The following is a 41653-nucleotide window of genomic DNA, read 5'->3' as shown; positions in this document are numbered from 1 at the left end:
GCGACGTTGAAGGCGCGGATGATTCGACCTACCCAGATAGCGATGAGCGTTTTTCTATCGGCGCCCCGTTGGCTCGCAAGCTTGGACTCGGGCGCATTGGTATCCATCATGAGCGTTTACCGTGGGGGCCTCAACCCCGCGCGCGCCAGCGCGCCAAAAACACAGCACCTTGGCGAGTAACCCCACCCCTCGCCTTCGTGGGTGAGCCTGCCTTCTCACTTTTGTGAGCGAGCCTGCCCTGTCACCTTCGTGAGCAGGCCAGTTCTCACCTACGCGAGCATTCCTGCTCCTGGTCTCCGGAGATCGACCCCCGAGCCCGGCGGACACCCCGCCCTCTGGGGTTGGAGTGTCTCCCCGGGCCCGCCGCCGTCAGTGTTCTTCGAGACGCTTGAACGAAGCCTGGATCTCGACCTCGGCTTCCGCCCGGCCCACCCATTCGGAGCCTTTGACGAATTTGCCGGGTTCGAGGTCCTTGTACCGCTCGAAGAAGTGTTTGATCGCGGCCAGCTCGAACTCCGGGACGTCGGCCAGGTCCTGGATGTGGTCCCAGCGCGGGTCGCCGGCCGGGACACAGAGGATCTTGTCGTCGCCGCCCGCTTCGTCGGTCATCCGGTACATGGCGACCGGGCGCGCTTCGACGATCACGCCCGGGAACACCGAATCCGGCAGCAGGACGAGCGCGTCCAGCGGGTCGCCGTCCTCTCCCAGCGTGTTCTCGATATAGCCGTAGTCGGCCGGGTAGGCCATGGAGGTGTAAAGGAACCGGTCGAGGCGCACCCGCCCGGTTTCGTGATCGACCTCGTATTTGTTGCGCGAACCCTTGGGGATCTCGATGGTGACGTCGAACTCCACGCCAGCTCCTTCCGCTGCTTTCACGATGCACCGTGGTGCCCGGCCTCGCCGCCGCACCCGGTTGTTCGCCGAGAACGGTAGCCGAACACCGATATTGTTGTCGGCGGGCACATGGGTTCAGTGGGGGCTCGGGTGTGATAGCTGGGGACAAGGGAGAAGACGGACAACGTGGTGGTGCAGGGCGGCAACGGTAGGAACGGTTCGGTAGGGCGCCGGCGCCGCGGCATACGGACATGGCTGTTGATCGTGTCGGCGGTGCTGGCCGGTGCGGCGGCGGTGGCCACCGCGATCCTGCAGCCGTGGACGCCGGAGTTCCGGCACGGTGGTCTCACCATTGCCGCGCCGCCTGCTCCGGTGACCGTTTCGCCGGATGTCGCACCGGTCCCGGATACCGCGCCGGCGCCGAGCTCGGCGGGTGTCGCGGCGGCGCTCGGGCCGGTGGTGGCGAGCCCCGATCTGGGTGGTTTCGCCGGGTCGGTGACCGATGCGGCGAGTGGCACCGTGTTGTGGAGCGAACGTGCCGACGAGCCGCGGGTGCCGTCCTCGACAGCCAAGATCATGACCACCGCGGCGGCATTGTTGACGTTGCCCGCTGATCAACGGGTGCAGACCAAGGTTGTGGCGGGTTCGTCGCCGAACGAGATCGTGCTTGTGGCCGCGGGCGATCCGACCCTCACCGCGCAGCCGGGCGGCGAGGGGTATTACCCCGGTGCCGGGAGTCTGCTGGATCTGGCCGATCAGCTGCGCAACGCCGATGTGCGGGCCGACACGATCGTGGTCGACACCTCCGCCTATTCGGGGCAGACCATGGCCCGCGGCTGGGATCCGGTCGATATCCCCGGTGGTTCGATCGCGCCGCTCGAGCCGGTGATGCTCGACGGCGGCAGGCTCGATCCGGCGGGTGAGTATTCGCCGCGGTCGGGGACTCCGGCGCTGGATGTGGGCCGGCGTCTGGCCACCGAGCTCGGGCTCGATCCGGCGGCGGTCCGGCTCGGTACCGCCCCGCAGGGCACCAAGCGGCTGGGGGAGGTGGCGTCGGCACCGCTGCGCGATCGCCTGCGCGACATGATGGTCCATTCGGACAATGTGCTGGCCGAGACGATCGGCCGGGAGGTCGCCGCGGCCACCGGGCGGCCGATGTCGTTCGAGGGGGCGGCGACTGCGGTCGCCGCGGTGCTCGCCGAGCACAATTTCGATATGACCGGTGTGTCGATGTTCGATTGCAGCGGCCTCTCGGTGGACGACCGTATTCCGGCGCGGCTGCTGAACCAGATCCTGAACACCGCCGCCGGGCCCGAGCCGGAAGCCGAACCGGCCACCTCCACGCCCGCGCCGCTCGTACCGCCGCTGGGCGCCGGTGCGGGGCGGCAGACCCAGCCCGACGGTGCTGCCGACACCTTGGCCGCTCGTCTGGTGCCGATGCTGGACTATCTGCCGGTCGCGGGTGGTACCGGCTCGCTGAGCAGCCGGTATGTCACGCAGAACCAAGCCGGCGCCGGATGGGTGCGGGCCAAGACCGGAACTCTGTCGGTGGCCAGTACGTTGGCTGGTTACGTGCTGGATCGTGACGGCCGGGTCCTGACCTTCACGTTGATGTCGAGTGATCGGCCGCCGGAGGTCAGCCGGCCCGCGTTGGACGCCGTCGCGGTCACGTTGCGCAACTGTGGATGTTCCTGACGGCTGGAGGGCGCATGACGATTCGACAAGGTCCCGACGGGCCCGGCGCCCGAACAGTGGCCGAGGCCGACGGATCCGGCGACGAGCGACGTACTTTCGCGGGGTCGGTCGATTGGCGCTGGGCGGCCCGTACCGGTGCCGCGCTGGTTCCGGCCGGTCCGCGGACACCCCGCCCGTTCGCGGAGCAGGCGGTGGCCGAACTCCTCGAGGCCTCGGTGCGGGCCGAGGCCCCGGTCCGGTCGGTGACCGGTCTGCTCGACGATCAGCCTGTACCCGCGGCGCGGATCGTCGACCGACCGGGCTGGATTGCCGCGGCGGCCGATTCGATGTCGCAACTGACCGGTACCGGCACCGGGGCGCAGTCGGGCCTGTTCACCGGTAAACCGGCCGGGGTCCAGGTCGGCGCCATGCTGGCATTTCTGTCCACCGCGATTCTCGGCCAGTACGACCCGTTCACCGGTCCGGACGGCACGTTGCTGCTGGTGGCGCCGAATATCGTCGGGGTGGAGCGGGTGCTGGGGGTCGAGCCGAGCGATTTCCGGCTGTGGGTCTGTCTGCACGAGGTGTGCCACCGGGTCCAGTTCTCGGCCTCACCGTGGCTGGCCGGGTACATGCGGGACAATGTCGAGGTGCTCGGCGAGATCGGTGACGAGGCCACCACCGAGATGCTGGGTCGCTTGCTCGCCGAGTTGAAACTGCGGCGCAGCGGCCAGGCGTCCGATGATCCCGCCACTCGCGGTGTGGTGGGTCTGCTGCGGGCCACGCAGCCGCCGGAACAACGTGCGGCGCTGGATCGTCTGCTGCTGCTGGGCACCCTGCTCGAGGGGCATGCCGATCATGTGATGGACGCGGTGGGTCCGAGTGTGGTGCCGTCGGTCGAACAGATCCGGATGGCGTTCGACAGGCGCCGTACCCGTCCCGCGAATCCGGTGCAGAGGCTGTTGCGGGCGCTGCTGGGTATCGACGCGAAGGTGGCGCAGTACGTGCGCGGGAAGGCTTTCGTCGACGAGGTGGTGGGGACCGTCGGGATGGACCAGTTCAACGCGGTGTGGACCGACGCGGATACGCTGCCGCGGACCGACGAGATCGACGAACCGCGGCGCTGGATCGCCCGGGTGCTGGACTGAAACGGTGCGTCCCGCCGAACAGCGGCCGATCCGGTTACCGGAGACACCCGCGGTACTGGGTGTGCGGCATGCGGTCCGCGCGTGGCTGACGGAGTTCGGACCCGAGGATCTTCGCGTGGCCGTGGCGTTGTCGGGCGGTGCGGATTCGCTGGCACTCACCGGGGCCGCGCTCGCGGAATCCGCGGAAGTGCATGCGCTGGTGGTGGATCACCGTCTGCAGGCCGGGTCGGACGAGGTGGCGGCGTCGGCGGCGGCGACCGCGCGTTCGCTCGGGTGCCACTCGGCGCAGGTGCTGCCCGTCGCGGTGACCGGGCCCGGCGGGATGGAGGCCGCGGCGCGTACCGCGCGCTACGCGGCGCTGGACAGCGCGCGTAGGGGCCTGCCGGTGCTGCTCGGCCACACCCTCGACGATCAGGCCGAAACCGTGCTGTTGGGCCTCGGGCGCGGATCGGGTGCGCGTTCCATCCAGGGGATGGCCCCGTACGACGCTCCGTGGGGACGGCCGTTGCTGGGGGTCCGCCGGGAGACGACCCGGCAGTTCTGCGCCGACCTCGGCCTGACGCCCTACGAGGACCCGCACAACAGCGCACCGGAGTTCACCCGGGTACGGCTGCGCACCGAGGTACTGCCACTGCTGGAGAGCGTGCTCGGGGGTACCGCGGCGCTCGCGCTGGCCCGCACCGCCGAACAACTGCGCGAGGACAACGCCGCTCTCGACGGATTCGCCGGCGAGCTGTTGCTGCGGGCCGGGCCGGGTGCGCCGGAATGCGCGGTGTTGCTCCAGGCGGCTCCCGCGGTGCGTCGGCGGGCGGTGCGGGCCTGGCTGCTGGCTCACGACGTATCGGCGGTGACCGCAACGCATCTGCGCGGAATCGACGAGTTGGTGGTGGCCTGGCGCGGCCAGGGCGGAGTCGCCGTGAGTGGCGGTGGGCGGGGGACCCGGTTGGTCGTGATTCGCGAGCATGGCAGGCTGACACTTGCCCGCACCGACCGGGAGCGCCGAGAGCGAAGGGAAACCAGTTGACGTGTACGGGGACGATATCGATTCGGTCCTGATCACCGAGGAAGAAATCGCGGCGAAGGTCAGTGAACTGGCCGAGCTGATCGCCAAGCGGTATCCCGCTGACGCACCGGAGGGCGATCTGCTGCTGGTGGGCGTGCTCAAGGGTGCGATCTTCTTCATGACGGACCTGGCGAAGGCTCTGCCGATACCGACTCAGATGGAGTTCATGGCCGTATCGTCCTACGGATCGTCCACGTCGTCTTCGGGCGTGGTGCGCATCATGAAGGACCTGGACAAGGACATCGCCGGCCGCAATGTGCTCATCGTCGAGGACATCATCGACTCGGGCCTGACGCTGTCGTGGCTGATGCGCAATCTCACCACCCGCAATCCGGCCTCGCTCGAGGTGGTGACGCTGCTGCGTAAACCCGATGCGCTGCGTACCCAGGTCGAGGTCGCGAATGTCGGGTTCGATATCCCGAACGAGTTCGTGGTCGGTTACGGACTCGATTACGCCGAGCGGTACCGGGATCTGCCCTATATCGGCACCCTGCATCCGCGGGTCTACGGCGGTGAACAGGCCTGAACCACGAGTGGGTAGGCGGGCCGTGCCCACCTACCCACCGGGTTCGTGATGTGTCAGGCCGGAATGGCGGGTGGTGCCGCGAAACCGCCGGAAACGGCCCGCTGGCCGAACTCGAGAATGGTCGGCCGGCTGTCGTCGGCTCGCCAGGCGACCGCGAGTTCGCACGGGGGCAGTCCGGTGACCGGCCGTGCGGTGAGCCCGGGCCAGCGGTACATGGGCACGTTGTTCTCGGCCAACAGGCACAGCCCCAGGCCCAGTCCGACGGCCTCGAGCCGGTCTTCGGGGGTCGCGGCTTCCGCGCCGATGGTGGCGGCACGGCCGTTGCGGGCGTCGTTGCCGAGCCAGAAATCGCGGACGGCGCCGGCTTCGGCGGGCAGTGCGATGAACTTTTCGTCGAGCAGGTCCGCGAAGTCGATCATTTCCTGGCCGGCGCGGGGATGGTTCTCCGGCAGGAGTACCCAGCGGCGTTCGGTGCGCAGCACCTGCCAGCGGTAGCGGTTCGGATCGGGTAGCGGGAGCCAGACCAGCGCGAGGTCGGCCTGGCGGCCGGCGAGTCCGCTCGACGGGTCGGTCCAGGCTGCGGGGTGCAGGGCCAGCCGGTGGCCGCTGGCGCTCTCCAAGTCGTGCAGCAGCCCGCGGCCCAGTGTCGACTGCAGGCCGACGCGTAGTACTTCGCCCGCCTCCTGCAGCGAGCTGTTGGTGGTCTCCCAGAGTTCCAGGATCTTGCGGGCGCCGCTGAGCAGTTCCTTACCGGCAACCGTGAGCGCGACACTGCGCTGGTTGCGATCGAACAGGACCACATCGAGCTGACGTTCCAGCTGCCGGATCTGACGCGACAGGGTCGGTTGAGCGATGTGCAGCCGCTGGGCGGCGTTGGTGAAGTGCAGTTCCTCGGCGACGGCGACGAAATACCGCAGATCGCGCAAATGCGGGTCCATAGCACCTTGCTATCAGAATCGTTGCTGAATTTCCAGCCCTAATTTGTTCGATGAGTCCGCATACCGGGCAAGAAACAGTCAGCAGGTTTGTTAGTGACAGCTTATGGGGTTGCGCGGTGATGTGCATCATGAGTTCTCCGCACGGCCGACGTCCGGCTGCCGCCGGGCGATACAACGTAAAGTGTCCGACGTTTGTCGTGGTAGAGCAGTTTGTCCAGCGCGTGCTGTCACCTCGGCCGATAGGGTTGGCGGTTTGCTGCGGGGCTGTCACGCGGGCGTGTTCCGCGCCGCGTGTCTTCCGACTATGCACGTCAAGTGATGTTGATCACAATAGGGTTTCGGGGAGGTTTCGGCGGCGCATCCGCGCCCACCGCGGCCCGTCGCCGACGGGCCGCGGTGCAATACCTGCGGCCGGGCGCTCAGTCGCCCCGGACGCGCTCCTCGTAGGACCTGCGCTTCTCGGTGTCCACATCGTCGAGGAAGGTCTGGGCCGACCCCATCGACCGGCCCAGCGCATCGCCCACCGACTGCGGCAGCAGATTCACGAACACCGACATGGCGCCCGCTGCCCGGGTGACTCGTGCCTTGGACCGGGGTTTGGCGATGAGCCGGACCACCGCCGCGGCGATGTCCTCCGGTTCGGCCGCGGGCAGGCCCTTCGGCGCGGCGACCCCGGAACCGAGTTCGGTATTGGTCAGCGTGGGCAGTACCGAGGAGAAAGCCACGCCCGTGCCCCGGTACTCCTCGCGGAGCGTATCGGTGAACCCGAGTACCGCGTGTTTGGAGGCGTTGTAAGTGGCCAGGCCCGGGATATGGGTCTCACCGGCGAGCGAGGCGATATTGATGATGTGTCCCCGGCCGCGGGCGAGCATCCGGGCGAGGGCGATCTTGGAACCCAGGATGACGCCGTAGACGTTGATGTCCAGGATCCGGCGGGTGATCTGGTCGGACTCGTCGACCAATCGCCCGGTCGGCATGATCCCGGCATTGTTGATCAGTACGTCGATCGGCCCGATCTCGCGTTCCACATCGTCGAGGAACGTGTTGAAGGACTGGATATCGGTGACATCGAGGCGGGCGTAGTAGTCGAAATCGTGGTCGGTGCCCGATTCCTTGACCGTCTTCTCGTCGATATCGCCGATCGCGATCTTCGCGCCCAGCTTCTCCAGGGCCACAGCGGTGGCCAGGCCGATACCCCGGGCGCCGCCGGTTATCACGACGACCTTGCCCCGAACGGATTCGGTTCTACTCACGGTTTCCCCCTCGAAGCGGATTCATGTCACCGGTGGAGGCCGAAGTGCCGGCGAAGACACCGGACTTACTTCCCGTGGATTCGCCACCCGTGGTGCGCGGAGGCCGAAGCGAAGACGAAGGTATCGCAGTGTCGTCGTATCGCCTCATTCCTTTTCCCCTTTGAGTCGCAGCAGTGCGCCGATATCGATCCGGCGCATACCGCGCGCTCCGGCGGCACGCATGGCACCCAGCCCGATCAGGATCTTGTTGAGGTCGTAGGGCATCCAGGTGAGTTCGCGTTCCTGAGTCGGCAGCATCGGCGTGGTTATCGCCTTGGCCTTGCAGTACTTGCGCACCCCGTTCGGGCCACCCCAGCGAGCGCCGACCCCGGAATCGCCCCAGCCGCCCATCGGGAGCGCGAAATTGAACAGGTTGGCGAAGACGTCGTTGATATTGACCGCGCCCGCGTTCAGTGCCCGGGCCACTCGCTCACCCCGCGCCTTGTCTCCGGTCCAGACTGTCGCAGACAGTCCGTACACCGAGTCGTTGGCCAGCCGGATCGCCTCCGCCTCGTCGGCCACCTTCATCACCGGCAGGGTCGGTCCGAAGGTCTCCTCGGTGATACACGACATGGTGTGGTCCACATCCACGAGCACGGTGGGCTCGAAGAAGGTGCCGACGCCGGTGCGTTTGCCGCCGGTAAGCACCTTGGCCCCGGCGGCGACGGCCTCGTCGATATGCCGCGCGACGATGCCGACCTGGCTCTCGTTGGCCATGGCGCCCACATCGTTGCGCGGTGTGCGATCGTCGCGACCTTGTCGCAGGGCCTTGACGTTCGCGGTCAGTTTTTCGACGAACTCGTCGTAGACGGGGGCCTCCACATAGACCCGCTCCACCGAGATACAGACTTGCCCGGAATTGAACATGCCGCCGAAGGCGATACCGTGCGCGGCGCGATCGAGGTCGGCGTCGGCGAGGACGATCGCCGGATCCTTACCGCCCAGCTCCAAGCTGTAGGGAACCAGTCGCGCGGCGCAGGCCGCGGCGATCCGGCGACCGGTCGCGGTGGATCCGGTGAACTGGATGTAATCGGCGTGCTCGACCACGGCCGCGCCGGTGGCACCCGCACCGGTGGCGACGGACAGCACCGGCGGAGCGCCGATCTCGGCCCAGCCGCGGGCCAGTTCGAGCGCGGACAGGGGAGTCACCTCGGACGGTTTCAAGATCACCGCCGCGCCGGCGGCCAGGGCGGGGATCACATCGAGCAGCGGCATGGCCAGCGGGAAGTTCCACGGGGTGATCACGCCGACCACCGGATACGGCTCGAATACCGTGGTCAGCCGTTTCACCCGGGCCAGTGGGCTGTGCGGGGCCGGATGTTCGTCGGCGAGGAATTTGGCGGCGCGGCGGGCGTAGTAGCCGATGAGATCACTGCCGAAGATCGGGTCGATGAGCGAATCGACCCGCGGTTTGCCTGTCTCGGACTGCAGTACATCGGCCAGCACCTCGGTGTTGTCGATGATCCAATCCTGGAGCTTGAGCAGCCATTCCTTGCGCTCGTCGGCGCCGATGGCCTGCCATGCGCGTTGATGCTCGCGCAGCTCGGCGATGGCCGCGACGACCTGCTCGGCCGTCATATCCGGTACCGAGCCGACCACCTCGCCGGTGGCGGGATTCAGGACTCGGATCTCCGAGTCCGCGGGCTTGTCCACGGTTTTCGCCGTGGCGTCGGGTTGTCCCGATTCGGTTTTGGTCACTGCGTTCTCCCACTGCGTCGTGCTCGGAACCGCTGCGGCTGATCGGTGTGAATCAGCTCACCGGCTCGATCGTGACACACTGTGCGAGACACCGCGCCCGGTCGCGGTGTCCGATGCCGGGATCTACTGGGGTTCGCGAGCCAACCGGCGCAGTGGCGGCTCGGTTGCCGGGGGCACCCGGCGGTCGGGTAATTCGGCGAGCAGTTCGGTGGTGGCCGCCGCGACGGCCGCGACGGCTTTGTCCACCGCGGGTTTGGTGGCCGAACTCAGCCCGGTCAGCCCACCGACTTTGCGCACATACTGCAGTGCGGCGGCATAGATCTCCTGCTCGGTAGCGGCGGGTTCCAGACCTCGCAAGACGGTGATGTTTCTACACATGAATGCACATTAGCCCTGGAACAGGGCTGGTGGCAGGGCAAGGAAGAAATGTGAAAACACATTGCTCGGACCGACCGGGGGCCCGGGACCTAGACTCACCGTATGGCTGCTGCCGGATTGCCCACGCCGACCCCCTTTCCCTATCCGGAGCTCGACAAGCGCGAGGAAGACCATTGGTCCGGCGCGCAGATCGAGGACGACCGCCTGCGCGCGTTGTCGCTGGGCGCCTTCTACTCGGCGCGCTGGGACGCGTTCCACGACGCGCTGCTACTCGGCCCGGAACGCGATCATCCGCTCGGCGACCGGCGTGAACTGGCCATCGATACGCTCACCGGAGCTTGGGGGATCACCGACGGCACCGAGGCCCGCGCATCCATGGAACAGCTGCTCGAGGGTATGCACGCCCCGCTGTACGCCCTGGTCCATCCGCTGGTCACCGCATCGCTGAATGCCAGCGAGCGGGACCGGTTCGGTGAGCGCGCCGATCGGCACCGCGCCTTCCTGCGGCAGGTCGCCTCGTTCCGGGGGATCGACAATTCCGAGGCGCTCGTCCGCGATTACGACATCTGGTCCCAGGCGATCAAAATCGGTTTCACCGATCATCTGTCCCGGCCGCTACCCGCCGATATCCACGCCTGGGATCTGGCCAGGGTCGTCGCGGTGGCGCGTATGTCATACACGGCCGGCTATATCGAGGACGATGTGGCGTGGGACTACCTGGGCCGCGCGCTACCGCTGGCCCAGCGTAAATACCGGAACTGGCGGCAGTTCGGCGACGCCTACCTCACCGGCTGGACCTACTGGCAGGCCTGCGAGGATCTGGCCGAACTGAAGGTCGGCGGTGTCGATCGCCGGCTGGAACTGCTGCGTCTATGGCTCCGCCCGACCAGCCCCTGGAATCGCATCGGCCTGTCCTAGTGCGATAGGTCCGCGTCGCCGGCCGGTGCGGACTCAGCGCTGTTCGGCCAGCCATTGCTCGAAGGTGGTCGGGGCGATCCGGGCGTTCTCCCCGGGCAGTAGTGCGTTACCGGCCATCTCCGGTCCGAACAGCGACGACCAGGTCGGTACCAGCGTGATCGAGCGGCCCCGCGCGTCGTTGGTGCGCCGGGCCATATCCACCAGGTCCTGCGGATCCGGTCCGGCGATATCGCGATAGCGGCCCTGCGGCGCGCCGGTCGCGATCTCGGCGAGGATATCGGCCACATCGCCCGGGGCGATCGGTTGTACGAGCAGGGGCGCGAGGGTGGCGACGCCGTCCTGTTCGGTCCAGCCGGTCACCGTGGCGGCGAAATCGTGGAACTGGGTCGCCGGGACGATCGTCCACGGCACCTTGCCCTGTGCCACGAGACGTTCCTGTTCGCGTTTACCGGCATAGTGCGCGTTGCCGTCCACTCGCGCGATTCCGGCGATGGACAGCAGGACATGGTGGCCCACACCCGCCCGCTGTTCGGCGGCCAGCAGATTGCCGGTGATGCTGCCGAAATAGTCGACGACCTCGGCGCGGTCGGTGCTTTCGGTGCTGGTGGTGTCCACGACGGCGTCGACCCCGGTGAGTGCGGTGTCCAGTCCCGCGCCGCTGCGCAGGTCTACGCCGAGCGAGCGGCTGATCCGCACAACTTCATGGCCGGCCGCCGTCAGGGCGGCGGCGGTACGAGCTCCGATGTTCCCGGTGGCACCGGCGACGGCGATTCGCATGGTCATGAGTCCTGTCTCCTCGGTATCCGATCTGTTCGGTGCCCGAACATTATCTCGGACTAAATAGATCCGCAATATCTTGGATAGAATCACGGGCATGAAGTTGCCGGTGAGTACCGAATGGCTGTTGCACTGCGCCACCTCGCTGGCGCAACTCGAGGCGGGGACCACCGCGTCGGCGGCGCAGCTGGCGCAGTACTTCGATCTGCCGGCGCCCTACCTCGCGAAACAGCTGCAGGCGCTGGTGCGGGCCGGGCTGTTGAGTGCCACGACGGGCCCCCGGGGCGGGTTCCGGCTGGCCCGGCCCGCGGCAGATATCACGCTCCTGCAGATCGTCGAGGCCGTCGACGGCGGCGCCTCACCCTACGAATGTCGCGAGATACGTCAGCAGGGCCGCGGTGGGCTGCCGGCCGCGGAGTGCCGCGATCGCTGCATCCTCGCGGTGAAGATGTCCGAGGCGCACGAGGCGTGGCGCGCCAGTCTGGCCGCCACTTCACTGGCCGACCTGGTCGCCGAGCTACCGGACTGGGCCCCGGAACGCACCAGGCGGCGCCTGGTGGGGCCGTGAGCATCCGGGTACGAGGCGGCTCGATCCGCACTCGGCCGCGGATCTACGATGGCCGGCGACGGCCCTCGTATCGACACCGATGACGCCGCGTCGCCGATATCTCCGGCAATGCCTTCGGTCCGGCCGATGCGCCATCGGCCCACGGCCCGGCGCGGCACCCGCGGCGGCACGGTCCGATCGTGACACCGGCCCTACCTCGGCACCGGCGCCGGTCGGATGCGCGCGCCGGTCAGATACCGGGCAGCGACCGTAGGATGCCGCGGCCGTAGCGCTGGAACTGGGTGTCGTCGACCATTCCCAGCGAATGCCGCTCGACCAGCAGTTCCCACTCCGAGTACAGGTGCGCGACGCTCGGGTCGGCCGGGCCGGCGGAACCGTCCACCGCGACCAACCGCACCGCGAAATTGATCGCGCACGCCAATCGCTCGGAATCGGCGCGATCCAGCGCGGTGAAGTACATCGTCGTATTTCCGTCGTGCACTTCCACCAGGGGCCGGCGGTTGCGCACCCGGATGTCCTCGACCACCGAAACGGTCTCCTCGGTGGCACGAGCGCGCATGATCACCGGAATCGGCAGGTCGTGGGCGTATGCCTCGGTAGCGCCGAGCGATACCAGGAGCAGGCGCGCCGTGGTCACCGTGAGCAGACAGGGGTCGTCGTCACCCACCGGCGGGTGGGCGACGACACTCGCGGTCTCCAGAACGTATTCGTCCTCGGTGAGATACCCCGCCAGATCGGCCACGGTCGATTCGCCACGCCCCGCCGCCGACATCCGGCGGACGGCACGTTCCACATCCGCGCGTACCGGGCCGTGGTCGGTCCACTCGGTGGGCGGTGCCTTCAACTCGGGGGCGGCGATATCGATGCGCTGCGCGGCCAGGATCTGGTCGTTGATCCGCGCGACGATCCCGGCGGCGGCCGGGACATCGTGTTCGGCGATGAGCACCGGTAGCGGCGTCCGATCGGCGGGAACACCGACCAGCACGGGGGTCGGATAACGCAGATATATCTCGATGACCACCGCGTCGTCGGCCCGCCGGCTGAGCCGCACCTCCAGAAGATCGGTCACCGCGACGTCGAGGACGCGTTCGCCGTCGGTCTCGGTTTCACCGTCGGCGCCGGGGCGCAGGACGACCAATCGCCCTTCGCCGTGCCGCACGATAGCTGTGGGTGTCCGTAACTCGACTATGTCCATACCCCCTGCTCGGGTCGTACGCGATCATCATCGGTCCTACCTGCGTGCCATGATTGTGATCACTACGAGATATCACAGAACACGACCCCGGGAACCACCGTGGTTTTCCGGCCGTTTACCTCTTGAACTGCATCACCAGCCGAACTACTGGCTTGCGACGAGTCAGGAAGCGCGATGTATCGACTAGACCGTACGCGGTAACGTGGCATGTCCGCACCCGAATCCGCCCACCGGGCGGTAAGGATGTGGGTTGCGCCGTGCGAGATCGACGCATCGCTAGGCAAGAACGCGGAGACGCCTGAAAGGACTGGCCGCCCGGCCGACGCTCTATGAACCGCAAGACTGTGTTTCGTACCCTGGCGATAATCGCGGGCATTCTGCTCGTGATCTATCTGTTCAGCTACTTCGGCAACGACACCCGCGGCTGGCAGAGCGTCGACACGTCGGTGGCCATCAGCCAGCTCGCCGACAAGGAGAACGTCGCCCACGTTCAGATCGATGATCGCGAACAACAATTGCGGATCGAGCTGAAGAACGGGAACGACGCCACCCAGGGCGCCGACAAGATCATCGCAAAGTATCCCGGCGGTAGCGATACCTCGGCCCAGATATTCAAGGCCGTCCAGGATTCGGGTGCCCCGTACAACACGATGGTCAAACAGGAGAGCTGGGTCACCCAGATCCTGCTTTTCGTGCTGCCCATGGTGATCCTGCTCGGGCTGTTCATCTTCGTGATGTCGCGGATGCAGGGCGGCGGTCGCGGCGGCATGATGGGCTTCGGGAAATCCAAGGCGAAACAGCTGTCCAAGGATATGCCCAAGACCACGTTCGCCGATGTGGCCGGTGCGGACGAGGCAGTCGAAGAGCTCTACGAGATCAAGGACTTCCTGCAGAACCCGGTGCGCTACCAGGCGCTGGGCGCCAAGATCCCGAAGGGCGTCCTGCTCTACGGTCCCCCCGGTACCGGTAAGACGCTGCTCGCGCGCGCGGTCGCCGGTGAGGCGGGCGTACCGTTCTTCACCATCTCCGGCTCCGATTTCGTGGAGATGTTCGTCGGTGTCGGCGCCTCCCGCGTTCGTGACCTGTTCGAACAGGCCAAGCAGAACAGTCCCTGCATCATCTTCGTCGACGAGATCGACGCGGTCGGCCGCCAGCGCGGTGCCGGGCTCGGCGGCGGTCACGACGAACGCGAACAGACCCTCAACCAGTTGCTGGTGGAGATGGACGGCTTCGGGGATCGCACCGGCATCATCCTGATCGCCGCGACCAACCGCCCCGACATCCTGGATCCTGCCCTGCTGCGGCCCGGCCGCTTCGACCGGCAGATCCCCGTCAGCAACCCCGATCTGGCCGGGCGGCGGGCCATCCTGCGGGTGCATTCGCAGGGCAAGCCCATCGCCGCGGAAGCCGATCTCGACGGACTCGCCAAACGGACCGTCGGCATGTCGGGTGCCGATCTGGCCAATGTGATCAACGAGGCCGCGCTGCTCACCGCCCGCGAGAACGGTTCCACCATCACCGGTGACGCGCTCGAGGAATCGGTGGACCGGGTGATCGGCGGTCCGCGCCGCAAGAGCCGGATCATCAGCGAACACGAGAAGAAGATCACCGCCTACCACGAGGGCGGCCACGCCCTCGCCGCCTGGGCCATGCCCGATATCGAGCCCGTCTACAAGGTGACGATCCTGGCCCGCGGCCGCACCGGCGGTCACGCGATGACGGTCCCCGAGGACGACAAGGGCCTGATGACCCGGTCGGAGATGATCGCGCGGCTGGTCATGGCCATGGGCGGGCGCGCCGCCGAAGAACTGGTCTTCCACGAGCCCACCACCGGTGCCTCCTCCGATATCGATCAGGCCACCAAGATCTCGCGCGCGATGGTCACCGAATACGGGATGAGTGCCCGGCTCGGTGCGGTGCGGTACGGCCAGGAGCAGGGCGATCCGTTCCTCGGCCGGTCCATGGGTACCGCCTCGGACTATTCACACGAGGTCGCCGGGGCCATCGACGAAGAGGTCCGCAATCTCATCGAGGCGGCCCATACCGAGGCCTGGGCGATCCTCAGCGAGTACCGAGATGTGCTGGACGATCTGGCGATGGCCCTGCTCGAACGCGAGACGCTGCACCGCAAGGACCTGGAAACCATTCTCAGCGCTGTGCAGAAGCGGCCCCGCATCACCGCGTTCAACGATTTCGGCGATCGGGTGCCGTCGGACAAACCGCCGGTCAAGACCCCCGGTGAGCTCGCGGCCGAACGTGGCGAGCCGTGGCCGCCGCAACCCGTGACCCCAGCCGGTATCGCTCCGCGCGATCCGGCGCCCGCCGGGAGCATTCCGCAGACAGCCGGCTTCCCCGGCGGTGCCGTCCAGCAGCCCGGGTACGGTCAGCCGCCCGCCGGTTACCCGGCCCCGCAACCCGCTCCCGCCTACCCCCGGGGCGCCACCCACGGCTCCCGCCCGGACTACGGTGCTCCCGCCGGCTGGTCGGCGCCCGGCTGGCCGCCGCGGGAGGAGCCGCAGGCCCCACCGGCGGATCGTGGTTACGGCGGGCAGGAACAGGCTCGGCCACCGCATCGCGACCAGCACCCCGGCGGACACCGCAACGAGGGCGGGGGTTCGCCCTACGACCGGGGCCGAGACGAATCCGATTACGGCTCCGGTGAGGAATCCGGGCGTGGTGGACCGCACTCCTGGGACAGCCCGAACGGTCGGCAGTAACCCGTCGCCGATTACGCTCGGACGGGTTCGGCGCCCGGTGTGTACTGCCGCGCCCGAGATGTGGAGGTGTCCTCGAATGTCGACCGATCAGCAGACCAACGGCCACACGGCCGGTATCCCCGCCGAACTGGGGGAAGGTGAAGCGTCCGGGGCGGAGCTGATCGCGCTGCAGACCGGCAGACGGTTCGATCAGGCTCGGGCCGAGGCGGCGGTGCGCGAGCTGCTGCTCGCGGTCGGTGAGAACCCGGACCGGCCGGGCCTGCTCGACACTCCGGCCCGGGTCGCCCGCGCCTACCGCGAGATGTTCGCGGGCCTCTACGTGGAACCGGACGCGGTACTGAACACCACTTTCGACGAAGAACATCAGGAACTCGTCCTGGTTCGCGATATCCCGATGTATTCGACCTGCGAACATCATCTGGTGTCCTTCCACGGTGTCGCCCATGTCGGCTACATCCCCGGCCCGCACGGCCGGGTGACCGGTCTGTCGAAGTTGGCGCGGCTGGTCGACCTCTACGCGAAACGTCCGCAGGTGCAGGAACGGCTCACCAGCCAGATCGCGGACGCGGTGATGCGGAAACTCGATCCGCGCGGCGCGATCGTGGTGATCGAGGCCGAACATCTGTGCATGGCCATGCGCGGAATCCGCAAACCCGGGGCCAGCACCACCACTTCGGCGGTCCGCGGAATCCTGCAGACGAACTCGGCCTCGCGTTCCGAGGCCCTCGACCTGATCCTGCGCAAGTGAGCGACCAGCGAACGGCTCCCGCAGCACCCACCCTTACCGGGATCCGGCCCCGCCCGGGCGTGGATCCGCGCCCGGGGCGGTCCTGCGTGGTGATGGGCGTGGTCAATGTGACCAGCGATTCGTTCTCCGACGGCGGCCGCTACCTTGATCCGGAGCGGGCCGTCGAACATGGGATCCGGCTCTACGAGATGGGCGCCGACATCATCGATGTCGGCGGTGAGTCGACCCGCCCGGGCGCCGTCCGTGTCGAGGTCGAGACCGAGGTCGAACGGGTGGTTCCGGTGCTGCGCGGTCTGGTCGCCGCCGGTATCCCGACCAGTGTCGACACCATGCGGGCCCGCGTCGCCGAAGCTGCCGTCGCCGCCGGCGTGACAGTGATCAACGATGTCTCCGGCGGTCGCGCCGACCCGGCGATGGCCGCGGTCGTGGCCGCCGCCGATATCCCGTGGATCCTCATGCACTGGCGGGCCGCGTCCGATTACCGGCATACGGGTCCGGCGGACCACTACGACGATGTGGTGTCCGAGGTACGTTCCGAGCTCGGGGTGCAGGTGCAGCAGGCGATCGACGCGGGTGTCGATCCGGCGCGGATCATCCTCGACCCGGGCCTGGGTTTCGCGAAGACCGCGGAACACAACTGGGCTCTGCTGGGCGCTCTGGATCTCTTCGTGGCCGACGGGTTCCCGATACTGATCGGCGCGTCGCGCAAACGCTTCCTCGGATCACTGCTGGGCGATGCCGACGGGCCACGCCCGCCCGCCGGCCGGGAGACCGCCACCGCCACTATTTCCGCGCTGGCGGCATGGCACGGTGCGTGGGGGGTGCGCGTCCACGACGTACGCGGTTCGCAGGACGCGGTCGCCGTAACCGACGCCTGGCGAAACGCCCAGCGGCCGGGGACGCCGCGGTGAATGCCCCGGCGACCGGCCAGGACCGGATCGAACTACGCGGGCTGCGGGTTTTCGGCCGGCACGGGGTTTTCGAGCACGAACGGCGCGACGGCCAGGAATTCGTGGTGGACCTGACCGTCTGGTCGGATTTCGCCCGCGCGGCGGCGACCGATGATCTGGCCCATACTGTGGATTACGGGGCGCTCGCGGAACTGGCCGTGCAGATCGTGGGCGGGCCGGCCCGGGATCTGATCGAAACGGTGGCCACCGAGATCGCCGACCGGGTCCGCGAAGTGCCCGGTGTCGTCGACGTCGAGGTGGTCCTGCACAAACCGGCCGCACCCATTCCGCACAGCTTCGCCGATGTACGGGTGGTGACCGCCGGTAGCCGCGGACAGGGGTCGCCATGACGCGTGCGGTGCTTTCGATCGGTTCGAATATGGGGGATCGGCTCGAACTGCTGCGCGGTGTCGTGACCGGGCTCGGCGCCCGGGTGCGTGCCGTATCGCCGGTGTACAGCACCGCGCCCTGGGGTGGCGTGAACCAGGAGGACTTCCTCAATGCCGTGCTGGTCGCCGAGGACCCCGCCTACGACTGCCGTGACTGGCTCCGGCACGGGCAACAACTGGAACAGGCGGCCGGGCGCGAGCGGAACGTGCGCTGGGGTGCCCGCACCCTCGATGTCGATATCGTGTCCTGTGCGCAGCCGGCCGGTGGCGGCTTCAGTGCACTGCACAGCAACGATCCCGAGCTCACCCTGCCGCATCCGCAGGCGCACAACCGCGCGTTCGTCCTGATTCCCTGGCTCGATGTGGAACCCGATGCGGTCCTGTCGGTCGAGGGGGCCGAACGCGGGGTGCGCGAACTGTTGACGGAACTGGATCCCGCCGAGCGCGCGGGTGTTGTGCGTACGGACCTGACACTCGTATCCGCGCCGAGGGAGGTTTCGTGACGCTGCGATACCTTCGCCTTCGCTGCGGTCTCCGCGGGTTGTATGTCACCGCTTCAGTGAGAGCGGGCGTGATGCGAGACCTTTGCGTTCGCTGGGGCCTCTGCGGGCCGTATGTCATCGGTTCGAAGGAGTCTTCGTGATGGCTGGGGGTGGGAACGGTGTCGGGGGCGGTCAGGGTGGCGACGACGGCGGGGGTATGAAGCTCAAACCCACCCGGATCCGGGAACTGCTGGCGAATGTGCTGATCGCGGCGGTGATCGCGTGGGTGACCTCCCGGCTGGCCTATGCGAGTTTTCCGCCGATCTCGACCATCGCCGGTGCCTCCCTGTATCCGGTGGCGATTCTGGAGGCCGCTCTGGGCTTCTATATCCGGACTCGGGTGAGCAGCCGCCAGATCGGTGCCGATCTGCGTCAGCTGCATCCGATCACCGTCGCCCGGGCGCTCGCGCTGGCGAAGGCCTCCGCCCAGGTGGGATCCCTCGTCGCCGGGGTGTGGCTGGGGTTCCTGCTCTGGATCTTCCCGCAGCGCGGCGAGTTGCGGGCGGCCGACGCCGACTACCCGGGCGCCCTCATCGGCTGTGGCGCCGGGATCGCGCTCGCGGTGGCGGCGCTGTGGCTCGAATACTGTTGTCGCGCTCCCGACGACCCGAGCGACGACCCGGCTCCCTCGTAGGTTCGGGGCCGTGATCGATACCGCCCTTTCCGACCTGGGCGGTGGCGAATATCGCGGCTACCCTTGCGGTCATGGTTTCACCGTCCCGCAGTAGTACTTCCTCGCGCGGCCGGGAAGATGTGGGCAAGCTCTTCCTCGGTGCACTCGTCCTACTGGGTCTGGTGGCCAGCGTATTTCTCGTATTCAGCGACAGCCTGGAGTTCGTCCGGGTGGGTTTGGTGGTCGCGTTGTGGGCGGCGGTACTGGGTGCATGGGCGGCCGGCCGCTATCAGACGAAGATGCGCGATCTGCGGCAGATCTACGCATTGGAACTCGAACGTGAGATCAGTGCCCGCCGCGAGCACGAAATCGGCGTCGAATCCCGAATGCGTTCGGAGCTCGGCGCCGACGCCACGGAAATGGCCGCGTTGCGTGCCGAACTCACGGTGCTGCGACGGCAGCTCGAGCGACTGTTCGACGGTGAGCTGCCGGAAGAGCGGCCCGCACTACGGGCGTCGGCTTTCCGGGTTCAGGAGCTACCCAGCGCCGAGGACAAGGCGACCGGGCTTCCGCCCGGCTGGCAGGGACCGGACGACGACGGCGAACGGCGAGCGGTGGATGCCTGGGCCAATGCCGCGGCGAGCTGGTCGCATGCCGCGGACGGGTGGGCCGATGCCGAAGCGGAAGCCGGTGCCGAAGCGGAAGCCGGTCACACCACCGACGGTGATACTGCCACCGGCGAGCGCAATTCGGTGACCCCGGTGTACGAGACCGACCATCCGGATCGTCCACGGTTCGCGAGCCCCGACGATGCCCCGGTCACCGCGGAAACTGCGATCGTACGGCTGGACGACGACCCGCCGTACGGGTCGTCCGCCCCCGATATCTCGGGGCCGAGCTGGGCGGATGCCTTCACCGAGGTGTACGAATCCGACGCCGACGACGAGGATCGCTACGGCCCGCCCCTGCGGGACGAACCCGTGTACGGCCCGCCGACCCCGGACACCTCGCTGCCGTCGCCCGATGCCGGATCGCCGGCGCCCGACAGCGGCGCGCCGGACCTCCACTCGCCGCCGTCCGGGACTCCCGCGCCGGAAGACCAGCCCGCCGCCGACGAGTCGGGCAAAGGGAAGTCCCGTGGACCCGCGGCTCGCGCGACGGTCGCGCTCTTCCCCCGACCGGCGAATTCGCGGCGCCGCCGCACCCAGCCCGACTCCGCCGGGAACCGGCGCCTGTCGGTCGCCGAGATCATGGCGAACCTGCGGCAGGAAGAGGAACAGCGCAGCTCCTGAAGTGCGGTGTATATCACCCGGGGCGCCCATGGCGCATCGGCCGGAGCTGGTCCTATCCTCGACTCGTAACGTCCGGTACCCGCAGTGCGGGACTGGAACGACTTCGAGAGGACACTGTTGACCTCGCCACGCGTGACTCCTGGCAATCCGGCCGCGAGTGGTGATCCAGCGCCCGCACGACTGACGGTAGGCATCGTCTCGGCGGGACGTGTGGGATCGGCCCTCGGCGCCGCACTCGAGCGCGCCGGACACATCGTGTTCGGTGTCGCCGCCATATCCGACGCCTCGGTGCGCCGGGCTCAGGCCCGGCTGCCCGAATCGCGGATCCTTCCGGTCGAGGAGGTCGCTGCCAGCAGCGAACTGCTGATCCTGGCCGTTCCCGACGCGGAACTGGCCGGCCTGGTACGCGGGCTGGCGAGTTCGGGAACGGTGCGTGCGGGCACGATCGTCGCCCATACCTCCGGCGCGAACGGCATCGGAGTGCTGGCCCCGCTGCAGGATGCCGGTGCGCTACCGCTCGCCGTGCACCCCGCGATGACCTTCACCGGTCACGACGAGGATGTTCCACGTCTGGCCAACGCCTGCTTCGGTATCACCGCCGCCGATGAGGTCGGCTACGCGATCGCCCAGTCCCTGGTGATCGAGATGGGCGGCGAACCGGTCCGGGTCGCCGAAGAACACCGCACCCTCTATCACGCGGCGCTCGCGCACGGCAGCAACCACCTCGTGACGCTCGTGCTGGATGCGGTGGATGCGCTGCGACAGGCGCTGGCGGGCCCCGGCCTGCTGGGCCAGCAGATCATCGACGGACAACCCAACGGCCTGCCCGAACGGCTGCTCGCACCATTGGCCTCCGCTGCACTGGACAACGCGCTTCGCCGCGGCCAGTCGGCGCTGACCGGCCCCGTGGCACGCGGGGACACCGCGGCCGTGGCGGCCCATCTCGACGCCCTCGCGGCGGCCGACCCCGAAATCGCCGCCGCCTATCGGGCGCTGTCCCGGCGTACTGCCGAACGGGCGCAGGCCCCCGCCGAACTACGCGAGCTGCTGGAGGAGCACCGATGAAGCGATACTGCGATACCTCCGCCTTCGCTGCGGCCTCCGCGGACCGCATCGTCCGGGTTCACATGCGGTTCGACACTGCGACACCTCCGTCTGCGCTGCGGCCACCGCGGCTCGGACGGTCCGGATTCGCGGGAGGCTCTGTGAGGCGATCTCTTCTGGTTCGGAGCGGGCTCCGTGTGCCGGGTTCCGAGGAGGCGCTGTGACGGGTTCGGTGCTGCGCGGGGCGTACCGCGCGGGGGAGCTGACGGTGCAGCACGATCCGGCGGTGCTCGGCAAGGTGGTCCGGGCGCTGCGTGGCGCCGGGCGCACTGTCGGACTTGTGCCCACGATGGGGGCCCTGCACGAGGGGCACCTCGAACTGGTGCGTCGCGCCAAACGCACCAACCAGGTCGTGGTGGTGTCCGTTTTCGTGAATCCACTGCAGTTCGGGGCCGGTGAGGACCTGGACAGCTATCCCCGCACCCTCGACGCCGATGTGGAGTTGTTGCGCGGTGAAGGCGTCGACCTGGTGTTCGCGCCGAGCGCGGCGGATATGTATCCGGAAGGTCCGCGCACCACGGTGCAGCCCGGACCGGTCGGTGCCGACCTCGAGGGCGCCTCCCGGCCCACCCATTTCGCCGGAATGCTGACGGTGGTGGCCAAGTTGCTCCAGATCGTGGGCCCGCACGAGGCATTCTTCGGTGAGAAGGACTACCAGCAGCTCACGCTGATCCGCCAGATGGTCCGAGATCTGAATTTCGATGTGCGGATAGTGGCGGTACCGACCGTGCGTGAATCCGACGGCCTCGCGCTCTCCTCGCGCAACCGCTATCTCGACCCGGTGCAGCGCGAACTCGCGACCACACTGTCGGCCGCTCTGCTGGCCGGCGCTCGATCCGGTGCGGCCGGTGCCGATGCGGTCTTGCGGGCCGCGAACGCGGTGCTGGCCGCCACTCCCGAGATCGAATTGGACTATCTCGAACTGCGTTCGGCGAATCTGGATCCCGCCCCCGAGAACGGAAACGCCCGCCTACTGATAGCCGCCCGGATCGGCACCACCCGCCTGATCGACAACGCTCCCGTTCAGCTGGGCGTCCAGCTGGACGGCCACCCGGATGCGGATACCTCCCCGTCGTCCGCACCGGTCGATACCGCGCGGCAAGCACCGAGCACCGGGCGGGGATCACCGTGAGTGCGCTGCCACACACGCCGTTCGTCCTCCGGCATCCGAAAGATCGGCACTCCACCGACCACATATCCGTCGGCCCCGTCCGAACTGCCCACACAGCCGAACCCCCCGCCTTCTCCGGAAGGTCGACCTCCATGGTCGGGGCCCGCCCCGGTTCTGGAGCGACGGAGCGGGGGAGCGAAGCGGAGGAGCGGAGGAGTGAAGAACCGGGGTTAATAGGGCCCCGGCCCTGCGGTGCCGAAGGCGCCGCCATGAACACAGAAAGGCGACGATGATGTTGCGCACCATGATGAAATCGAAGATCCACCGGGCCACCGTGACCCATGCCGACCTGCACTATGTCGGTTCGGTGACCATCGATCAGGATCTTCTCGATGCCGCTGATCTGCTCGAGGGCGAGCAGGTCTGCATCGTCGATATCGACAACGGCGCCCGGCTGGAGACCTATGTGATCGCGGGTGAGCGGGGTTCCGGTGTGATCGGTATCAACGGTGCCGCCGCACATCTGGTCAATCCTGGTGACCTGGTCATTCTCATCGCCTACGGGATGATGGACGAGGCAGAGCTGCGCGAGTACGACCCGAAGGTGGTGTTCGTCGATTCCCGTAATCGTCCGGTCGAGCTGGGATCGGATCCGGCGCATGCGCCCGAGGGATCGGATCTGATCAGCCCCCGCAATCTCACCTTCGCCTGAGCGGCGGCGGTGACCGCATGCTCCTGACCATCGACGTCCGGACGACCAGCACGGTAGTCGGGTTGATCGCCGGTTCGGGCCCGCAGTCCGAACTCGTCCGGCATTGGCGCATCCATACGAATCCGCTGCACACCGCCGACGAGTTCGCGATGAGTCTGCGCGGACTGGTGGGCTCCGATCTCGACGAGGTGACCGGTGTGGTGGGATTGTCGACCATGCCGCCGGTGCTGCGCGAATTGCGATCGATGCTGGACAGGTACTGGCAGCATGTGCCGCATCTGCTGGTGGAGCCCGGTGTGCGGACCGGTATCCCGCTGTTGGTCGACAATCCGAAAGAGGTGGGCGCGGACCGGATCGTGAACAGTCTCGCCGCTCACCATCAGTTCGGTGGCGCCGCGATCGTGGTGGATTTCGGTGTTTCGGTCTGTGTGGACCTCGTATCGGCGAAGGGCGAGTTCCTCGGCGGAGTCATCGCGCCGGGAGTGGAGACCGCGACCGAGGCCCTGATCGAGCGGGCTGCGTTGCGCCGGGTGGAGTTGACCAGGCCCCGGTCGGTGGTGGGTAAGAACAGTGTGGAATGTATCCAGTCGGGGGCGATCTTCGGCTTCGCGGGGCTGGTGGACGGTCTGGTGGACCGTATCCGCGACGATATCGACGGTTTCGCCGACGACGGGGTCGCCGTGGTGGCGACCGGCGCGGCCGCTCCGCTGATCGTGGACGAATCCGAGACGATCGAGCACCACGAACCGCATCTCACGATGACCGGGCTGCGCCTGGTCTTCGAACGCAATCAGCGCCGCAATCGCGGGTGATTCCCCGACCCCGTCCGGCTGTGACATATTCCGCCGCCTCGAATGTGGCCGTGGCGTCGGCGGCTTGCTAAGCTCACCGTGTGCTGATTCGCATGCGTACCCAGGAGTGTTGTCGAGGCTGATTCGCCTCGACCGTTCGAGGCATTCTGCAGTCCTCGACCGTTTCTTTACTTCCTGGAGATGCGCTGATGCATTCGCCTGTTCTTTCGTCCGTAGTGCGCCGGTCGGCTCGTGATACTTCCGCCGCGGCCGCGAATCCGATTCCCGATCGTCCGATCGCTCCGGCGCTGCCGACTCGGTTACGGCCCGCGGATCTGCTCCGGCTGACCGACGAGACCGGTGAGGATGTGCTCGCCGGCCGGTACGACCATCTGCTTCCCGCCGACGGATCGTGGCCGGTGGTCGATCGCTGGGCCACCCGGCTGGTCTCCGACGACGAGGTCGATGTCTGGCTGATCAGCTGGACTCCGGATAAGTCCACAAAACTGCACGATCACGCCGGTTCGCTCGGCGCCCTGACGGTGCTCAGTGGTGCTCTGGCCGAATACCGTTGGAACGGTACCGAATTGCGCCACCGCGTGCTGTCCGCCGGCGATCAGGCCGCCTTCCCCATCGGCTGGGTGCACGATGTCGTGCGGGCCCCCGATCGGATCGCGGTATCGGGGGCCCCGGCTGTCGGACCGCTCGATCCCACGCTCAGCGTGCACGCCTACTCGCCGCCGCTCACCGCCATGTCCTACTACGAAGTCACCGGACACGGCAGCCTGCGCCGCACCCACACCGTTCTCACCGACCAGCCCGAAGGTGATCTCTGATGTCGCGACTGACCATCGACCAGATGCTCGATCAGGCCCGTTCCCAGTTGCGGCGGATCCATCCCGTGGAGCTCCCCGCTGCGCTCGCTCGGGGCGCGTTCCTGGTCGATATCCGGCCCGCGGCCCAGCGGGCCCGGGAGGGCGCGCTACCCGGAGCCCTGGTCATCGAACGAAATGTGCTCGAGTGGCGGCTCGATCCCAGCAGTTCGGCTCGTCTCGCCCTGGCCACCGATCACGATGTGGAATGGGTGGTGGTGTGCTCCGAGGGATACACCTCCAGTCTGGCCGCGGCGTCGTTGCGCCAATTGGGTCTGCACCGGGCGACCGATCTGGTCGGCGGATATAAGGCACTGGAAGCAGCCGGTATGCGATCGGTCGCGACCGGCGCCGCGCACTTCACCAGGGAAGTTCGTTCGCTCGCTGTTCTCTGAATTGTATGCCCGGCCGAATGCGGCCGGACGACAATACATTTCCGCCGTGTACCGGTTCACCGGGAGAATTCTGAGCAACCAAATGGTCTATTTCTCCCGGGGTGGTCCGTCGCGCCTTCCACTGCCGATTTCTGATCGCACCGTTGGGGCGGGCGGATGACGAATCGGTTTGCCGTGCACGCTAGGGTGGTTCGCTGTGAGCAACCCGAACATCTCGTCATCCGGCGGCTCCGCGGGCGTTGTTCCCGCGGGGCGATCCAGCCGCTCCGTGGAGGTCGACGACGTCCCCGAGCAGATGCGGATCCGCCGGGAGAAGCGGGAGCGGCTGCTCGGGTCCGGCGGGGAGGCATACCCCGTTTCGGTGCCGCGTACCCATAGTCTGGGCGAAATCCGTGCCGCCTATCCGGATCTCGCGGCCGATACCGCGACCGGTGAGCTCGTCGGTGTGGCCGGCCGGGTCATCTTCATGCGCAATACCGGTAAATTGTGCTTCGCTCAGCTACAGGAGGGCGACGGCACCACTTTGCAGGCCATGGTGAGCCTGAACGGTGTCGGTGCGGATGCGCTGGCGGCCTGGAAGGCCGATGTGGATCTCGGCGATATGGTTTTCGTCCACGGTGAGGTCATCGCGTCGCGTACAGGTGAATTGAGTGTCATGGCCGATTCCTGGTCCATGGCGGCCAAGGCGCTGCGCCCGCTACCGGTAGCGCACAAGGAGATGAGCGAGGAGACCCGGGTCCGGCAGCGCTATGTCGATCTGATCGTGCGTCCGGAGGCCCGGGAAACGGCTCGTACCCGGGTGGCGGTCGTGCGTGCGTTGCGCAACGCGCTGGAGCGTCGTGATTTCCTCGAGGTCGAGACTCCGATGCTGCAGACCCTGCACGGGGGCGCGGCGGCACGACCATTCCGCACGCACTCCAATGCGCTCGATATGGATCTCTACCTGCGCATTGCTCCCGAGCTGTTTCTGAAACGCTGTGTGGTCGGCGGACTGGAGCGGGTGTTCGAGATCAATCGGAACTTCCGTAACGAAGGCGCCGATTCAACTCATTCGCCCGAGTTCGCGATGCTCGAGACTTATCAGGCGTACGGAACCTATGACGACTCCGCGCGCATGACCCGGGAATTGATCCAGGAAGTCGCGCAGGAGGCGCTCGGAACTCAGGTCGTCACCCTTGCCGATGGTTCGGAATACGACCTGAGCGGTGAGTGGACAACGGTCGAGATGTATCCGTCGTTGTCCGAGTCGGTGGGGGTCGAGGTCACTCCGGAAACAACTGTTCCGGAATTGCTCGAACTGGCCGATCGGGTCGGTCTGGAAATTCCCGAGGGCAAGGGCTACGGCCATGGCAAACTGGTGGAGGAACTCTGGGAGCACACCTACGGCGACAAGCTGTACGTGCCGACTTTCGTTCGCGATTTCCCGGTCGAAACTTCTCCGCTGACCAGGCAGCATCGGTCGCGGGCCGGTGTCACCGAGAAGTGGGATCTGTACGTCCGTGGCTTCGAGTTGGCCACCGGCTATTCGGAGTTGGTGGATCCGGTGATCCAACGTGAACGGTTCATCGATCAGGCGCGCCTGGCCGCGGCCGGCGACGACGAGGCAATGGTGCTCGACGAAGACTTCCTGGCCGCCATGGAACACGGGATGCCGCCGACAACCGGAACCGGTATGGGAATCGATAGGTTGTTGATGGCACTCACCGGATTGGGAATCCGGGAAACGATACTGTTCCCAATAGTGCGGCCGGTCGGCCGTTGAGCGAACGGTTTGCATAGCAGGCCGCTCGTCTTGGAATTTTCCGAATTCGGGGTATTCTTGCCTCGGGTAATCGGCCTGATTTTGCGGGCCGCACGATTTCGAGAGGACGTTCATCTCATGGCAAAGAAGGTCACCGTTAGCCTGATCGACGATGTCGACGGTGAGTCCATCGCGGACGAGACCATCGAGTTTGCAATCGATGGGGTGTCGTACGAGATCGACCTGTCGTCGACGAATGCGTCGAAGCTTCGGGACGAGTTGGAGCAGTGGGTTTCCAGTGCCCGCCGGGTGAGCGGCCGGCGGCGGGTGAAGTCCGCGGTCGCGGCCGCAGGTAACACCAAGGCGCGGGCCACCATGGACCGCGAACAAAGCGCGGCTATTCGTGAGTGGGCGCGCCGCAATGGTCACAAGGTTTCCGCGCGTGGCCGTATCTCCGCCGATATCACCGATGCGTACAACAAGGCCGCGAAGGGATAGTTCTTCTTTCAACCGTCGCCCGCGGGTTATTCACAGAACGCGGCGATGGTGGGTCTTCTCGATAGCTATTTGGAATTACCGCTGGCCCCGGCGTCGATCGCCGGGGCCGCTGCGCCCGGCGGCGTTCCATCTTGCCCGAGCGGCCGACTGCCCGGCACCATAGACGTGATCGGCCGGGCCACGCGCGCCGCAGTGCAAGAGGTCCGCAGTGCCCGGCAGTTGCTGCCGGTATGGAGAGGTGAGGTATCGGCGCAGTGACCGGATCCGTCGGTTCGTTCCTTCGATTCACCGATGACGAAGGCCGTAGGCGCGAAGTGATGTTGAGCCCCGATCGGCAGCGGATCACCATCGGCCGGTCCGCGGGCGCCGATCTGTCGCTGCGCTGGGACGCCGAGGTGTCGCGGTTGCACGCCGCCGTCGAATACCTCGCCGCACAGTGGACCATCGTGGACGACGGCCTTTCCCGCAACGGCACGTTCGTCAACGGCGAGCGCATCAACGGCCGCCGCCGGCTGATGCCCGGTGACCGTATCCGGGTCGGTACCTCGCTGGTGTCCTTCCACGATTTCAACGGCGTCGCCGACGATGCCACCCGGGCTTCCGGTGCCGGCCTGCCCACCGTTCGTTCCCTCACGGAAGCCCAGCGCGCGGTACTGGTCGCCTTGTGCCGTCCGTACAAAGGGGACGCGGGTTTCGCGGCCCCCGCCACCAATCAGCAGATCGCGGACGAACTGTATCTGAGCGTGGACGCCGTCAAGACCCATCTGCGCGCCCTGTTCGCCAAGTTCGGCGTCGAAGATCTGCCGCAGAACCAGAAGCGCGTCCGGCTCGCCGCACTGGCGATGCGCAGCGGACTCATCGCAGATCGCGACCTCTGACGTCCCGTTCCGCAATCGCGGCGGCCGTGCGCTCCCGTGATGCCCGTCGACCGGGTCCCGGTCGTGCATCCGTCGGATCCCGCCTCCGGCCCACCGCGCCGGGCTCCCCAGCTCTGGGAGCCGTTCTGTTCGCTCTGGGCAAAACCGGAGTGGGAAACCAATCGGCGGGTAAGGGCGTTATGAGTGAATAGCCCTGCCGACAGCTCCACATCAATAGGGTGGAGCGGCGGCGGCGTAATCCCCTGCCAACTAGAGTGGGAGGCGGGGGCCGCAACCCCTGGCCTACATGGCAGGCTGAGGTCGACGGTTGTCCACGACACACCACGGCGTCAGCCGGCCATAGAGTCCGGAGCAGGAGAGTGAGGGAGCGATGTTCGAGAGGTTCACCGACCGCGCGAGGCGTGTCGTCGTCCTGGCCCAAGAAGAGGCCCGGATGCTCAACCACAACTACATCGGCACCGAGCACATCCTGCTGGGTCTGATCCACGAGGGTGAGGGTGTCGCGGCCAAGTCGCTGGAATCGCTCGGCATCTCGCTGGAGGGCGTGCGCAGCCAGGTCGAAGAGATCATCGGTCAGGGCCAGCAGGCCCCGTCCGGCCATATTCCGTTCACCCCCCGCGCCAAGAAGGTGCTGGAGCTGAGCCTGCGCGAGGCGTTGCAGCTCGGCCACAACTACATCGGCACCGAGCACATCCTGCTCGGTCTGATCCGTGAGGGCGAGGGTGTCGCGGCGCAGGTGCTGGTCAAGCTCGGCGCCGACCTCAACCGGGTCCGCCAGCAGGTCATCCAGCTGCTGTCCGGGTACCAGGGCAAGGAGCCGGTCGAATCCGGTGCCCGTGGCGAAACCGGTACCCCGTCCACTTCGCTGGTGCTCGACCAGTTCGGCCGTAACCTCACCCAGGCCGCGCTGGAAGGCAAGCTCGACCCCGTCATCGGCCGCTCGAAGGAGATCGAGCGGGTCATGCAGGTGCTGAGCCGCCGCACCAAGAACAACCCCGTCCTGATCGGTGAGCCCGGTGTCGGTAAGACCGCCGTGGTCGAGGGTCTGGCCCAGGCCATCGTCAACGGTGAGGTTCCGGAGACACTGAAGGACAAGCAGCTGTACACCCTCGACCTGGGTTCCCTGGTCGCGGGCAGCCGCTACCGCGGTGATTTCGAGGAGCGCCTCAAGAAGGTGCTCAAGGAGATCAACACCCGCGGCGACATCATCCTGTTCATCGACGAGCTGCACACGCTGGTCGGTGCGGGTGCCGCCGAGGGCGCCATCGACGCGGCCTCGATCCTGAAGCCGAAACTGGCCCGCGGTGAGCTGCAGACCATCGGTGCCACCACTCTCGACGAGTACCGCAAGTACATCGAGAAGGACGCCGCCCTGGAACGCCGGTTCCAGCCGGTGCAGGTGGGCGAGCCGACCGTCGAGCACACCATCAACATCCTCAAGGGCCTGCGCGACCGCTACGAGGCGCACCACCGGGTGTCCATCACCGACGGTGCCCTGGTCGCCGCCGCCACCCTGGCCGATCGCTACATCAACGACCGGTTCCTGCCGGACAAGGCGATCGACCTGATCGACGAGGCCGGCGCCCGGATGCGTATCCGCCGGATGACCGCCCCGCCGGACCTGCGCGAATTCGACGACAAGATCGCCGACGCGCGCCGGGAGAAGGAATCGGCGATCGACGCGCAGGACTTCGAGAAGGCCGCGCGGCTGCGCGACAAGGAGAAGCAGCTCGTCGCCAAGCGGGCCGAGCGCGAGAAGCAGTGGCGCTCCGGAGATCTGGATGTCGTGGCCGAGGTCGACGACGAGCAGATCGCCGAGGTGCTGGCCAACTGGACCGGTATTCCCGTCTTCAAGCTCACCGAGGAGGAGACCACCCGTCTGCTCCGTATGGAGGACGAGCTGCACAAGCGGATCATCGGCCAGGAGGACGCGGTCAAGGCCGTTTCCAAGGCCATCCGCCGCACCCGCGCCGGCCTGAAGGATCCGAAGCGTCCGTCCGGTTCGTTCATCTTCGCCGGCCCGTCCGGTGTCGGTAAGACCGAGCTGTCCAAGGCGCTGGCGAACTTCCTGTTCGGCGACGACGACGCACTCATCCAGATCGATATGGGCGAGTTCCACGACCGCTTCACCGCCTCGCGGCTGTTCGGTGCCCCTCCCGGGTACGTCGGCTACGAAGAGGGCGGCCAGCTCACCGAGAAGGTGCGCCGCAAGCCGTTCTCGGTCGTGCTGTTCGACGAGATCGAGAAGGCCCACCAGGAGATCTACAACACCCTGTTGCAGGTGCTCGAGGACGGCCGCCTCACCGACGGCCAGGGCCGGACCGTGGACTTCAAGAACACGGTGCTGATCTTCACCTCGAACCTCGGTACCTCCGATATCTCGAAGGCCGTGGGTCTGGGCTTCACCCAGAGCAACGCCGAGGGTTCGAACTACGAGCGGATGAAGCTCAAGGTCAACGACGAGCTGAAGAAGCATTTCCGGCCGGAGTTCCTCAACCGTATCGACGACGTCATCGTCTTCCACCAGCTCACCACCGAGCAGATCGTGGAGATGGTGGATCTGATGATCAACCGCGTCGGCGTGCAGCTGAAGAACAAGGACATGTCGATGGAGCTCACCGAGAACGCCAAGAGCCTGCTGGCCAAGCGCGGCTTCGACCCCGTGCTCGGTGCCCGGCCGCTGCGCCGCACCATTCAGCGCGAGATCGAGGATCAGCTGTCGGAGAAGATCCTCTTCGGCGAGATCGGGGCGGGCCAGAACGTGATCGTGGACGTCGAGGGCTGGGACGGCGAAGGTTCCGGCGAGGACGCGAAGTTCACCTTCACCCCGAAGGCCAAGCTCACCAAGGACGACGGTGAGAAGAAGCCCGAGGTCGTGCTGACCGGCGCGTCCGAGGGTTCGACCGAGGCCGCATCGGGCGAGTAGCCGTAACGAAGCATCGGGCCTGCCCACCGGTTCACCCCGGTGGGCAGGCCTTTTTCGTGCCGCGGGCCGCCGATCGTCCGGGGGTTCGCGGTCGGTGGGCGCGAGTACGGTGGGTGTCGTTCATTCGATACGAATCGGGGGTATCACCATGACGAATCCGGATCTGACCACCATCGCCGTACTGCTCGACCGCTCCGGCTCGATGCAGACCATCAAATCGGATACCGAGGGCGGCCTGGCCGCGTATTTCGAGGAGCAGCGCACAGTCGGGAAATCGGTGCGGGTCACGCTCGCGCAATTCGACACCGAGTACGAATCCGTGTACTCGAACGTCCCGATCGACGAGGTCCCGGCGCCGGTGCTACAACCGCGCGGCGGTACCGCTCTCTACGACGCCATCGGCAAACTCGTCACCGATCTCGGTGCCGAACTGGCCGCGCGGCCGGAGCACGACCGGCCCGGCACCGTGATCGTGGTCGTACTGACCGACGGTCACGAGAATTCGAGCCGTGAATGGACGCATGCCGCGGTGCGCTCGCTGATCGAGCAGCAACAGAACGTGTACAGCTGGGATTTCCTGTTCCTGGGCGCCAATATGGACGCTGTCGCGATCGGCAGCGGGCTCGGATTCGCACCGCAGCAGTCCATCACCTACGGCGCGGCACCGTCCGGCGTCGCCGGAGTTTTCCGGGCGGCCGGTGCCTATTCACGGCGCTTGCAGGAGCCTGCGGGTTCGGCCCGGGCCGAGGGCTTCACCGAGGCGGAGCGGCGTGACGCGAACCCCGGCTGAGGCGCGGTATCACTCCGCCGCGCCGGGATCGGTCCCGTCCCGGCCCGGCGCGATCCGCCGTGGCTCGGTGGTCACCGCGACCGGAGCCGTCGTTTCGCGAGAACCGCTGTCCGTCGGATCTTTACGGGTGCGCGGCCGGGCGTCCGGGTCGATCGCTATCCGGAGCGGGCGGCTCGGTAGCCGCGCCGCCACCCGATAACCACCGCTGGGCTTCGGGCCGGCGGTCAGCGCACCGCCGAGGGCGTGCGTATGTTCGCGCATGGCGATGATGCCCATGCCACGAGTGGGGCCGGTGTGTTCCGGTCTGCCGGTGGGGCGGGTGTTGTCGACGGTGAGGTCCACCGAATCGGCGGTGTAGCGGACGGTCACGGTGGCTTCGGAGCCGGGAGCGTGGCGGACGACATTGGCGAGGGATTCCCGCACGATCTGAGTGGCGGCGTCGTCGATGGCCGCGGGCAGCGAATCGGGAGTCCCCACCACCCGGGTGTGTACGGTCAGGCCCGCCGCCCGGGGTTTACGGAGAAGTTCGTCCAGATCGGACATGGTGGGATCGGGTTCACGGGGCGGTGGACTCGGTGCGACCGCGGCGACCGGGAGACGGCCCCCGTTCTCCACATTCCGGGGCGAACGGTCGCCGCCCGGCCGTTCCCGGCGACCGAAACCGCCGCGCCGGGGACGTTTCTCGCGATCGGCCGCGCCCGGGTCGCGGCTGTCCGGGGGCTGATCGCCGGAGACCGGGGCGGGGGGCCCGGGAGCGGGCTCGACAGCCTGGATGGCATGGCGTAGCGCCTGCACATCCTCCAGTGCGTTGCGGCTGGTCGATTTGATCTCGGCCACAGTACCGGCCGCTTTGGCCGATTTGTTCTCCACCTGCTGGAGGGCCATCCCGGCCTGCACATTGATCAGCGACAGGTTGTGCCCCACCACATCGTGCAGTTCCCGCGCGATCAGCAGACGCTCTGCCCGCGCTCCGAGTTCTCGCTGCTGCGCAGCGACCGTGCGCTCGGCGGTGTCCAGCGCCTGCCGGGCCCGGAGGAGCATGCGACGCTGCCGCAGCACTTCGACCAGTGCCGCGGCCAGCGCCGGCCAACCCAGTAGCAGGACCACCTGCCAGCCCGTCATCGCGAACTCTCCACCTGCACCACCCTATTCGCCCGTTGTGTTCGATCGTCGGTGCGCACCCGGATTCCCGGTGCCGCAATGGTATTCCGAACACGGACCTGCCGGTTGCGCGTGCACCGGCCGGGGGCGGCGCGTGATCGCGGCATCTGCGACGGCACCTGGCCAGACGCGGGTATGGTCCAGTGATGGTCGACCAGCAAGTGCGTGTACCGGACCTGTCCGCACGGCCGTACGAACTCATGGTGGAGCGGGTGATGACCGCTTCACCCGATCTCCTGTATCTGGCGTGGACCCAGGGGTTCGATATCTGGTTCGCGGAGCCGTCCTCGGTCCGGATGCGGCCCGAGGCGAACGAGCCGTTCTATTTCGAGACCCTGCACGAGGGGACCGTCCGGCCGCATTACGGCCGCTTCGTCCGATTGGAACCGGGACGACTGGTCGAAATGACCTGGGTGACCGGTGCCGAGGGTACCGAGGGCGCGGAAACCGTTGTCCGGGTGGAGTTCGTCAAACAGCCGCGCGGCATCCGGTTGCGTTTGCGGCACAGCGGTTTCGCCGGCGAAGCCGCCCGCGACCGGCACCGGGAGGTCTGGACCACGGCTCTGGCCCGTCTGGACGAACGAACCGCTGCGACGGGCTGACGGTACGAGTAGGTTCGGACAGGCTCACAACGAATCGTCTTCGAAAGGATCGTGATGCCCACACGTACCGCGCGCACCGCATGGACCGGTGGTCTGCAGGACGGCTCCGGCCAGGTCGAGCTGGTCAGCTCGGGGGTCGGCAAGTACGAGGTGTCCTTCCCCAAGCGGTCGGCCGATGACGCCGACGGCACGACCAGCCCCGAAGAGCTGATCGCGGGGGCGCATTCGTCCTGCTACGCGATGGCGCTGTCGAACGAGATCGCGCAGGCCGGCGGTACCCCGCAGAGCCTCGACGTCTCGGCCGCGGTAACCCTGGGCCCCGACCCGGCCGGCGGTTTCCGGATCAACCGGATCGCGCTGACCGTGCGCGGCCGGGTGTCCGGACTCGACAACGCCGGTTTCGTGGCGGCGGCGGCCGCGGCCAAAGCCGGTTGCCCGATCAGCAAGGCGCTGGCCGGAGTGGACGACATCACGCTCGACGCCGCTCTGGAATCCTGATCGCTGTCCCGGGCCCTGGATCGGGGCCCGGGATCACAGTGCTGCGCGAGATCCGGTGCCGGGTACGGCTCGGAACCAGGCGCGAGCGGCCGGTGTGTACATGGCCGGGATCGCGACGAACACCGCGCCGAGATGTCCGATCCGGGTGATCGCCACGAGTACGGTCGTCGCACCGAGATCGGCGAACAGCTGCGTGCCCGAGGCAGCGAACATCCGGATGGGCTCCACCACCAGTGAGGCTGTCCCGATCACCCCGATCCCGGCGGTGAGCAGGGCCCGAGCCCAGCGGTCGCCCCGCGACATCCGCCGGGCCGTCCCGAGCACTACGAGATATACCACTGCTCTGACCAGCCAGCCGCCCGCGAGCGAGCCGATATCGGCGACCTCGCCGTTCAACAGGTTCACGCTGCGTACGACGGTTTCGGCGATGCCCCAGCCCACGGCCGCCACCATTGCGGCAAAGGCAGTGGTGACGGCCGTCGGGCGGGCGAACCCGCTGTCCCGGTGGACGAATGCGGTGTCGTTCATGCACCGACTCTGCGCGGGCACGGCCGCGGCCGGGATCACCCGGCCGTAGCAGCGACCTCCGGTACCGAGGTACTGCGGCGAGCACTCCATTCGGTGAGCGCGGCGAATACGAGCCCGATACCCACCCACAATGTGGTGGATACGGCCAGCGAGGCGGCCCGGAACTCCCACAGCAGCGTTGCCGGGAAATCGGCGCCCACCTCGTTCACTCCGGGAAGCAGGACATAACCGAGAGTGGTGACGAGGACGAAACCGGCTACCGCGGCCACCGCCCGGAAGGACTCCGGCTGCGAACGCAGTACTTTCCAGATATAGGCAGCGGCCGTGACGGCCGCGAGGCCGAGCGCCACCGCGGCCACCCAGAGCAGGGTGCGGTCGTTGATGGTCTCCGGGTCGCCCACCGCCGGCGGGTTCGCCGGATATTTGAAGAACGGCACCGCGACCACCGCGACCCAGCCCGCCAGACCGACCCCCAGCGCCAGTCGCTGGCCGGGCAGTGAGCTGAACCTCCGGAGGTAATGCGCCGCGGTCGCGACGATCGCGCCGAACGCCGTACCCGCCAGGGCATCGGCCAGGAACTGGCCGAACTTCTGCCACGGCCTGCTCACCACGGCATCGTCACCGTGTGTGTGTTCGGTGCTCTCCTCATGCGCGTGACCTGCGCCGGGATCGTGAGAATGCGCTTCGGCGGGAGCCGCGGCCTCCTCGATGGCGATGGCAGCATCGACCTTGGGTTCACCGACGAAACTGCCGACGACACCCGCGAGGAGACCGGCGATCAGACCGGCGAGCAGACCACGGAGCAGTAGAGCACCGAAGGATCCGCTCAATGGCATGGAACACCCAGCAGATGGCGTCCGTCGTGCATCAGTTCGTGCATGAACATTCCACTGCGCGAAATGGCACCCTGATCGAACCCGACCAGATACAGCGTCAGCAATGCCAGCAGCACCACTCCGACAGTGACGAGCACTGTCGCCACAGTATCGGCGGCCCTGCTCGGGACGTGGGTCATGGCCATGGTCGATCCTCCTCATCCGGATGCTCGCGTCCGGTTCGCGAGTTCTGCGCAGGTGCCGGTGTCTGACTCTGTCCACCCCGGCCGGGACGGACATCACAGTGGCGCGACCGCTCCGGGTTTTCACCGGATTACCGCATCACCTCCGCTTTCACCTCGAACTTTGACACCAGGTGCGACCCGTCGTCAATATGCTCGCGAATAAGCACTGGCCACGCCACTGGTACTCGGTGACGTGGCCAGATGGTCCGGCAGGATTCAGGAGGCGGGCTTACCCGCTACATCGAGCACGACCTCGAACTCCAGCAGGGAGGCGCCGGTGGCGACGGGTTTGTTCTGCTGCCCGGCGTGGGCCTCCTTGGCCGGGCCGTCACGCCACGCCGTGAAGGACTCCTCGGAATCCCACTGGGTGACGACGAAATAGCGGTTCTCGCCGGCGGTGGGCCGCAACAACTGGAAGCCGAGGAACCCGGGGGAGTTCTCGACCGCGTGCGCACGATGGGCGAACCGCTTCTCCAGTTCGGGACCGGCGCCCTCGGGGATCTCGATCGCATTGATCTTCACAACAGCCATACCTCGAGCTTAGGACTGTGTTGATGGCGCCGCCTCCGGCGGCGCGGGGTCGGAGCCCTCGTGACCCCGGTTCTTCACTCCGCCGCTCAGTCGCTGCGCTCCATCGCTCTGTCGCTCCAGAACCGGGGCGGGCCCCGACCACCGAGGTCGACCGATCGGGTGGATGACGGTTTGCGCGGAAAGCCTGGTGAGCAGTCGGTAGGTGCTGAAGGGGCGAGTCCGGGCTTCGCGGATGTCGGGCATCACAGACCTGCGAGTCGATGGCGGCAGGCGGGGCCGGTTGCTGTGCTCCGTCGCTTCGGAACCGGGCCTGGCCGGCCGCCGGGGCGAGGGGACCTGGCAAGTCGCGGTGGGTTCCTGCGTGTATCGATGGCTCGGCACGCGTGCTCGAGGCCGACGAAGACCCGGCCTGTGCAGCGATATGAATAAACTCGGCCCGGTGTTGCACGACGAAGGTGGGACCGGGGCTCCGATACTGCTGCTGCACGGGTTGATGGGCAGTGCCCGCACCTGGCAGGACCAGGTTCCTTGGCTGCGCGAGCACGGCCGGGTGTTCACCTTCGATGCGGCGGGCCACGGGCGGCCGGCGCCGGCCGAACTCAGCACCGACGCGTTCGTCGCCGATCTCGCCGAAGCCACCGCGGGGATTTCCGAGCCGATGATCGTGGTGGGCCATTCGATGGGCGGCCTGCACGGATGGGTTTTCGCGGCCACGTATCCGAGCCGGGTGCGGGCGCTGGTGGTCGAGGATATGGCCGCCGATTTCACCGGGCGGACGGCCGCGCACTGGGCTGCCATGGTCGAGGCCTGGCCGCAGCCCTTTCCCGACGAAGCGGCGCTGGTCGCGCATTTCGGGCCGGTCGCGGGCCGCTATTTCCTGAATTCGTTCGAGCACGGTGCGGACGGTTACCGGTTGCACGGGGAAGTCGCTACGTTCCGGGACATCTCGGAGGAATGGGGCACCCGTTCGTTCTGGCCGGAATGGGAACAGCTGACCGTGCCGACCCTGCTGCTCGAGGGCGAGTACACGATCACCCCGGCGGGGCAGATGCGCCGGATGGCGGAACTGCATCCGGCCGCGGAGCACATCCTGATACCCGGCGCCGGGCATCTGGTGCACGACGATCGCCCGGCGCGCTACCGGGCCGAGGTCGAACGTTTCCTCGACCGGATCCGGCGCGCTGGAAGCGCGGCGGCCGCCGGGCAGTGAGCGGCGGGCTCTCAGCCCTCACCGGCCAGCGCGAACCGTCCGTCGTCGGTCTGTTCGATCAACCCGTCGACCAGTAGGGAATCCAGCGCGCGGTCGCGCTGGCCCGGGTCCCGGGTCCAGGCGAGGTCGAGCCGGACTCGTTCCACCGGTGCGTGGGCGGCCCGCAGCACGTCGAGCAGGCGTCCCCGCGCCTGCCGGTCGGTGCCCTCGTATTTCTGGGTGCGGCGCGTCGATTCGGTGATCGGCCGGCCCGCCGTGACCCACGCGCAGCTGGGCAGCGGACAGCGGGTGCAGTCCGGAGTCCGCGCGGTGCACACCGTCGCGCCGAGTTCCATCAGTGCCGCCGAGAACACCGCCGCCCGGTCGATCCGGCCCGGCAGCAGGGCCTCGGTTTCGGCGAGGTCGCGCGCTGCCGGATTACCGGCCTCACCGCGACCGTGCACGGCCCGAGCCACCACCCGGCGCACATTGGTGTCCACCACCGGAACACGCTGTCCATAGGCGAAACAGGCGACCGCACGAGCGGTGTATGCGCCGATACCGGGCAACCCGAGCAGCACATCGACATCGTCGGGGACCTCGTCGCCGTGCTCGGCGGCCAATACCTGCGCGCATTCGTGTAAGCGCAGCGCCCGCCGCGGATAGCCGAGTTTCCCCCACGCCCGCAGGACCTCGCCCGCGCTCGCCGCCGCCATGGCCGAGGGCACCGGCCAGCGCCGCACCCACTCACGCCAGATCGGTTCCACCCGCGAGACGGGCGTCTGTTGCAGCATGATCTCGCTCATCAGGATCTGCCAGGCGCTCACCCCGGGGCGCCGCCACGGCAGATCCCGGGCCGTCCGGGCATACCAGTCGTTCAGGATGTCGGAGTCGATCGCACCGGGTTCGATCCCGTGGACACGGCTTGCGCCCACCCCCGGTTTCCCGGCACTCGTCCTGCTCACCCGACCCGCTCCGTTCATCTCACCGTGTATTTCCACCGGCTGGGCGCGGACGGCCGCCGCGCTGTGACAGGACCGAAGCAAGCGAGCAGACCAAATCGTGCAGAATGGACACCATGCCTCAGTCCAACCCGGTAAGTGCCTGGAAGTCGCTGCGCGAAGGAAACGAGCGCTTCGTGAACGGCACGCTGCTGCATCCTAGCCAGGGAGCTGCCGATCGAGCCAAGCTCGTCGGCGGCCAGAGCCCGTCCGCAGTGCTGTTCGGCTGCGGTGATTCGCGGGTCGCGGCGGAACTCATCTTCGACCAGGGCCTCGGCGATATGTTCGTGGTGCGCACCGCGGGCCATGTGATCGACGCGGCGGTGCTGGGGTCCATCGAATACGGGGTGGGTGTGCTGAACGTGCCGCTCATCGTGGTGCTCGGCCACGACAGCTGCGGCGCGGTCAAGGCGACGCTGGACGCGCTGGACGGCGGTGAGGTGCCCGGTGGGTTCATCCGCAGCATCGTGGAGAAGGTCACGCCGTCGATGCTGATCGGACGCCGGGAGGGCCTGAACTCGGTGGACGACCTGGAGGCCCGCCATGTGGTGGAGACCAGCCGACTGCTCATGGAGCGGTCGATGATCGTGTCCGACCGGGTGAATGCCGGCGAATGCGCGATCGCCTGCGTCACATACAAGCTGGTCGACGGCAAGGCGAAACTACACCGGGTGGTCGGCAATATCGGTGAAGCCGTCTGATACCTGCGAGCGCGGCCGGGGATCGGCGATACCTTCGGGTGTGCCGTTGACCGACGCCGCCGCCCGATGCGCTTACCGTTGACACGTGTTGGAACCGACAGGACCGTTACCACCGGAGATCTACTGGCGGCGTCGCGTGTTCGCCATCGGAGCGCTCGTGGTCGCGCTCGCGGTGGTGATCTGGCTGGCCGTCACCGTCTCCCGGGGCGCTGATTCGCCCGATGCCGCCGCGGCGGCATCGACATCCGAAACAGGCGAACCCACCCCGAGTTCCACCTCGGCGTCCACCACCGCGAGCAGCACGCGCCCGTCCACGACGGCCTCCGCCACGCGCAGTACCGAACCCGCCGCGGCGGCGTCCGGCCAATGCGCGGACCAGTCACTGGCGATCAAGGTTTCGGTGGGGCAACCCACCTACCAGATCGGCGAGGAACCGGTGTTCGGGATCGTGATCACCAATATCTCCGGCGCACCGTGCACCCGGGACATGGGCTCCGGTCTGCAGCGGGTGTCGGTGCACTCGCTCGACGGCGGACGTCAGCTCTGGGCGAGCACGGACTGCTATCCCGACGGCGAACCGGATGTCCGGACCCTCGATCGCGGAGAGCAGGCTGCTTTCACGGTGACGTGGACCGGCGCGACCTCCCAGCCGGAATGCGCCGGTGAACGGGTCGCGGTGCCCGCGGGCGCCTACAACGTGGTGGCACAGATGGGTTCGGTGCGCAGCGCGCCCGAACCTTTCAATCTCGCCTGACCGGGGTCATTTCCTCGTCAGCCCCGCCAGTCGCAACGCACTGCGCAGGCTGGGTGCCTCGTGCAGGGTCAGTGGCGTGGCCTTGCCGTCGGTGCCCGGCGGAACCACCGCGGTGGTGAAACCGAGCCGCTCGGCCTCGGCGAGCCGGCGTGTGGTGGAGGTGATCCGCCGGACCTCGCCGGCCAGCCCGACTTCGCCGAGGATCACCCAGCCGGGCGGCAGGGCGGTATCCCGGGCGGCACTGGCGATCGCCAGCGCGATGGCGAGATCGGCGGCCGGCTCGGTGAGCCGCATACCGCCCACCGTGGCCGCGTAGATGTCCTGTTTGCCGACATAGAGCCCGCACCGGCTCTGCAGGACCGCCAGCACCATGGCGACCCGGTTGTAGTCCAGTCCGCTGACCGCGCGGCGCGGCGCCGGGACCTGCGTTTCGACGGTCAGCCCCTGCACCTCGCCGACCAGCGGCCGTTTGCCGTCCATCGCGACTGTGACCGCGGTACCGGGTACCGAATCCGACCGGTGATGCAGGAAGAGCCCGGAAGGATCGGTCACACAGGCGATTCCGTCGTCGTGGAGTTCGAAACAACCCACCTCGTCGGCGCTGCCGAACCGGTTCTTGATCCCGCGCACCATCCGCAATGTGGTGTTCTTGTCGCCCTCGAACTGCAACACCACATCCACCAGATGTTCCAGTGTGCGCGGTCCGGCGACGGCACCGTCCTTGGTGACATGTCCCACCAGCAGTACCGCGATCCCGCTCGCCTTGGCCAGCGAGGTCAGCGCCGCGGTCACCGCCCGCACCTGGGTGACGCCCCCGATCACCCCGTCGGTATCGGCGGCCAGCATCGTCTGGACCGAATCGACCACCAGCAGTGTGGGTTTCACCTGATCGACATGCCCGAGTACCACCGATAGATCCGATTCGGCGGCCAGATACACCCGGTCGTGCACTGCGCCCGTCCGGTCCGCGCGCAACCGCACCTGCCCCGCCGATTCCTCCGCGGTGACATACAGGGCCCGCTCGTCACGCTGGCGCGCCCAGCGATGCGCCACCTCGAGCAACAACGTCGATTTGCCGACTCCGGGCTCACCGGACAACAACACGACCGACCCGGCGACGATCCCACCCCCCAGCACCCGGTCGAGCTCGGAAACCCCGGTGGACCGCGCCGTGGTCGTCTGCGAATCGATCCGGGATATCGGGGCGGCGGCGGTGGTCGGCAGCATCGCCTTACGCGCCGGTCCCGCCGCGGTGGCAGCCACCGGTATCGATTCGTCCACGGTGCCCCAGGATCCGCACCCGGGGCATTTACCGACCCATTTGGCGACTTCGTGCGCACACTCCGAACACCGGTAGACGGCTTTGTTCTTGGTCACTGCCACAGCCGCACCCTACGCAAATACGCCGACAGTGTTTATTTGCGGCGCCTTCGGCGCCGCGGGTCGAGGCCCCCGGAAGTCCCGTCGTTCAGCCCTCGAGACTCGAGCCTGCGGCTCATGCGCTTTCGAGGGCTGAACGACGGGACGGGCCTCGACCTTTGTGGGCCTCG

Annotated in this window: 43 protein-coding genes and 1 riboswitch; of the genes, 29 read left to right on the top strand and 14 right to left on the bottom strand. The window is 67.5% G+C overall.

Annotated features, from left to right (window positions below; translation table 11 throughout):
* Positions 1–369: 369 nt before the first annotated feature.
* Positions 370–852, bottom strand: coding sequence for an inorganic diphosphatase (locus ACWCPQ_RS30470; protein ID WP_449905275.1), 483 nt, complete (start codon positions 850–852; stop codon positions 370–372).
* Between the two features lie 240 nt (positions 853–1092).
* Here ACWCPQ_RS30470 and ACWCPQ_RS30465 point away from each other — a divergent pair, with 240 nt between their 5' ends.
* The 4 genes from ACWCPQ_RS30465 to hpt are packed head-to-tail and all read left to right on the top strand — an operon-like array spanning position 1093 to position 5245.
* The gene (locus tag ACWCPQ_RS30465; protein ID WP_449905273.1) at positions 1093–2529 is read left to right on the top strand and encodes a D-alanyl-D-alanine carboxypeptidase/D-alanyl-D-alanine-endopeptidase; all 1437 of its coding nucleotides are present in this window, start codon (positions 1093–1095) and stop codon (positions 2527–2529) included.
* Between the two features lie 14 nt (positions 2530–2543).
* Positions 2544–3656 carry a zinc-dependent metalloprotease gene (locus ACWCPQ_RS30460; RefSeq protein WP_449905271.1) on the top strand — a complete coding sequence of 371 codons (1113 nt, stop codon included), beginning with the start codon at positions 2544–2546 and terminating at the stop codon, positions 3654–3656.
* Between the two features lie 4 nt (positions 3657–3660).
* The gene (gene tilS, locus ACWCPQ_RS30455) at positions 3661–4680 is read left to right on the top strand and encodes a tRNA lysidine(34) synthetase TilS (protein ID WP_449905269.1); all 1020 of its coding nucleotides are present in this window, start codon (positions 3661–3663) and stop codon (positions 4678–4680) included.
* A gap of 1 nt (position 4681) precedes the next feature.
* Positions 4682–5245 (top strand): hypoxanthine phosphoribosyltransferase, encoded by a 564-nt coding sequence (gene hpt, locus ACWCPQ_RS30450; RefSeq protein ID WP_449905267.1) that lies wholly within the window; start codon positions 4682–4684, stop codon positions 5243–5245.
* A 53-nt stretch (positions 5246–5298) separates the two neighbouring features.
* Here the strand turns inward: hpt and ACWCPQ_RS30445 are convergent, their stop codons facing one another.
* From ACWCPQ_RS30445 to ACWCPQ_RS30430, 4 genes are all read right to left on the bottom strand, one after another.
* Positions 5299–6183: a LysR family transcriptional regulator gene (locus tag ACWCPQ_RS30445; protein ID WP_449905265.1), complete on the bottom strand. Its 885-nt coding sequence runs from the start codon at positions 6181–6183 to the stop codon at positions 5299–5301.
* Positions 6184–6602: 419 nt separating this feature from the next.
* Positions 6603–7436, bottom strand: a complete 834-nt coding sequence (locus ACWCPQ_RS30440) for an SDR family oxidoreductase (protein ID WP_449905263.1) — start codon at positions 7434–7436, stop codon at positions 6603–6605.
* A 144-nt stretch (positions 7437–7580) separates the two neighbouring features.
* Positions 7581–9173, bottom strand: coding sequence for an aldehyde dehydrogenase family protein (locus ACWCPQ_RS30435; RefSeq protein WP_449905261.1), 1593 nt, complete (start codon positions 9171–9173; stop codon positions 7581–7583).
* Positions 9174–9296: 123 nt separating this feature from the next.
* Positions 9297–9551: a DUF2277 domain-containing protein gene (locus tag ACWCPQ_RS30430; RefSeq protein WP_449905259.1), complete on the bottom strand. Its 255-nt coding sequence runs from the start codon at positions 9549–9551 to the stop codon at positions 9297–9299.
* 102 nt (positions 9552–9653) lie between these two features.
* On the opposite strand from ACWCPQ_RS30430, the gene ACWCPQ_RS30425 reads away from it, so the two are divergent.
* Positions 9654–10469 (top strand): DUF1266 domain-containing protein, encoded by an 816-nt coding sequence (locus tag ACWCPQ_RS30425; protein ID WP_449905257.1) that lies wholly within the window; start codon positions 9654–9656, stop codon positions 10467–10469.
* 33 nt (positions 10470–10502) lie between these two features.
* Here ACWCPQ_RS30425 and ACWCPQ_RS30420 read toward each other — a convergent pair whose 3' ends face one another.
* Positions 10503–11252, bottom strand: a complete 750-nt coding sequence (locus tag ACWCPQ_RS30420) for an SDR family oxidoreductase (RefSeq protein WP_449905255.1) — start codon at positions 11250–11252, stop codon at positions 10503–10505.
* 91 nt (positions 11253–11343) lie between these two features.
* On the opposite strand from ACWCPQ_RS30420, the gene ACWCPQ_RS30415 reads away from it, so the two are divergent.
* Positions 11344–11814, top strand: coding sequence for an RrF2 family transcriptional regulator (locus tag ACWCPQ_RS30415; RefSeq protein ID WP_449905253.1), 471 nt, complete (start codon positions 11344–11346; stop codon positions 11812–11814).
* 229 nt (positions 11815–12043) lie between these two features.
* Here the strand turns inward: ACWCPQ_RS30415 and ACWCPQ_RS30410 are convergent, their stop codons facing one another.
* The gene (locus tag ACWCPQ_RS30410; protein ID WP_449905251.1) at positions 12044–13009 is read right to left on the bottom strand and encodes a hypothetical protein; all 966 of its coding nucleotides are present in this window, start codon (positions 13007–13009) and stop codon (positions 12044–12046) included.
* Positions 13010–13338: 329 nt separating this feature from the next.
* On the opposite strand from ACWCPQ_RS30410, the gene ftsH reads away from it, so the two are divergent.
* The 18 genes from ftsH to ACWCPQ_RS30320 all read left to right on the top strand — a co-directional run bounded on the left by ftsH (position 13339) and on the right by ACWCPQ_RS30320 (position 32078).
* Positions 13339–15726 (top strand): ATP-dependent zinc metalloprotease FtsH, encoded by a 2388-nt coding sequence (gene ftsH, locus ACWCPQ_RS30405; RefSeq protein WP_449905249.1) that lies wholly within the window; start codon positions 13339–13341, stop codon positions 15724–15726.
* A 76-nt stretch (positions 15727–15802) separates the two neighbouring features.
* Positions 15803–16474 carry a GTP cyclohydrolase I FolE gene (gene folE, locus ACWCPQ_RS30400; RefSeq protein WP_449905247.1) on the top strand — a complete coding sequence of 224 codons (672 nt, stop codon included), beginning with the start codon at positions 15803–15805 and terminating at the stop codon, positions 16472–16474.
* 92 nt (positions 16475–16566) lie between these two features.
* Positions 16567–17385 (top strand): dihydropteroate synthase, encoded by an 819-nt coding sequence (folP, locus tag ACWCPQ_RS30395; RefSeq protein WP_449905291.1) that lies wholly within the window; start codon positions 16567–16569, stop codon positions 17383–17385.
* Positions 17382–17774: a dihydroneopterin aldolase gene (gene folB, locus ACWCPQ_RS30390; RefSeq protein WP_449905245.1), complete on the top strand. Its 393-nt coding sequence runs from the start codon at positions 17382–17384 to the stop codon at positions 17772–17774. The genes folP and folB overlap by 4 nt, the downstream gene beginning before the upstream one ends.
* Complete coding sequence (gene folK / locus ACWCPQ_RS30385) at positions 17771–18316, top strand: 2-amino-4-hydroxy-6-hydroxymethyldihydropteridine diphosphokinase (protein WP_449905244.1); 546 nt, start codon at positions 17771–17773, stop codon at positions 18314–18316. The genes folB and folK overlap by 4 nt, the downstream gene beginning before the upstream one ends.
* A 196-nt stretch (positions 18317–18512) precedes the next feature.
* Entirely contained in the window at positions 18513–18989 is a 477-nt protein-coding gene (locus tag ACWCPQ_RS30380; RefSeq protein WP_449905289.1) for a DUF3180 domain-containing protein, read from the top strand.
* A 71-nt stretch (positions 18990–19060) separates the two neighbouring features.
* A complete protein-coding gene (locus ACWCPQ_RS30375; protein WP_449905242.1) occupies positions 19061–20260 on the top strand; it encodes a DUF6779 domain-containing protein in 1200 nt (399 codons plus the stop codon).
* Positions 20261–20377: 117 nt separating this feature from the next.
* Positions 20378–21325 (top strand): Rossmann-like and DUF2520 domain-containing protein, encoded by a 948-nt coding sequence (locus tag ACWCPQ_RS30370; RefSeq protein ID WP_449905240.1) that lies wholly within the window; start codon positions 20378–20380, stop codon positions 21323–21325.
* Positions 21326–21524: 199 nt separating this feature from the next.
* Entirely contained in the window at positions 21525–22496 is a 972-nt protein-coding gene (gene panC, locus ACWCPQ_RS30365) for a pantoate--beta-alanine ligase (RefSeq protein ID WP_449905238.1), read from the top strand.
* 271 nt (positions 22497–22767) lie between these two features.
* Complete coding sequence (gene panD, locus ACWCPQ_RS30360; protein WP_449905287.1) at positions 22768–23187, top strand: aspartate 1-decarboxylase; 420 nt, start codon at positions 22768–22770, stop codon at positions 23185–23187.
* Between the two features lie 17 nt (positions 23188–23204).
* Complete coding sequence (locus tag ACWCPQ_RS30355) at positions 23205–23999, top strand: type III pantothenate kinase (protein WP_449905236.1); 795 nt, start codon at positions 23205–23207, stop codon at positions 23997–23999.
* A gap of 188 nt (positions 24000–24187) precedes the next feature.
* Positions 24188–24814, top strand: a complete 627-nt coding sequence (locus ACWCPQ_RS30350) for a cysteine dioxygenase (RefSeq protein WP_449905234.1) — start codon at positions 24188–24190, stop codon at positions 24812–24814.
* Positions 24815–24822: 8 nt separating this feature from the next.
* Entirely contained in the window at positions 24823–25245 is a 423-nt protein-coding gene (locus ACWCPQ_RS30345) for a rhodanese-like domain-containing protein (protein ID WP_449905285.1), read from the top strand.
* Between the two features lie 295 nt (positions 25246–25540).
* Complete coding sequence (gene lysS, locus ACWCPQ_RS30340) at positions 25541–27007, top strand: lysine--tRNA ligase (protein WP_449905283.1); 1467 nt, start codon at positions 25541–25543, stop codon at positions 27005–27007.
* A 117-nt stretch (positions 27008–27124) separates the two neighbouring features.
* Complete coding sequence (locus ACWCPQ_RS30335) at positions 27125–27484, top strand: histone-like nucleoid-structuring protein Lsr2 (RefSeq protein ID WP_449905233.1); 360 nt, start codon at positions 27125–27127, stop codon at positions 27482–27484.
* A 254-nt stretch (positions 27485–27738) separates the two neighbouring features.
* The gene (locus ACWCPQ_RS30330) at positions 27739–28362 is read left to right on the top strand and encodes an FHA domain-containing protein (protein WP_449905231.1); all 624 of its coding nucleotides are present in this window, start codon (positions 27739–27741) and stop codon (positions 28360–28362) included.
* A gap of 370 nt (positions 28363–28732) precedes the next feature.
* Positions 28733–31288 carry an ATP-dependent Clp protease ATP-binding subunit gene (locus tag ACWCPQ_RS30325; protein ID WP_449905230.1) on the top strand — a complete coding sequence of 852 codons (2556 nt, stop codon included), beginning with the start codon at positions 28733–28735 and terminating at the stop codon, positions 31286–31288.
* A 148-nt stretch (positions 31289–31436) separates the two neighbouring features.
* Positions 31437–32078 (top strand): vWA domain-containing protein, encoded by a 642-nt coding sequence (locus ACWCPQ_RS30320; RefSeq protein WP_449905228.1) that lies wholly within the window; start codon positions 31437–31439, stop codon positions 32076–32078.
* A gap of 9 nt (positions 32079–32087) precedes the next feature.
* On the opposite strand, the gene ACWCPQ_RS30315 is transcribed toward ACWCPQ_RS30320, so the two are convergent.
* Positions 32088–33200: a sensor histidine kinase gene (locus ACWCPQ_RS30315; protein ID WP_449905226.1), complete on the bottom strand. Its 1113-nt coding sequence runs from the start codon at positions 33198–33200 to the stop codon at positions 32088–32090.
* 185 nt (positions 33201–33385) lie between these two features.
* Between ACWCPQ_RS30315 and ACWCPQ_RS30310 the strand changes: the two genes are divergently transcribed.
* The gene (locus ACWCPQ_RS30310) at positions 33386–33841 is read left to right on the top strand and encodes an SRPBCC family protein (protein WP_449905225.1); all 456 of its coding nucleotides are present in this window, start codon (positions 33386–33388) and stop codon (positions 33839–33841) included.
* A gap of 54 nt (positions 33842–33895) precedes the next feature.
* On the top strand, positions 33896–34339 hold the full coding sequence (locus ACWCPQ_RS30305; protein WP_449905223.1) for an OsmC family peroxiredoxin: 444 nt from the start codon (positions 33896–33898) through the stop codon (positions 34337–34339).
* Positions 34340–34372: 33 nt separating this feature from the next.
* Here ACWCPQ_RS30305 and ACWCPQ_RS30300 read toward each other — a convergent pair whose 3' ends face one another.
* The 4 genes from ACWCPQ_RS30300 to mhuD form a co-directional block, all read right to left on the bottom strand.
* Entirely contained in the window at positions 34373–34867 is a 495-nt protein-coding gene (locus ACWCPQ_RS30300; RefSeq protein WP_449905221.1) for a hypothetical protein, read from the bottom strand.
* Positions 34868–34902: 35 nt separating this feature from the next.
* Entirely contained in the window at positions 34903–35703 is an 801-nt protein-coding gene (locus tag ACWCPQ_RS30295) for a CbtA family protein (protein WP_449905219.1), read from the bottom strand.
* A complete protein-coding gene (locus ACWCPQ_RS30290) occupies positions 35694–35882 on the bottom strand; it encodes a CbtB domain-containing protein (protein ID WP_449905281.1) in 189 nt (62 codons plus the stop codon). The genes ACWCPQ_RS30295 and ACWCPQ_RS30290 overlap by 10 nt, the downstream gene beginning before the upstream one ends.
* 42 nt (positions 35883–35924) lie before the next feature.
* Positions 35925–36072, bottom strand: a riboswitch (cobalamin riboswitch).
* 71 nt (positions 36073–36143) lie between these two features.
* The gene (gene mhuD, locus ACWCPQ_RS30285; RefSeq protein ID WP_449905217.1) at positions 36144–36458 is read right to left on the bottom strand and encodes a mycobilin-forming heme oxygenase MhuD; all 315 of its coding nucleotides are present in this window, start codon (positions 36456–36458) and stop codon (positions 36144–36146) included.
* A gap of 439 nt (positions 36459–36897) precedes the next feature.
* On the opposite strand from mhuD, the gene ACWCPQ_RS30280 reads away from it, so the two are divergent.
* Positions 36898–37668 (top strand): alpha/beta fold hydrolase, encoded by a 771-nt coding sequence (locus ACWCPQ_RS30280; RefSeq protein WP_449905215.1) that lies wholly within the window; start codon positions 36898–36900, stop codon positions 37666–37668.
* A gap of 11 nt (positions 37669–37679) precedes the next feature.
* On the opposite strand, the gene ACWCPQ_RS30275 is transcribed toward ACWCPQ_RS30280, so the two are convergent.
* Entirely contained in the window at positions 37680–38558 is an 879-nt protein-coding gene (locus tag ACWCPQ_RS30275) for an A/G-specific adenine glycosylase (RefSeq protein ID WP_449905279.1), read from the bottom strand.
* A gap of 167 nt (positions 38559–38725) precedes the next feature.
* Here ACWCPQ_RS30275 and ACWCPQ_RS30270 point away from each other — a divergent pair, with 167 nt between their 5' ends.
* Both ACWCPQ_RS30270 and ACWCPQ_RS30265 read left to right on the top strand, forming a co-directional pair.
* A complete protein-coding gene (locus ACWCPQ_RS30270; RefSeq protein WP_449905213.1) occupies positions 38726–39349 on the top strand; it encodes a carbonic anhydrase in 624 nt (207 codons plus the stop codon).
* Positions 39350–39434: 85 nt separating this feature from the next.
* Positions 39435–40103, top strand: coding sequence for a hypothetical protein (locus tag ACWCPQ_RS30265; protein WP_449905211.1), 669 nt, complete (start codon positions 39435–39437; stop codon positions 40101–40103).
* A 6-nt stretch (positions 40104–40109) separates the two neighbouring features.
* On the opposite strand, the gene radA is transcribed toward ACWCPQ_RS30265, so the two are convergent.
* Positions 40110–41480 carry a DNA repair protein RadA gene (gene radA / locus ACWCPQ_RS30260; protein ID WP_449905277.1) on the bottom strand — a complete coding sequence of 457 codons (1371 nt, stop codon included), beginning with the start codon at positions 41478–41480 and terminating at the stop codon, positions 40110–40112.
* Between the last annotated feature and the right edge of the window lie 173 nt (positions 41481–41653).

Source organism: Nocardia sp. NPDC001965 (assembly GCF_053594175.1).
This window is presented reverse-complemented; position numbering and strand designations above follow the sequence as displayed.

Bases quoted from the DNA above. Each gene is read 5' to 3' on its own strand.
- ACWCPQ_RS30460 (WP_449905271.1), top strand. From the start codon at position 2,544: ATGACGATTCGACAAGGTCCCGACGGGCCCGGCGCCCGAACAGTGGCC.
- ACWCPQ_RS30445 (WP_449905265.1), bottom strand. From the start codon at position 6,183: ATGGACCCGCATTTGCGCGATCTGCGGTATTTCGTCGCCGTCGCCGAG.
- ACWCPQ_RS30430 (WP_449905259.1), bottom strand. From the start codon at position 9,551: ATGTGTAGAAACATCACCGTCTTGCGAGGTCTGGAACCCGCCGCTACC.
- ACWCPQ_RS30425 (WP_449905257.1), top strand. From the start codon at position 9,654: ATGGCTGCTGCCGGATTGCCCACGCCGACCCCCTTTCCCTATCCGGAG.
- ACWCPQ_RS30420 (WP_449905255.1), bottom strand. From the start codon at position 11,252: ATGACCATGCGAATCGCCGTCGCCGGTGCCACCGGGAACATCGGAGCT.
- ACWCPQ_RS30415 (WP_449905253.1), top strand. From the start codon at position 11,344: ATGAAGTTGCCGGTGAGTACCGAATGGCTGTTGCACTGCGCCACCTCG.
- ACWCPQ_RS30410 (WP_449905251.1), bottom strand. From the start codon at position 13,009: ATGGACATAGTCGAGTTACGGACACCCACAGCTATCGTGCGGCACGGC.
- ftsH (WP_449905249.1), top strand. From the start codon at position 13,339: ATGAACCGCAAGACTGTGTTTCGTACCCTGGCGATAATCGCGGGCATT.
- folE (WP_449905247.1), top strand. From the start codon at position 15,803: ATGTCGACCGATCAGCAGACCAACGGCCACACGGCCGGTATCCCCGCC.
- folP (WP_449905291.1), top strand. From the start codon at position 16,567: ATGGGCGTGGTCAATGTGACCAGCGATTCGTTCTCCGACGGCGGCCGC.
- folK (WP_449905244.1), top strand. From the start codon at position 17,771: ATGACGCGTGCGGTGCTTTCGATCGGTTCGAATATGGGGGATCGGCTC.
- ACWCPQ_RS30380 (WP_449905289.1), top strand. From the start codon at position 18,513: ATGAAGCTCAAACCCACCCGGATCCGGGAACTGCTGGCGAATGTGCTG.
- ACWCPQ_RS30375 (WP_449905242.1), top strand. From the start codon at position 19,061: ATGGTTTCACCGTCCCGCAGTAGTACTTCCTCGCGCGGCCGGGAAGAT.
- panD (WP_449905287.1), top strand. From the start codon at position 22,768: ATGTTGCGCACCATGATGAAATCGAAGATCCACCGGGCCACCGTGACC.
- ACWCPQ_RS30355 (WP_449905236.1), top strand. From the start codon at position 23,205: ATGCTCCTGACCATCGACGTCCGGACGACCAGCACGGTAGTCGGGTTG.
- ACWCPQ_RS30350 (WP_449905234.1), top strand. From the start codon at position 24,188: ATGCATTCGCCTGTTCTTTCGTCCGTAGTGCGCCGGTCGGCTCGTGAT.
- lysS (WP_449905283.1), top strand. From the start codon at position 25,541: ATGCGGATCCGCCGGGAGAAGCGGGAGCGGCTGCTCGGGTCCGGCGGG.
- ACWCPQ_RS30335 (WP_449905233.1), top strand. From the start codon at position 27,125: ATGGCAAAGAAGGTCACCGTTAGCCTGATCGACGATGTCGACGGTGAG.
- ACWCPQ_RS30325 (WP_449905230.1), top strand. From the start codon at position 28,733: ATGTTCGAGAGGTTCACCGACCGCGCGAGGCGTGTCGTCGTCCTGGCC.
- ACWCPQ_RS30320 (WP_449905228.1), top strand. From the start codon at position 31,437: ATGACGAATCCGGATCTGACCACCATCGCCGTACTGCTCGACCGCTCC.
- ACWCPQ_RS30315 (WP_449905226.1), bottom strand. From the start codon at position 33,200: ATGACGGGCTGGCAGGTGGTCCTGCTACTGGGTTGGCCGGCGCTGGCC.
- ACWCPQ_RS30310 (WP_449905225.1), top strand. From the start codon at position 33,386: ATGGTCGACCAGCAAGTGCGTGTACCGGACCTGTCCGCACGGCCGTAC.
- ACWCPQ_RS30305 (WP_449905223.1), top strand. From the start codon at position 33,896: ATGCCCACACGTACCGCGCGCACCGCATGGACCGGTGGTCTGCAGGAC.
- ACWCPQ_RS30300 (WP_449905221.1), bottom strand. From the start codon at position 34,867: ATGAACGACACCGCATTCGTCCACCGGGACAGCGGGTTCGCCCGCCCG.
- ACWCPQ_RS30295 (WP_449905219.1), bottom strand. From the start codon at position 35,703: ATGCCATTGAGCGGATCCTTCGGTGCTCTACTGCTCCGTGGTCTGCTC.
- ACWCPQ_RS30290 (WP_449905281.1), bottom strand. From the start codon at position 35,882: ATGACCCACGTCCCGAGCAGGGCCGCCGATACTGTGGCGACAGTGCTC.
- mhuD (WP_449905217.1), bottom strand. From the start codon at position 36,458: ATGGCTGTTGTGAAGATCAATGCGATCGAGATCCCCGAGGGCGCCGGT.
- ACWCPQ_RS30270 (WP_449905213.1), top strand. From the start codon at position 38,726: ATGCCTCAGTCCAACCCGGTAAGTGCCTGGAAGTCGCTGCGCGAAGGA.